At 69.8% G+C, this 56,231-nt stretch carries 51 protein-coding genes (1 of these 51 running past the window's edge); 21 read left to right on the forward strand and 30 right to left on the reverse strand.

Annotated features, from left to right (window positions below; translation table 11 throughout):
- Positions 1-59: 59 nt before the first annotated feature.
- From Q0Q47_RS19310 to Q0Q47_RS19320, 3 genes are all read right to left on the reverse strand, one after another.
- On the reverse strand, positions 60-2,111 hold the full coding sequence (locus tag Q0Q47_RS19310; protein ID WP_293863368.1) for a methyl-accepting chemotaxis protein: 2,052 nt from the start codon (positions 2,109-2,111) through the stop codon (positions 60-62).
- A 701-nt stretch (positions 2,112-2,812) separates the two neighbouring features.
- Positions 2,813-4,390: an ABC transporter substrate-binding protein gene (locus Q0Q47_RS19315; RefSeq protein WP_293863370.1), complete on the reverse strand. Its 1,578-nt coding sequence runs from the start codon at positions 4,388-4,390 to the stop codon at positions 2,813-2,815.
- Between the two features lie 588 nt (positions 4,391-4,978).
- A complete protein-coding gene (locus tag Q0Q47_RS19320) occupies positions 4,979-6,046 on the reverse strand; it encodes a low temperature requirement protein A (protein ID WP_293863372.1) in 1,068 nt (355 codons plus the stop codon).
- Positions 6,047-6,199: 153 nt separating this feature from the next.
- Here Q0Q47_RS19320 and Q0Q47_RS19325 point away from each other — a divergent pair, with 153 nt between their 5' ends.
- Positions 6,200-7,003, forward strand: a complete 804-nt coding sequence (locus tag Q0Q47_RS19325; protein WP_293863374.1) for a hypothetical protein — start codon at positions 6,200-6,202, stop codon at positions 7,001-7,003.
- A 120-nt stretch (positions 7,004-7,123) separates the two neighbouring features.
- Here the strand turns inward: Q0Q47_RS19325 and recQ are convergent, their stop codons facing one another.
- The 6 genes from recQ to Q0Q47_RS19355 form a co-directional block, all read right to left on the reverse strand.
- Positions 7,124-8,980 (reverse strand): DNA helicase RecQ, encoded by a 1,857-nt coding sequence (recQ, locus tag Q0Q47_RS19330; RefSeq protein ID WP_293863376.1) that lies wholly within the window; start codon positions 8,978-8,980, stop codon positions 7,124-7,126.
- Positions 8,977-9,918 carry a nitronate monooxygenase family protein gene (locus Q0Q47_RS19335; protein ID WP_293863378.1) on the reverse strand — a complete coding sequence of 314 codons (942 nt, stop codon included), beginning with the start codon at positions 9,916-9,918 and terminating at the stop codon, positions 8,977-8,979. The genes recQ and Q0Q47_RS19335 overlap by 4 nt, the downstream gene beginning before the upstream one ends.
- A gap of 341 nt (positions 9,919-10,259) precedes the next feature.
- Positions 10,260-11,513, reverse strand: coding sequence for an RNA polymerase sigma factor (locus Q0Q47_RS19340; protein ID WP_293863380.1), 1,254 nt, complete (start codon positions 11,511-11,513; stop codon positions 10,260-10,262).
- Positions 11,510-11,881, reverse strand: a complete 372-nt coding sequence (locus Q0Q47_RS19345) for a YciI family protein (protein WP_293863382.1) — start codon at positions 11,879-11,881, stop codon at positions 11,510-11,512. The genes Q0Q47_RS19340 and Q0Q47_RS19345 overlap by 4 nt, the downstream gene beginning before the upstream one ends.
- 291 nt (positions 11,882-12,172) lie before the next feature.
- Positions 12,173-13,063: a chlorophyll synthase ChlG gene (chlG, locus tag Q0Q47_RS19350; protein ID WP_293863384.1), complete on the reverse strand. Its 891-nt coding sequence runs from the start codon at positions 13,061-13,063 to the stop codon at positions 12,173-12,175.
- 92 nt (positions 13,064-13,155) lie between these two features.
- Positions 13,156-13,485, reverse strand: coding sequence for a four-helix bundle copper-binding protein (locus Q0Q47_RS19355; protein WP_293863386.1), 330 nt, complete (start codon positions 13,483-13,485; stop codon positions 13,156-13,158).
- Positions 13,486-13,685: 200 nt separating this feature from the next.
- On the opposite strand from Q0Q47_RS19355, the gene Q0Q47_RS19360 reads away from it, so the two are divergent.
- Together Q0Q47_RS19360 and Q0Q47_RS19365 are read left to right on the forward strand one after the other, a co-directional pair.
- Positions 13,686-13,811: a hypothetical protein gene (locus Q0Q47_RS19360; RefSeq protein WP_293863388.1), complete on the forward strand. Its 126-nt coding sequence runs from the start codon at positions 13,686-13,688 to the stop codon at positions 13,809-13,811.
- Positions 13,812-13,927: 116 nt separating this feature from the next.
- Entirely contained in the window at positions 13,928-15,226 is a 1,299-nt protein-coding gene (locus Q0Q47_RS19365) for an Hsp70 family protein (protein ID WP_293863390.1), read from the forward strand.
- A gap of 172 nt (positions 15,227-15,398) precedes the next feature.
- Here Q0Q47_RS19365 and Q0Q47_RS19370 read toward each other — a convergent pair whose 3' ends face one another.
- From Q0Q47_RS19370 to Q0Q47_RS19405, 8 genes are all read right to left on the reverse strand, one after another.
- A complete protein-coding gene (locus tag Q0Q47_RS19370; RefSeq protein ID WP_293863392.1) occupies positions 15,399-15,893 on the reverse strand; it encodes a GNAT family N-acetyltransferase in 495 nt (164 codons plus the stop codon).
- 18 nt (positions 15,894-15,911) lie between these two features.
- Entirely contained in the window at positions 15,912-16,223 is a 312-nt protein-coding gene (locus Q0Q47_RS19375) for a DUF1778 domain-containing protein (RefSeq protein ID WP_293863394.1), read from the reverse strand.
- Positions 16,224-16,474: 251 nt separating this feature from the next.
- Positions 16,475-17,383, reverse strand: coding sequence for an NAD(P)-dependent oxidoreductase (locus Q0Q47_RS19380; RefSeq protein WP_293863396.1), 909 nt, complete (start codon positions 17,381-17,383; stop codon positions 16,475-16,477).
- Positions 17,380-17,910 (reverse strand): dTDP-4-dehydrorhamnose 3,5-epimerase family protein, encoded by a 531-nt coding sequence (locus Q0Q47_RS19385; RefSeq protein ID WP_293863398.1) that lies wholly within the window; start codon positions 17,908-17,910, stop codon positions 17,380-17,382. The genes Q0Q47_RS19380 and Q0Q47_RS19385 overlap by 4 nt, the downstream gene beginning before the upstream one ends.
- Positions 17,907-18,974, reverse strand: a complete 1,068-nt coding sequence (rfbG, locus tag Q0Q47_RS19390) for a CDP-glucose 4,6-dehydratase (protein ID WP_293863400.1) — start codon at positions 18,972-18,974, stop codon at positions 17,907-17,909. Before rfbG ends, Q0Q47_RS19385 begins: the two co-directional genes overlap by 4 nt.
- Positions 18,971-21,289 (reverse strand): tetratricopeptide repeat protein, encoded by a 2,319-nt coding sequence (locus Q0Q47_RS19395; protein WP_293863402.1) that lies wholly within the window; start codon positions 21,287-21,289, stop codon positions 18,971-18,973. The genes rfbG and Q0Q47_RS19395 overlap by 4 nt, the downstream gene beginning before the upstream one ends.
- A gap of 169 nt (positions 21,290-21,458) precedes the next feature.
- Positions 21,459-22,901, reverse strand: a complete 1,443-nt coding sequence (locus Q0Q47_RS19400) for an NAD-dependent succinate-semialdehyde dehydrogenase (protein WP_293863404.1) — start codon at positions 22,899-22,901, stop codon at positions 21,459-21,461.
- 120 nt (positions 22,902-23,021) lie between these two features.
- The gene (locus Q0Q47_RS19405; protein WP_293863406.1) at positions 23,022-23,615 is read right to left on the reverse strand and encodes a hypothetical protein; all 594 of its coding nucleotides are present in this window, start codon (positions 23,613-23,615) and stop codon (positions 23,022-23,024) included.
- A gap of 19 nt (positions 23,616-23,634) precedes the next feature.
- On the opposite strand from Q0Q47_RS19405, the gene cysE reads away from it, so the two are divergent.
- Entirely contained in the window at positions 23,635-24,492 is an 858-nt protein-coding gene (gene cysE, locus Q0Q47_RS19410; RefSeq protein ID WP_293863507.1) for a serine O-acetyltransferase, read from the forward strand.
- A gap of 76 nt (positions 24,493-24,568) precedes the next feature.
- Here the strand turns inward: cysE and Q0Q47_RS19415 are convergent, their stop codons facing one another.
- The 9 genes from Q0Q47_RS19415 to Q0Q47_RS19455 all read right to left on the reverse strand — a co-directional run bounded on the left by Q0Q47_RS19415 (position 24,569) and on the right by Q0Q47_RS19455 (position 33,949).
- Positions 24,569-25,852 carry a VOC family protein gene (locus Q0Q47_RS19415; RefSeq protein WP_293863408.1) on the reverse strand — a complete coding sequence of 428 codons (1,284 nt, stop codon included), beginning with the start codon at positions 25,850-25,852 and terminating at the stop codon, positions 24,569-24,571.
- On the reverse strand, positions 25,852-26,400 hold the full coding sequence (locus Q0Q47_RS19420) for an OsmC family protein (RefSeq protein ID WP_293863409.1): 549 nt from the start codon (positions 26,398-26,400) through the stop codon (positions 25,852-25,854). The genes Q0Q47_RS19415 and Q0Q47_RS19420 overlap by 1 nt, the downstream gene beginning before the upstream one ends.
- A gap of 27 nt (positions 26,401-26,427) precedes the next feature.
- Positions 26,428-27,030, reverse strand: coding sequence for an alkylhydroperoxidase domain protein (locus tag Q0Q47_RS19425; protein ID WP_293863410.1), 603 nt, complete (start codon positions 27,028-27,030; stop codon positions 26,428-26,430).
- Positions 27,027-27,680: a CMD domain protein gene (locus Q0Q47_RS19430; RefSeq protein WP_293863412.1), complete on the reverse strand. Its 654-nt coding sequence runs from the start codon at positions 27,678-27,680 to the stop codon at positions 27,027-27,029. The genes Q0Q47_RS19425 and Q0Q47_RS19430 overlap by 4 nt, the downstream gene beginning before the upstream one ends.
- A gap of 25 nt (positions 27,681-27,705) precedes the next feature.
- On the reverse strand, positions 27,706-28,746 hold the full coding sequence (locus tag Q0Q47_RS19435; RefSeq protein ID WP_293863414.1) for a putative FMN-dependent luciferase-like monooxygenase: 1,041 nt from the start codon (positions 28,744-28,746) through the stop codon (positions 27,706-27,708).
- A gap of 25 nt (positions 28,747-28,771) precedes the next feature.
- Positions 28,772-30,412: an ABC transporter ATP-binding protein gene (locus Q0Q47_RS19440; protein ID WP_293863416.1), complete on the reverse strand. Its 1,641-nt coding sequence runs from the start codon at positions 30,410-30,412 to the stop codon at positions 28,772-28,774.
- Positions 30,409-31,287, reverse strand: coding sequence for an ABC transporter permease (locus Q0Q47_RS19445; RefSeq protein ID WP_293863418.1), 879 nt, complete (start codon positions 31,285-31,287; stop codon positions 30,409-30,411). The genes Q0Q47_RS19440 and Q0Q47_RS19445 overlap by 4 nt, the downstream gene beginning before the upstream one ends.
- Positions 31,284-32,231: an ABC transporter permease gene (locus Q0Q47_RS19450; RefSeq protein WP_293863420.1), complete on the reverse strand. Its 948-nt coding sequence runs from the start codon at positions 32,229-32,231 to the stop codon at positions 31,284-31,286. The genes Q0Q47_RS19445 and Q0Q47_RS19450 overlap by 4 nt, the downstream gene beginning before the upstream one ends.
- A 68-nt stretch (positions 32,232-32,299) precedes the next feature.
- Positions 32,300-33,949: a TIGR04028 family ABC transporter substrate-binding protein gene (locus Q0Q47_RS19455; RefSeq protein WP_293863422.1), complete on the reverse strand. Its 1,650-nt coding sequence runs from the start codon at positions 33,947-33,949 to the stop codon at positions 32,300-32,302.
- Between the two features lie 322 nt (positions 33,950-34,271).
- Here Q0Q47_RS19455 and Q0Q47_RS19460 point away from each other — a divergent pair, with 322 nt between their 5' ends.
- The 10 genes from Q0Q47_RS19460 (at position 34,272) to Q0Q47_RS19505 (ending at position 43,284) form a co-directional block, all read left to right on the forward strand.
- Positions 34,272-34,613, forward strand: a complete 342-nt coding sequence (locus Q0Q47_RS19460) for a helix-turn-helix transcriptional regulator (protein ID WP_293863424.1) — start codon at positions 34,272-34,274, stop codon at positions 34,611-34,613.
- On the forward strand, positions 34,610-35,497 hold the full coding sequence (locus tag Q0Q47_RS19465) for an SRPBCC family protein (protein WP_293863425.1): 888 nt from the start codon (positions 34,610-34,612) through the stop codon (positions 35,495-35,497). Before Q0Q47_RS19460 ends, Q0Q47_RS19465 begins: the two co-directional genes overlap by 4 nt.
- 407 nt (positions 35,498-35,904) lie before the next feature.
- Positions 35,905-36,912, forward strand: coding sequence for an ABC transporter substrate-binding protein (locus tag Q0Q47_RS19470; protein ID WP_293863427.1), 1,008 nt, complete (start codon positions 35,905-35,907; stop codon positions 36,910-36,912).
- A 3-nt stretch (positions 36,913-36,915) separates the two neighbouring features.
- Positions 36,916-37,767 (forward strand): ABC transporter ATP-binding protein, encoded by an 852-nt coding sequence (locus tag Q0Q47_RS19475; RefSeq protein ID WP_293863429.1) that lies wholly within the window; start codon positions 36,916-36,918, stop codon positions 37,765-37,767.
- Positions 37,764-38,597, forward strand: a complete 834-nt coding sequence (locus tag Q0Q47_RS19480; protein ID WP_293863431.1) for an ABC transporter permease — start codon at positions 37,764-37,766, stop codon at positions 38,595-38,597. The genes Q0Q47_RS19475 and Q0Q47_RS19480 overlap by 4 nt, the downstream gene beginning before the upstream one ends.
- 37 nt (positions 38,598-38,634) lie before the next feature.
- A complete protein-coding gene (locus Q0Q47_RS19485; protein ID WP_293863433.1) occupies positions 38,635-39,987 on the forward strand; it encodes an FAD-dependent oxidoreductase in 1,353 nt (450 codons plus the stop codon).
- Entirely contained in the window at positions 39,984-41,150 is a 1,167-nt protein-coding gene (locus Q0Q47_RS19490; protein WP_293863435.1) for a CaiB/BaiF CoA-transferase family protein, read from the forward strand. The genes Q0Q47_RS19485 and Q0Q47_RS19490 overlap by 4 nt, the downstream gene beginning before the upstream one ends.
- A complete protein-coding gene (locus Q0Q47_RS19495; RefSeq protein ID WP_293863437.1) occupies positions 41,150-41,926 on the forward strand; it encodes an enoyl-CoA hydratase-related protein in 777 nt (258 codons plus the stop codon). The genes Q0Q47_RS19490 and Q0Q47_RS19495 overlap by 1 nt, the downstream gene beginning before the upstream one ends.
- Positions 41,927-42,032: 106 nt before the next feature.
- The gene (gene fdxA / locus Q0Q47_RS19500) at positions 42,033-42,371 is read left to right on the forward strand and encodes a ferredoxin (protein ID WP_293863439.1); all 339 of its coding nucleotides are present in this window, start codon (positions 42,033-42,035) and stop codon (positions 42,369-42,371) included.
- 4 nt (positions 42,372-42,375) lie between these two features.
- On the forward strand, positions 42,376-43,284 hold the full coding sequence (locus Q0Q47_RS19505; protein ID WP_293863441.1) for a LysR family transcriptional regulator: 909 nt from the start codon (positions 42,376-42,378) through the stop codon (positions 43,282-43,284).
- 192 nt (positions 43,285-43,476) lie between these two features.
- On the opposite strand, the gene Q0Q47_RS19510 is transcribed toward Q0Q47_RS19505, so the two are convergent.
- A complete protein-coding gene (locus Q0Q47_RS19510) occupies positions 43,477-44,955 on the reverse strand; it encodes a YdiU family protein (protein WP_293863443.1) in 1,479 nt (492 codons plus the stop codon).
- Between the two features lie 161 nt (positions 44,956-45,116).
- Here Q0Q47_RS19510 and Q0Q47_RS19515 point away from each other — a divergent pair, with 161 nt between their 5' ends.
- Both Q0Q47_RS19515 and Q0Q47_RS19520 read left to right on the forward strand, forming a co-directional pair.
- A complete protein-coding gene (locus tag Q0Q47_RS19515) occupies positions 45,117-46,175 on the forward strand; it encodes an Atu2307/SP_0267 family LLM class monooxygenase (protein ID WP_293863445.1) in 1,059 nt (352 codons plus the stop codon).
- Complete coding sequence (locus Q0Q47_RS19520; RefSeq protein ID WP_293863447.1) at positions 46,172-46,669, forward strand: YaiI/YqxD family protein; 498 nt, start codon at positions 46,172-46,174, stop codon at positions 46,667-46,669. The genes Q0Q47_RS19515 and Q0Q47_RS19520 overlap by 4 nt, the downstream gene beginning before the upstream one ends.
- On the opposite strand, the gene Q0Q47_RS19525 is transcribed toward Q0Q47_RS19520, so the two are convergent.
- Positions 46,644-46,826: a hypothetical protein gene (locus Q0Q47_RS19525; protein ID WP_293863449.1), complete on the reverse strand. Its 183-nt coding sequence runs from the start codon at positions 46,824-46,826 to the stop codon at positions 46,644-46,646. The genes Q0Q47_RS19520 and Q0Q47_RS19525 overlap by 26 nt on opposite strands.
- An 81-nt stretch (positions 46,827-46,907) precedes the next feature.
- Between Q0Q47_RS19525 and Q0Q47_RS19530 the strand changes: the two genes are divergently transcribed.
- A complete protein-coding gene (locus Q0Q47_RS19530) occupies positions 46,908-47,903 on the forward strand; it encodes a WYL domain-containing protein (RefSeq protein WP_293863451.1) in 996 nt (331 codons plus the stop codon).
- Between the two features lie 223 nt (positions 47,904-48,126).
- Here the strand turns inward: Q0Q47_RS19530 and Q0Q47_RS19535 are convergent, their stop codons facing one another.
- On the reverse strand, positions 48,127-51,582 hold the full coding sequence (locus tag Q0Q47_RS19535) for an AAA family ATPase (RefSeq protein ID WP_293863453.1): 3,456 nt from the start codon (positions 51,580-51,582) through the stop codon (positions 48,127-48,129).
- Positions 51,579-52,856 (reverse strand): DNA repair exonuclease, encoded by a 1,278-nt coding sequence (locus Q0Q47_RS19540; protein WP_293863455.1) that lies wholly within the window; start codon positions 52,854-52,856, stop codon positions 51,579-51,581. Before Q0Q47_RS19540 ends, Q0Q47_RS19535 begins: the two co-directional genes overlap by 4 nt.
- 180 nt (positions 52,857-53,036) lie before the next feature.
- On the opposite strand from Q0Q47_RS19540, the gene Q0Q47_RS19545 reads away from it, so the two are divergent.
- The 4 genes from Q0Q47_RS19545 to Q0Q47_RS19560 all read left to right on the forward strand — a co-directional run.
- Positions 53,037-53,696, forward strand: coding sequence for a glutathione S-transferase family protein (locus tag Q0Q47_RS19545; RefSeq protein WP_293863457.1), 660 nt, complete (start codon positions 53,037-53,039; stop codon positions 53,694-53,696).
- A 337-nt stretch (positions 53,697-54,033) separates the two neighbouring features.
- Positions 54,034-54,840 carry a transglutaminase family protein gene (locus Q0Q47_RS19550; protein ID WP_293863459.1) on the forward strand — a complete coding sequence of 269 codons (807 nt, stop codon included), beginning with the start codon at positions 54,034-54,036 and terminating at the stop codon, positions 54,838-54,840.
- Between the two features lie 128 nt (positions 54,841-54,968).
- Positions 54,969-55,334: a hypothetical protein gene (locus tag Q0Q47_RS19555; protein ID WP_293863461.1), complete on the forward strand. Its 366-nt coding sequence runs from the start codon at positions 54,969-54,971 to the stop codon at positions 55,332-55,334.
- A gap of 49 nt (positions 55,335-55,383) precedes the next feature.
- Positions 55,384-56,231 carry the 5' portion of a putative zinc-binding peptidase gene (locus Q0Q47_RS19560; RefSeq protein ID WP_293863463.1) on the forward strand. It continues 247 nt past the right edge of the window, so only the first 848 of its 1,095 coding nucleotides appear in the window; the start codon lies at positions 55,384-55,386; its stop codon lies beyond the right edge, outside the window.

The raw sequence follows: 56,231 nt of genomic DNA on the forward strand, positions 1-56,231 counted from the left end.
GGGATTGCCTCTTGTCTCGTGGGCTCGGAGATGTGTATAAGAGACAGGCCTGGGGAGGCTCAGAACTCGTCCCACTGGGCTGCGGCACCGCCACCGGCGGCAACCTTGCGGGCCGGCGCCTTCACGGGCCGCTCGGGCCGGGCCGCGGCGCGCGGGGCCTTCGGGGCCGCGAAGGCCGCTGCCGCCTGCTCGCGCAGGCGATGCGGCACGGTGGGAGCCGCGGCGTGCCCGCCCCGCACCCGGAACTGCGCCACGAGCTCGTTGAGGCGGCCGATCTGGTCGGTCAGCGAGTTGGCGGAGGCCGCGCTTTCCTCGGCGAGCGCCGCGTTCTGCTGGGTCATCTCGTCCATGTGGGCGACGGCCTGGCTCATCTCGTCGATGCCGTTGGCCTGCTCGCCGGAGGCGGCCGAGATCTCCGTGACGGTCGCCGTGACGCGCTGCGAGGAGTCGACGATCTTGCCCAGCGCATCGCCGGCGGAGCGGACGAGTTCCACGCCCTGGCCCACCTCGGTCACCGAGGCGTTGATGAGCCCGGTGATCTCCTTGGCGGCCTCGCTGGAGCGCTGCGCCAGCGTGCGCACCTCGGAGGCGACCACGGCGAAGCCCTTGCCGGCGTCGCCGGCGCGGGCCGCCTCGACCGCGGCGTTGAGGGCCAGCAGGTTCGTCTGGAAGGCGATCTCGTCGATCACGCCCGTGATGTCGGAGATCTTCTGGCTCGCCGTCTCGATGCGGGCCATGGCCTCGACGGCGCGGCTGACGATCGAGCCGCCGTCACGGGCGACGCCCATGGCCTGCTCGGCGAGGTCCACCGCCTGGCGCGAGGAATGGGCCGACGCCTTCACCGACGCCGCCAGCTGCTCGGTGGTCGCGGCGGTCTCCTCCAGCGAGGAGGCCTGCTGTTCCGTGCGGCTCGACAGGTCGTTGGCGCCGGTGGTGATCTCCTGCGCGGCGGCGTTCACGTCGCGCGCCGTCGCCTGGATCGTCGTGACCGTCTCGGCGAGGCGGCTCACGGTGTCGTTGAGCGCTCCGGTGAGCTCGCCGAAGCGGCCCTGGTGCGACGCCGTGATCTGGCTCGTCAGGTCGCCCGCCGCGAGCTTGTTGGCGAGCTGCAGGATGTCCGACGTGGCCCCATCGACCATGGCGTTGATGTTGTTGATGCCCTCCAGCAGCGGCCGGATCTCCTGGTCCGCGTCGGACACGGCGACGCGGGCCGAGTAGTCCCCGCGGCTCGCGGCGGCGACGACCGTGCCGACCTTGTCGACCACGGCCTGCATGGCCTCCCGGCGGCTGCGCTCCTGCAGGGCGGCCGCCTGGGTGCGATGCTCCTCCGCCAGTTCGGCCTGGCGGCGCAGCTCCTCGAGCGACTTGGCCATCAGGCCGATCTCGTCGTCGCGCTTCTGGAAGGGAACCTTGGCGGCGAGGTTGCCCCGCGTGATGTCGCCCATCGTCTCGGCGAGCGCGGCTGCCGGCGTCGCGATGCTGCGCGCCAGCGCCAGGCCGCTCACCACCGCCGCCGCGATGGCGCCGGCGATGCCGAGAATGGTGGCGATCGTCGAGCTCGTGATGGCGCTGGCCTGCGCCTCGCTGCGGGCGCCGAGCAAGGAGCGCTCGGTGTCCTCGATCTCCTTCAGCTTGGCGCGGAAGGCGTCGAAGCGGCTCTTGCCCGCGCCGGAGCTCTCGAGCTTCTGGCCCTGCTCCCGCGTGGCCGGCACGGCGGTGAGCGCGATCGCCTTGTCGGCGTGCTCGACCTTCCACCCCATGGCGATCCGTTCGAGATCGCCGAGGCGCGTCTGCTGCGCGGCGTTGTCGGAGGTGAGCTCGCGCGCCCGCTTGAGCGCCTCCTGGAACTTCAAGGCACCGCTCTTGTACGGCTCAAGGAACTTCTCCTGCCCGTCGATCAGATAGCCCCGCAGGCCCGTCTCCTGGTCGACCATGCCCGCCAGCATGCCGGCGGTGGTGTCCAGCACCCTGTAGGTGTGCTCGGTCCACTGGCTGGTCTGCTGCACCACGGCCAGCCGCGTGTAGCTGTACACGCCGGCGCCGGCGGCAATCAGGATCACCAGGCCGAACGCGGCAATCAATTTCTGCAAAACGTTCAAACGATCGAGCATCGGGAAAAGCCTCTCTCCACCATGAGTCCGTAGGACTGCTTAGACGAAGGTTGCAAAAAATCCGTTACACAGCCGAGGGCTGTATATTGGCGCTTGAAATAACATTTGTCATTTCCGAGATTGGCGTATGCGCAACGACCGTACTTCGGATTCAATGCCGCGGGGTCTGCGAGACGAATGATTGATCAGTTGCCGCTCTTGCCGGTACTCGTCGCTCTCTTCTCTTCCCTGCGACGTTCATGAGCGAGTGATTGGGGCGACTAGTCGTGGAATCATTTCAGCGGGATTGTATAGAGCGTGCTGAAGCTGTGCGAGGAACTCGTGGTGGTCAGCTGGGGCAGGCGATCACGCTGACACCATGGCCCTCGCGCCCGATCGCACCGCCCGACGGGCCACTCACCCGTCGCACAGCTTGCGCGACCCACTTGACGGCGAAGACATAGACGAGGGCGAACAGCCGTTCGAAGCCGGTGACGAGGGCCCAAGACCCCTGGTGCGCCTCACGGCAACGGTGGTCGCCATGGTCTCCCGGTGTGTGCCGGCGTGAGCTTACAGGCGCAGGGTTGGCGGGGAAGGGGAACGGGGCGCGACTGTCACGCGCGCCGGAAACCGTCCAATTTGGCGATGCGGGAGCCGGGCGACGGCATGACGCAGGTTCGGCCCCACGACACTAAAGGATCGCGGAGCCGAACCTGCACTGATCATTTCAGCTTGGCATCGTTGATGTAGATGCGCTCGTCGCGGCGAGGCGACCATGCGATGCGGTTGCTGACGCCGTAGAAGTCAGGCTGGAAGTACATCAGCAGCCACGGCCCCTTGTCATAGAAGACCTTGAGCATGCGGTTGATCGTCTTGCGCTGCTCCTCGACCGGCTTCTTGGTCGCGAAGTCGGCCCAGCCGTCGAAGAATTCCGGGTCGTCCCAGTTGGTGTAGTTCGTGCCGGCGTTCGGCGTCGACAGGTCGGCCATGTCGTAGAGGGCGTTCCAGGTCCCGCCGCCGCTGCCGAGGAAGAACAGCGGTCCGGCTTCCTTCTTGCGGGTCAGCGGGACATAGACCGACGCCCACTCCATCAGGTCCACCTTGGTCTTCACGCCCACGTCCGTGAGATACTGGCCGACGGCCAGGGCCACGTTCGCGTCGTTCAGGTAACGGCCGCGCGGCGCCTGCATGGTGATCTCGAACCGGACGCCGTTCTTGCGGGGGTAGCCCGCTTCGTCGAGCAGCTTCTCGGCCATCTTCGGATCGTAGGGATAGGGCTGCAGGTCGGGATTGTCGTTCGGCGCATTGACGAGGCCGGTCGCACGCTTGCAGGGCGTGTTGAGCAGCTGCTCGCAGATGGCGGGAACGTCGACGGCATACTGCAGGGCACGCCGGACCTTCGGATCCCGGATTTCCTTGCCGCCGGGAACGTTGGCGAACACGTCCTTCTGATTGAAGCCGATATACATGCGGCGCGTGCCGCTGACGGCCGCGACCTTCGCCTTGGCGCTCTTGTTGACCGTGGGGATCTGGTCGGGGGCGACGTTGGTGATGATGTCGACATTGCCGGCCAGGAGCTCGGCCGTACGGGTCGTCGCCTCCGGAATGACGCGCCAGATCACCTTGTCGAAGTTGACCGGGTGGAGCTTGAAGTTCGGGTTCTTCTCCAGGACGATCCGGTCGGACTTCACCCATTCGACGAACTTGTACGGGCCCGAGCCGATCGGCTTCTGCGCGGCCTGTTCCTTGGTCATCTTCGAGTAGGAGTCCTTGCACATCAGCAGGACTTCCGAGATCATTCCGAAGGCGATGGGGTTGTACTTGTCGATGATGATTTCGGCGGTCAACTCGTCGACGACGCGGGCGTCCTTGTAGCCCAGGGATTCGAACACGAAACCCGGCGTGCTCCCCGTGAACTTGAGGTCCGGGTCCTTGGCGCGCTTGAAGGTGTAGACCACGTCCTCGGCGGTCAGCGGTTCGCCGTCGTGGCAGGTCAGTCCAGGATGCAGCTTGAACGTCAGCGTCTTGCCGTCCGCCGATTCCGAATAGGACTGCGCGAAGTAGGGCTCGATCTTTCCCGAGTCCGAGATCTGCAGCAGCGAACCCCAGATGTGCTGGGCGATATTGGCCGTGTCGCGCGACGTGATGTCGTCAGGATCGAGCGTGCTCGCATCCGTGCCGCCGGCCAACACCAGCGTGTCGGGCCCAGGCACCTGCGCTAGCGCCACCGCCGGGATTGCGGCGAGCCCTGCCGCGGTCAGCAGCAGAATGCCTCGCTTCAAGCCACTCAAGACCATCATGGAACGTCTCCGTCCAGCCGGGGGGTCAGGATACGCGGAGCGACCGGCACCCCCTTCGTTCCGGTTCTCCAGGCAGCGCTCCGACAAGGGGCAAACACCGGCATGACGCCGTTTCCCTCTTGTCGCTGTTCGTGTCGGGCATTTCCCATGCGCACGGCTGGTTGGCCCCTTGCCGCGCCGATTGATGAAGAAGGCGATACGGTATCACCGTCGCACCGATCTTTCTCCGGTCCGGTGATGTGCAACGAGCATGCCACGCGCCATGGCAGGCGAGCTGGCACAGGCTGCTGGACACGCCCGGCACGTGCCCGAGCGCGTCGAGGTCCATCGGTCGCAGCCGGGCCTAGCGCACCGCTGCGAAAAGGCGGCAGGTGCGCGGCTCCGGCGACAGGTTGGGATGGATCGCGAAGCGCCGCAGCGTGCCCTCCTCCTGCATCCCGGCGGCCAGCATGACGGCGGCCGATGCTGCGTTCGCGGTGTGACGCTAGGCGGCTCCGTGACCGTGGTCGTGGCGACGCGAGCGCCGCTCCCACACCGCGACGAGAATGAGGGCCGCGTTGGCGAGCCCCAGCACCATCAGGTGATCTGTCAGGAAGGCGAGCGGCCAGAGCACCGAAAAGAGCGCAGGCCGACGACGTGCGACAGCGGGAAGCGGCCGAAGGCGATGCGCTTCAGGAGCCCGTTGCCGAGCACGTAGGCCGCCGCCCCGCCGATGAGCACGGCGGCGGCGGGCGCCTGGACCCGTTGGTCGGGGTGGGCGATGGTCAGATCGTTGCCCACGGCGGCCACGATGATGCCGCCCACGAGCAGGGCGTGCAGGTAGTGGTAGAGGGACCCGATCCGCCCCGGATCGGCCGCGGACTCGATGGCGTGGCTGACGCGCGCGCTCCCCGTGTCGAAATAGACCCACCACAGCGTGATGCTGCCGACGAAGGCGACCGTGAAGGCAATGAACTCCGGCACGTGCCCGAGGCCGTCTGCGGCCAGCGGCGCGCCGGTCATCATGATGGCTTCGCCCAGCGCGACGATGACGACGAGCTGGCAGCGCTCGGCGAGATGCCCGCCGTCGATCGTCCAGTCCGACGTCCTCGACCGGCCAAGCCCCGGCAGCCAGAAGCCGAAGGCCGGCGCCCCCTGCTCGCAGGCGATGGCGAGGATCCACAGCACGAGCCGCAGCGGGCCGACCGCGAAGGCCCCGGCAATCCAGAGGACCGCGGCGATGCCGCTCCAGCCCAGGATCCGCCGGTAGTTATCGCGTAGCGGATCGTCGGGCTGCATGAGCCAGACCGCGACCGCCGCCCGCGACACCTGCATGCCCGCATAGGCGACAGCGAAGACGAGCCCCTGATCCGCGAAGGCCTTGGGCAACGCGACCGCCATGACCAGCGCCGCCAACATGGTCACCGCCAGTGTCAGCCGCACCTTCGGATTGTCCGGGTTGAACCAGTTCGTGAACCAGCACGTGTACTGCCAGCCCAGCCACACCGCGAGCCACAGCACCAGCGACTGCAGCGCCCCCTCCGGCGTCAGCGAGGCCAGCAGCGTGTGCGACACCTGCGTAATGGCGAAGACATAGACGAGATCGAACAGCAGTTCGAAGCTGGTGACAGGGGCCCGAGACCCCTTGGTGCGCCGCGCGGCTAAGGTGGTCGCCATGCTCTCCCCGATGTGTGCCGGCGTGAGCTTACAGGAGTGGGAGTGGCGGGGAAGAGGGGGAGTGGCAGGGCACTAGTGCGGTGGTGCTGCGCATAGTCTCGCGCCGGCAGTGAACTAGTGGAGGATTTTCACGCGCCAACAAGGGAGCTTACAATGTCCGCCTTGCGCCGGAAGCGGAAGTTCGACCGGCGCCCCAGTGAACTGCAACTCTGCTTGTATCAGCTATCCATCTTGCGCATCTTGAATGTTACTCCCGCCTTTAAACGTTGGAAGCTGAAGATGGAACCCGACGGTCGAAAATTAGGAGATAGGCTTCCTTTCGGGGCGGCGATCGCTGCTGACGTTCTCTCAGCACTACCCTACGCTGTACCAGGGGGTGCAAGCCTAGCTAAGATAGTAGATAATTATGTTGAACGGCGTCGGAGAGAAGCCGCTCAGTTACTTATTGAAGAATTGTCTAGCGGTCAGCGCACCGGAATTCAGTTCGATGAACACGATGTAGATCCCCTTATAGAGATTATTTTATGCTTCAGCAAAGCAGTCGACGACGGCTGCGCATGGGACAATCTACGACTAATTGCGAAGGTGATATTAGGGCTCAAGCGCAACAGAGCACTCGATGGCGACAATTTTCGTAGGTGGGCTAGAGTACTTGAATCTTTGTCACGCGACGAGATTATCGCGCTCGGCACAGCATATCGACTCTCGGACTCGCTTCCTGTAAATACAGACGAGGACAAAAAGGCTGAATACGTGGATTTATTTTGGAAGTCATTTGTCTCCAGCCTAAATGAAGGCGGGTATGATGGCGACCAAGTTGCGCCTCTTTGCGCATCTCTCAGTAGAGCAGGAATTTTAATCCCAGTCAGTGCTTGGGGAGCGCTGATTTATAAGCCTTCGCCTTGGTTATTTGAAATAGGCGAATTGGCCCTTTCCGACCCGAAACACCGTGAGTAGATTCCCGAATTTTTTGCTTAATATGATATTATTCAGAAGCTTATTCGAATAACGCGATCCTGACCACGGCTTCTAATGTCCGCTTTGGGCCAAAAGCAGCCCTTCTGTTCCCGCCCGCGCCTATCCCCCCACCCCCCGATAAATCACCTCCAGCATCGCATCCCCATACCGTCGCAGCTTCGCCTCGCCCACCCCGGGCACGCGCCCCAGCGTGTCGAGGTCCATTGGCCGCAGTCGGGCCATCTCGCGCAGGGTCGTGTCGTGGAACACGACGTAGGGCGGCACGCCCTGCTCGCGGGCGAGCTTGAGGCGCTCGGCGCGCAGCGCCTCGAAGAGGGCCTGCTCGTCGGCCGAGAGATCGGCGACGGGGGCCGATGAGCCGCCCCTGCCCCGGCCTTCGGTGGCCTTGAACACGCGGTCGCGGCGGAAGCGGATGGGGTGGTCGCCCTTCAGCACCGCGCGGGCTTCCTCGGTGGCGACGAGGGCGCCGTGTTCGTCGTGGTCGACGCGGACGATGCCGGCGGCGACGAGCTGGCGGATGGCGGATTGCCAGACGCGGGGCTCGATGTCCTTGCCGACGCCGAAGGTGGGCAGGCGGTCGTGGCCGGCGCGGGTGACCTTCTCGGTCGTCTCGCCGCGCAGCACGTCGATGACGTGGCCGGCGCCGTAGCGCTGGCCGGTGCGCACCATGGCGGAGAGGATCTTCTGGGCGGCGACGGTGCCGTCCCAGGTGTCGACCGGGGCCTCGCAGGTGTCGCAGTTGCCGCACTGGCCGGGGTGGCGCTCGCCGAAATAGGCGAGCAGGGCCTGGCGGCGGCAGCCGGCCGTCTCGCACACGCCGAGCAGGGCGCCGAGCTTGGCGCGCTCGATGCGCTTGACGTCGTCGGGGGCCTCGCGCTCGTCGATCATGCGGCCGCGCAGCGCCATGTCGGAGAGGCCGTAGGCCATCCAGGCCTCGGAGGGCAGGCCGTCGCGCCCGGCCCGGCCCGTCTCCTGGTAGTAGGCCTCGACGCTGGAGGGCAGATCGAGATGGGCGACGAAGCGCACGTCCGGCTTGTCGATCCCCATGCCGAAGGCGATCGTCGCCACCAGCACCAGCCCCTCCTCCTTCAGGAAGGCGTCCTGGTTGGCATCGCGCACCGCGCGGTCGAGGCCGGCATGGTAGGGCAGCGCGCGGATGCCGTTGTCCTCGAGGAAGGTCGCGGTCTCCTCCACCTTGCGGCGGCTCAGGCAATAGACGATGCCGCTGGAGCCCTGGTGGCGGCGCAGGAAGGCCAGCAGCTGGCGGCGCGGATTGTCCTTCTGGACGATGGCGTAGCGGATGTTCGGCCGGTCGGCGCTGGTGGTGTAGACCGCCGCGTCCTCCATCTCCAGGCGAACCAGGAGGTCGGCGCGGGTCTGCAGGTCGGCCGTGGCGGTGAGCGCGATGCGCGGCACGCCGGGGAAGCGCTCGCGCAGCACCGACAGCGCCATGTATTCGGGGCGGAAGTCGTGGCCCCACTGGCTCACGCAATGCGCCTCGTCGATGGCGAAGAGCGCGATCTTCACCTGGGAGAGCAGGTCGAGGAAGCCCTCCGAGAGCAGGCGCTCGGGCGTGACGTAGAGGAGGTCGAGCAGGCCTTCGCGCAGGTCGAGGCGCACGCGGAAGGCCTCGTCGCCCGAGAGCGTCGAGTTGAGCGCGGTAGCGCGCACGCCGGCCTGGCGCAGCGCCTCCACCTGGTCGCGCATGAGCGCGATGAGCGGCGAGACGACGATGGCCGTGCCGGGGCGGCACAGCGCCGGCACCTGGTAGCAGATCGACTTGCCGGCGCCGGTCGGAAACAGCACCACCGCGTCGCCGCCGGCGACCACGTGGCGCACCACCTCCTCCTGCTTGCCGCGGAAGGCGCGGTGGCCGAAGACGGAGGCGAGCACCTCCAGCGGGTCGCGCGGACCCGACAGCAGTTCCGCGTCCCGCTCCCGGATGGCGGCGCTCACCGGGCGATCCCGGCCACGGCGGCGTCGTATTCTTCCTTCAGCCGCTCGCAGAGCTCGGCCGTGGAGGGAATGTCCTCGATGCTGCCGACGCCGTGGCCCGCCGACCACACGGTCTTCCAGGCCTTGGCCTCGTTGTTGAGGTCCATCTTGCCGTGGCCGACGAGGTTGTCCGGGTCGAGGCCCGCGGCCACGATCGAGGGGCGCAGGAAGTTGGCGTTCACGCCGCTGATGGCGGGCGTGTAGAGGATGTCGGAGGCGTGCGCGCCGACGATCATCTCCTTGTAGCCCTGCGGCGCCATGCTCTCGCGCGTGGCGATGAAGCGCGTGCCGAGATAGGCGAGATCGGCGCCGATGGCGCGCGCCGCCGCGATGTGGCCGCCGGTGGAGATGGCGCCGGAGAGCACGATGGTGCCGCCAAACACGCGGCGGATCTCCGGCACGATGGCGAAGGGCGACAGCGTGCCGCCGTGCCCGCCGGCGCCGGCCGCCACCGCGATGATGCCGTCGGCCCCCGCGGCCGCCGCCTTCTGCGCGTGGCGCACGCTGATCACGTCGTGGAACACGAGCCCGCCATAGGAGTGCACCGCGTCGACCACCTCCTGCACCGCGCCGAGCGAGGTGATGACGAGCGGCACCTGCTTGTCGACGGTCGCCTTCAGGTCCTCCTGCAGGCGGACATTGCTCTTGTGGGCGATGAGGTTGATGCCGAAGGGCGCCGGCAGGTGCCCGCCCGCGTCGGAGGGCACCGCGAGCCGCTCCTCGATCTCGGCAAGCCAGTCGCGGTAGCCCTGGTTGGAGCGCTGGTTCAGCGAGGGAAAGGTGCCGACGATCCCCGCCCGGCAGGTCTCGACCACGAGGTCCGGCCCCGACACCAGGAACATGGGCGCGGCGATGGCGGGCAGGGACAGGCGGCCCTTGAAGGCAGCGGGAAGGGTCACGGCGCGACTCCGGATTCGGCTCTGCCGGACGGTATCGTTCTGGGACGATGGATGAAAGGGCGGGTTCGCCCGGGTGGGGGTGCAACACACGCCCGGCGGCTCGCGAAGTCCGCAGCATCGATCGCTGTCCAGCCCTGCTCCATCTCTCCGCGTCATGGCCGGGCTCCGGCCCGGCCATCCACGACTTTGCGGGGGAAGAGCGCCCTGCCCCAGCACGAAGTCGTGGGTCCCCGGGCCAAGCCCGGGGATGACGCCGAGAGGTGGAGAGAGGGAGAGAGAGAGTGAGAAAGAGAGTGCGAGTGAGTGAGAAGGAAGGCTGGAGGCTGAGCTGGACAGGTCCCCTACCCCCTCACCGCACTCTCCTCCTGCAGCCGGTCCAGGTGCATGCGGATGTGGGCGGCCTCGGCCGGGGTGTTGGCGAGCGCGATGGCGCGGTCGAAGGCTTCGCGGGCTTCGCCGTGGCGCTCGAGTTGCAGCAGCAGGGCGCCGCGCAGGCCGTGGAAGGAGAAGTAGCCGGCGAGCGGTCTTGCCAGCGGCTCCACCAGCTCCAGCGCGGCCGCCGCGCCCCGTGTCTTCGACACGGCGACGGCGCGATTCAGGGTCACCACGGGCGAGGGCTGGAGGCGTTCGAGGGTGGCGTAGAGGAGGTCGATCTGGGCCCAGTCGGTGTCGGCGGGGGTGGCGGCGCCGGAGTGCAGCGCGGCGATGGCGGCCTGGACCTGGTAGGCGCCGGGCGCGGCGTGGCGCATGGCCTTTTCGAGGAGCGCGGTGCCCTCGGCGATGAGGCGGCGGTTCCAGCGGCCGCGGTCCTGCTGGTCGAGGAGCACGGCGGTGCCGTCGGGGGCGAAGCGGGCCGGGGCGCGGGCGTGCTGCAGCAGCATGAGGGCGAGCAGGCCCATGATCTCGGGCTCGGCCGGAAAGAGGCGCAGCAGCAGGCGGCCGAGGCGGATCGCCTCCTCGCACAGCGCGAAGCGGTCGCCATCGGTTGCGCCGGCCGAATAGCCCTCGTTGAAGACGAGGTAGAGCATGGCCGCGACCGTGCCGAGGCGCTCGGCGCGCTCCACGGGACCGGGCGCCTCGAAGGGCACCGTGTCGGCGGCGATGCGCGCCTTGGCGCGGGTGATGCGCTGCTCCATCGCCGCCTCGCCGACGAGGAAGGCGCGGGCGATCTGGCGCACGCTCAAGCCGGAGACGATGCGCAGCGCCAGCGCGATCTGCTGGGTGGCCGGCAGGCCCGGGTGGCAGCAGATGAAAAGCAGGCGCAGCACGTCGTCGCGGTAGTGCGAGCCGTCGAGGCGGTCGGCCATGGAGGCCTCGGCGTCGTCGAGATCGGAGAGCACCTCCTCCGACGGCAGCTCGGTGGTGCGGATGCGCTTGCGCACCGCGTCGACGCCGGCGTTGCGGCCGACGAAAACGAGCCAGGCGGCGGGATCGCGCGGCGGGCCGTTGACCGGCCAGGTCTTCAGCGCGCGCAGGCAGGCTTCCTGGAAGGCCTCCTCGGCCGTGTCGAGGTCGCGGAAGTAGCGCAGCAGCGCGCCGACCGCCTGCGGGCGGGCGGAGGTGAGCGCGGCCTCGATCCAGGCGAGCTCGCTCATGCCTTCAGCGCTCCCGGGAAGAAGAGCGAGAGCGGCCGCAGCTCGTAGGAGCCGCCCGGGTTCACCTTGCCGAGCTCCTTGGCGAAATCGAGCGCGTGGTCGAGGTTCTCGACGTCGACCACGTAGAAGCCGAGCAGCTGCTCCTTGGTTTCGGCGAAGGGCCCGTCGAGCACCAGCGGCGGCTCGCGGTCCTTGCGCAGCGTGGTCGCGGCCGTGGTGGGCAGGAGGCGCGCCACGGGGCCGAGCCGGCCATCGCGGGCGAAGCGCTCCTGCACGGCGTGGAGCTTCTCCATCACCGCGTCCTCGTGCTCCTTCGACCAGCAGCCGACGACGTCTTCCTGGTGGTAGCAGAGGATCGCATACAGCATGGGGAGGCTCCGGGGCTCGGGCAAAGGACGGCCCATGCTGCCCCGATCCGACAGCGGAGTGGTGGAATTTTTTCTCGGGGGCCGCGGAGGTCGAGGTGGGGGCACGGGCCCTGCCCCGCCGCCCCCTGCTCTCCGGTTCACGCCACTCCCTCAGCCGTCCTGGCCGGGCCTGGCCCGGCCATCCACGACTTGGCCGGGGAAGGACGCGCCTTCCCCAGCGAAGTCGTGGGTGCCCGGGCCAAGCCCGGGCATGACGCGGAGAGATCGAGGCTTCTGGCGCGAAGACCCTGGCTACCCCAGCGTCCGCACGGCGAAGGCGCTGACCATCATGCCCGAGACGAACAGCGGCACGCCGAAGCCGCTGTACCAGAGCGCCCGCTCGACCGGGGCGGCGATGAAGCGGCGCATCATGACGAGCTGGGCGACCAGGAGCACGGCGATGGCGAGGGCGTGCCAGGGGCGGCCTTCGCCGAGCAGGATGGCGATCACCACCACCTGCGGGGCGGCCATGACGGCGCTGGCGACGACGGCGGCGCGGTCGGGGCCGAGGCTCACGGGAAGCGAGCGGATGCCCATGGCGCTGTCGCCCTTGATGGCCTTGAAGTCGTTCAGCGTCATGATGCCGTGGGCGCCCACGCTGTAGAGGAGCGCCAGCGCGAGCGGCAGCGGGCCGGGCAGCGCGCCGCCCAGCATGACCGCGGCGCCGGTGATCCAGGCGAGGCCCTCGTAGGAGAGGCCGCAGGCGGCGCAGCCCAGCCAGCCGTTCTGCTTGAGGCGCAGCGGCGGGGCGCTGTAGGCCCAGGCGAGCGCGAGGCCGAGCGCGGCGGCGCCCAGCACCCAGCGGCCGAGCGAGGCGGCGACGAGCAGCGACAGCACGGTCCAGGCGATGGCGATGTACAGGCCCCAGCGTCCGGGAATCCGGCCCGAGGGGATCGGGCGGTTCGGCTCGTTGATGGCGTCGACCTCGCGGTCGTACCAGTCGTTGACGGCCTGGCTGGTGGCGCAGACGAGCGGGCCGGCGAGCACGATGCCCACCAGCGCCGTGCCCCATCTGTCTGCGATCGGCACGCCCGAGGAGATGACCCCGCACAGGAACGCCCACATGGGCGGAAACCAGGTGATCGGCTTCAGCAGCTCCAGGACGGCGGACGGCTGCAGCGCTTGGGTCGTCGTCGTTTGCATGGGCCTGCCCGGGCAGGCGCGGCGGGCCATCCGCCGCGCTCCGGCTGGACACTACCACCCGGATGGACAGTCGCCAATGTCAGGCGAACCTGTCAGTTCATGCGATCGCAGGCCTCTGCGCAGGCCCGGCAGGCGGCCACGCAGTCGTCCATGTCGCCCACCCGCTCGCACTCGGCGGCGCAGGCGCGGCAGATCTCGGCGCATTCCCGGCAGATGTGCTTGCCGTGCTCGGTACGGCCCAGCATGAGGTGGGCGGCGCTGCGGCACACCTCCGAGCAGCTCACCATGAGCCGCAGGTGAGCGGGTTCGGCGTGCTTGCCGCCCATCTCCAGGCAGTGGCCCATGGCCATGCCGAAGCAGGTTCGATAGCAGTCGAGGCAGGAGCGGATGCAGGCTTCGACGGTGGGGTTGAGCTGGTGCATGCTGACCTCCGCAAGGGTGTCGTCGGATGCGACAGAACGGCGGCGGCGGGCGAGCGTTCCGGCGGCTGAGCCTTCGCCGGGCGGCTGGATCTTGCAGAATTGCAAATTACAGATCGCATCCGCGGTCTGGCATTGGCCGCGATGCATAACTACCTAGGGGTCACCGGGCCGATTGGTCCGGGCTGAAGGAGCATTCCCCGATGACCAAGGAAGACTGTGCAACCCTGCGCCGTGAGCGCCTGCAGGAGCGTGGAGCCGTTGTGGCCATTGCCGCGCTGCTGTCTGCCAACGTGGCGATTGCGCTCGCCTCGCTGATCCATCTTTGATCCCGACCACCAGCGGCGCGTGCGAGCGCGCCGCCTGACGCGAAAAGACAGCGGCGCGCTTGTGCGCGCCGCACGCTGCGTATAGAAGCCCGCGCTCCCCTCCCCGGAGCGCGACCATGCGGCGCAACGCCCCCTCCATCGGCATCGACTTCGGCACGAGCAACACGGTCGTCGCCGTCGCGGAGCCCGGCGAAGCCGCCCGCGTCCTGCGCTTCACGCACGGGGCGGACGAGCTCACCACCTACATCTCGGCGCTCTGCTACTGGCAGGAAGGCGTGCGCGGCGTGAACACCATCCGCCACGACGGCGGGCCGTGGGCGGTCGATGCCTTCCTCACCGGCACGTCGGGCCTGCGCTTCATCCAGTCGTTCAAGAGCTTCGCCGCCAGCTCCGCGTTCCGCGACACGCGGATCTTCGGCACCAAGATGACCTTCGAGGACCTGCTGGCGGCCTTCCTCGCCACCGTGCGCAAGCACTTCGACGTTGATCCGGCTTCGGGTCGCCTCATCATGGGCCGCCCGGTGCGCTTTGCCGGCGGCAACCCCGATCCCGCGCTGGCCATGGCCCGCTACGGCGCCGCCCTGGAGCGGCTCGGCGTGCAGCAGGCCGACTATGTCTACGAGCCCGTGGGCGCGGCGTTCTTCTACGCCCGCGCCCTCGAGAAGGACGCGACGGTGCTGGTGGCCGACTTCGGCGGCGGCACCAGCGACTTCTCGGTGCTGCGCTTCGAGCACGGCGCGAAAGGCCGCACCGCGCGCCCGCTCGGGCACGCCGGCATCGGCATCGCCGGCGACACCTTCGACTACCGCTTCCTCGACCACGTGGTCTCGCCCGTGCTCGGCAAGCACTCGCACTATTCGAGCTTCGGCAAGGTGCTGCCGATCCCGGCGCATTTCTTCGCCAACTTCGCGCGCTGGAACCATCTCTCGATGATGAAGGCCAACGGTGACCTGAAGGAGCTGCGTGACCTCCTGCGCTTCTCGGACCGCCGCGAGGCGCTGGAGAAGTTCATCGAGATCGTCGAGTACGACCTCGGCTTCGCCCTTTACCGCGCCGTATCCGACGCCAAGCGCGCCCTCTCGGCGCAGGCCGAGACCACCTTCGCCTTCAAGGAGGGCGGCGTGGACATCTCGGCCAGGGTCACGAGGGCCGAGTTCGAGAGCTGGATCGCCGACGACATCCGGCGCATCGCCGAGACGGTGGACCAGGCGCTGGCCACCGCGCGCACCGACGCCAAGGCCATCGACAAGGTCTTCCTCACCGGCGGCACCTCCTTCATCCCCGCCATCCGCAAGCTCTTCGCCGACCGCTTCGGCGAGGACCGCCTGGTCTCCGGCGACCAGTTCGAGTCGATCGCCGCGGGCCTCGCCCTCATCGGCGGCGAAGCGGACCTCGCGCCGTGGCGGGCGGAGTAGCGAGCGAGGGTTTTTTCCAGCGAGGCGCCACCTCTCCGCCGTCCTGGCCGGGCTCGGCCCGGCCATCCACGACTTTGCTGGGGCCACCGCGAATTCGTGGGTGCCCGGGCCAAGCCCGGGCATGACGCGCTGAGGGATTGAGGCGATCTGGACAGAGGTCCCTGGAGCCCCCTCAAACGATCCGTTTCAGATCCTTCAGCAGCAGGTACAGGCTCAGCGGACGGCTTGGCCAGGGGGCGAAGCCGTAGGCCTTGTAGAAGCGGACGGCGTCGTCGTCCTTGGCGTGGACGACGACGGCGCGGATGCCGGCGATGTCGGCGGCGTTCGACGTGCGCTGCAGCGCGTTCTTGAGGAGCCCCGCGCCGAGCCCGCGGCCCTGCCAGTCCCGGGCGACCGCGAGGCGCGCGAGGACCATCACCGGAACGGGGTGGCGGGCGAGCCCCTTGGCCAGACGGTCGGGCGCATCCTCGTGGAGGACCGATCCGACGACGAGGCTGAAGTAGCCGACCACCGTGGTCCCGTCCGCCAGCGCCACATAGGTCTGGGCCGCACCCATCGCCTGGTTGGCCTGGGCATGGCGAGCGAGGTACGCGTCGAGGGCCGGGTTGCCGCAGGTGAACGCGGCGGTGTCGTGCCGGGCCGACAGCTTCTCGATCGAGAGGGTCATGACGGGCTCGAGCCGCCGTCAGCGCTTGCGGGCCACCGCCTTCGGCCTGCGACCGTCCTCGAACACCGATCGCGTGGTCATCAGCCGCTCCAGCTTCGGCGCAAGGGCCTTCGGCTCGGCATCCAGCGCCTGGACGAAAGCCTCCCAGTCCTGCGTGTCGAGCCGCACCGTCGTCTGCGCCGCCAGCACCTGCTCGGCCCGCTCCAAAGCGCTCTCCAGCACGAACTCGCTGACGGTCTTGTGGCGCAGGGCTGCGGCCTCGCGCAGGGCGAGCTTGGCGGTGGGCGAGATCCGGAGGTCGACTTTTTCCGATCGGGCGGGCTTGGACATCGGGGTTCTCTCCGTCACCCCGATCAGATCGGAAATGTCATGACAATGTCAAGACACGCTTGGCGCGCGTTGATGGCCGGCGAGGCCCAGCGATGACTGCTTCAGGTTGAGCGCGGCATGATCCTGCGTCCTTCGACACGCCGCCTGCGGCGGCTGCTCAGGATGAGGGGAATTGTTGTTTTTGAAGCACTTACAAAGGTCCTCATCCTGAGCAGGCCGCGCAGCGGCCTTGTCGAAGGACGCAGGATCGCTCAGCCGGCCTCGGGCGGCTGGTGCCAGAGCCGCGCCAGCCAGTCGTAGCGCGCGGCGGAGGGGACGAACCCCACCTCGTCGCGCAGGCGCGACACGTCGGCGACCATGCGCGGCGCCTCCCCTGCCGGGTCGGGCCGCGCGCCCAGGCGCAGCAGCTCGGGACGTCCGGCGAGGGCGGCGATGGCGCGGGCGAGGTCGGCGATGGCGATGCCGTCGCCGCTGGCGACGTTCACGGGGCCGGACACGCCGGAGAGGCACAGGGCCGCGAGCGCGCGGCCGGCCTCGACGGTGCAGAGGAAGTCGCGCACCGGGCGGCCGGAGGCGAGTTCCGCAGGGCGGCCGTCGCGCAGCGCGGCGAAGAGGGAGGCGACGAGCCGGCGGGGGGTCTCGCCGGGGCCGAAGAGGTGGAACAGACGGCCCCAGGCCACCGCCATGCCGGTCTCGCGGCCGAGGCCTTCCAGCACCTTGCGGGTGGCGTCCTTGGCGACGCCGTAGAAGTGGGTGGGCGCCACCGGGTCGGTCTCGGCGCGCAGGTCCGGCCCGCCATCCGTCCAGTCGTATTCGACGCAGGTGCCGACGCCGACGAAGCGGCCGCAACCGGCCTCCCCGGCGGCGCGCGCGAGGGCGAGCGTCGCCGCCACCCAGTCGGCATTGGCGGGCGAGGACCAGAAGGCGCCGTGCTCGACGAACCAAGCGCCGTGCAGCACGTGTGTCGGGCGCACCGCCGTGACGAGCACCTTCGTCGCCGCGCCGTCGAGCAGGTCGGCCTCGTGCCAGGTGACGCCCGCGGCGCCGGTGCCGGCGCGGCGCGCCACCGCGTGGACCTCGACGTCCGCCCCGGCGAGCGCCGGCAAGGCGTGGCGCGTGACGAAGCCGGTGGCGCCGGTGACGAGGACGCGCGCGGTCACGGCCGCCAGTCCGCCCAGGCCTCGTCCTTGGCGGCGATCACCGCCGGACGCGCGGGCCAGTGGATGGCGAAGGCCGGATCGTTCCAGCGCGCGCCCCGGGCCGCGCCCGCCACGAAGGGCACGTCCATGGCGTAGAGCACCTCCGTGTCGGGGGCAAGCGTCAGGAGCCCGTGGGCGAAGCCCGGCGGGATGAGGAAGGCGTCACCGTTGTCCTCGTCGAGCTGCAGGCCGTGCCAGCGGCCCTGCGTCGGCGAGCCGGGGCGCAGGTCGATGGCGACGTCGAAGACCGCGCCGCGGGTGACGCGCACGAGCTTCGTCTCGCCGTGCGGGTCGGCCTGCCAGTGCATGCCGCGCAGCGTGTGCAGCGCGGTGGAGAAGGAGACGCTGGTCTGAACCGGGACGAAGGGGCGGCCCGCCTTTGCGAAGTCGTCGCCGCACCAGGTGCGCGCGAAGAAACCGCGCTCGTCGACGAAGCGCTCCTGGCGCACGACGAAGAGGCCCGCGAAAGGGGTCGGTTCGAGGATCATGCCAGCACCTCCGCCACCTGGGCGCGGGCGAGCGCGGCGACGTCGGCGCCGGTTGCCCAGGCGTCGTACCAGCCGGCCGTGGCGGCGAGGCCCGTGCGACCGCCGAGGCGGGGCGACCAGCCGAGCGCCTGGCGTGCGAGCGTGCTGTCGAGGGCCAGGCGCGGCGCCTCGGCCATCACCGGGCCCTCGGCCGCGTTCCAGCGCACCGGCCGGCCTCGGGCCGCGCCGTAGGCCGCCAGCAGGTCGCGCACCGCGAGCTCGGGCTCGATCGGCCCGAAGTTCACGGCCCGCGGCGCGTCGGTCTTCGCCGCGAGATCCTCGGCGAGCAGCAGGTAGCCGGCCAGCACGTCGAGCACGTGCTGGAAAGGCCGCGCCGCATCGGGACGGCGCACCACCAGCGCCTCGCCGGCAGCCTCGGCGCGGACGAGGTCGGGGATGAGCCGGGCGGGACCGAAATCGCCGCCACCGATGACGTTGCCGGCGCGCCCCGTGCCCACCGGCGGCAGCTCACGGCCGAAGGAGGCCGCCCAGGACCCGACCGCGATCTCGCAGGCCGCCTTGGAGGCGCTGTAGGGGTCGTGCCCGCCCAGCGGATCGCTCTCGCGGAAGGGCCGGCCGGTGCCGTCGTTGCGGTAGACCTTGTCGCTCGTCACCACCACCGCGGCCTCGCAGCCTGTGAGCCCGCGCAGCGGCTCCAGCACGTTGATGGTGCCCTGCACGTTGGTGGCGAAGGTGCCCGCCGGATCGGCATAGGAGGCGCCGACCAGGGCCTGGGCGGCGAGGTGCAGGACGATGCCGGGCCGGGCTGCACGGACCGCCTCGGCCGTGGCTCGCGCGTCGCGGATGTCGATGCGGCTGTCGGAGGCCAGCAGCGGCGCCACGGCGAGACGGACGAAGGCGCCGTCGCCGGGTGCGGGATCCAGCGCCAGCCCGTGCACGGCCGCGCCGAGGCGATCCAGCATCACGGCCAGCCACGCCCCCTTGAAGCCGGTGTGGCCGGTGAGGAGGACGCGTCGCCCGCGCCAGAAACCGGGGTCCGGGTGTCGGCCGGTGGCTGGGCTCATGGCTGCTCGTCCATCCATTGCAGCAGCGTGTCCTGGAAGTCGGACACGAAGAGTTCGGGGTTGCCGAGCGGGTGGGCGCGCAGCCGCTCGCGCATGCCGCGCCGCAGCTCCGTGCGCCACTCCGTGCGCCCGGCGATCTCGGCGGCCTTGGCGGCGTAGCTCGCCTTGTCGAAGGTGCAGAGCTCGCCCAGGCCCGCATTGCTGAGGTTCGAATAGGAGAGCCGCTCGTAGAACGCCTCGCCCACCAGCGTGATGGCCGGCACGCCCATCCACAGCGTCTCGCAGGTGGTGGTGCCGCCCGTCTGCGGGAAGGTGTCGAGCGCCACGTCAATCTCGTTGTAGTAGGGCATGTGGGCGCCGCGCACGGGCACGTAGGCGATGCGGTCGCGCGCCACGCCGAGGCTCTCGAAGCGGTCCTCCATGTTCTTGCGGAAGGAGGGCACGGCGCCCTCCGGCCGCACGAACAGGAAGCGCGATCCGGGCACCGCCTTCAGCGCCTCGGCCCACAGCGTCACCACGTCGATCGAATACTTGTACGGGTTGTTCATGGTGCCGAAGGTGACGCGCCCGGTGCGCTCCTGCGGCGTCACCGGGTCGATCGCCGGCAGCGTGCTGAAGGTCGGCTGGTCGAGCGCCACCCAGGTGCGCGGCATGAGGAACGGCTTCTCGAGGAGAAGCGCCGGGTCCTCGGGGTTGATGAAGGGATCGACCAGGATGCGGTCGATCGCGGCGAGCCCGGCCGAGTGGGGATAGCCGAGCCAGCTCGCCTGGCGGGGCGCGGGTTTCCACGCCATCACGTCGAGCTTGTTCATGTCGGTCGAGCCGCCGAGTTCGAACAGGATGTCGAGGTCGTCGTCGGCGATGAGCTGCGCGGCGGCGCGGTCGCCGATGAGCGGCTTCAGCCGGAAGCCGTCCAGGGCGGCGGCGATGCGCTCCTGGATCACGTCGGTCGGCTTCGTCGACCACGAGTAGCCATAGAACTCGAACCGCGACCGGTCGTAGCGCGTCAGGAGGTCGATGGCGAAATAGGCGACCGGGTGGTCGCGCAGGTCCGACGACATGAAGCCGACACGCACCTTGGCGCGGCGCGTGCGCACGGCGGGGCGCTTGATCGGCGTCTTGTCGGCGATGGCCTCGATGCGCCTGCCCCAGGTGCGGTGATGCTTCACGAGGCTGCGGCGCTGCTCCGGCGTGCGCACCTGCGGCATCATGTGGTGAAGGCCGGCGATCTCGCCGGTCGAGGCCCAGTAGTGGCTGAGCTCGTCGAAGTCGCCGAGTTCGGCGGCGCGGTCGTAGTCGGCCGAGCGGATCAGGATGCTGCGCAACGCCTTGGCATCGGGCTTGAAGTTGCCGCCGAGCGGCAGGCGGCGCAGCGCCAGCTCGTAGCCGGCGGCGATGTTCTGCGGCTCGCGGGGGCCGCGGGTGCGGTCGAGGCTGTCGGCGAACTCGGCGAGCACGCGTGGGTTCTGCGGCTCGAGCTGCAGGGCCGCGGCGAAGGCCTGGTTGGCGCGCTCCCGGTCGACGGGCGCCAGCGTGCGGGCGAGCTGCAGGTGCATCCACACCTGCTTGGGGTCCTGCGCGATGAGCTTGTGCAGCAGCGCCTCGGCGTCGTCGCGCCGGGACATGCGCCGCAGCAGGATGACCTGCGTCTCCATGATCTCGGCCACGGGGCCGCATACCGCCGCACCCTTCTCGAGGGTGGCCATGGCGTCGTCGCTGCGGCCCCACTCGTCGAAGCTCGCCGCGAGCTCGCGGTAGACCGAAGTCTGGTTCGGGTTGAGCTTCAGCGCGGTCTCGAAGCGCGGGATCGCCTTGTCGAACTCGCCGGACAGCCGGTAGGCGGTGCCGAGCAGGCGATGGTACTCGGCCGACTTCGGCTCCTGGCGCACCACCTTGGCGAAGCATTCGACGGCCTTTCGGCCCTCGCGCAACTGGATGTAGATATTGCCCCGGTTGACCACCGGCGAGAGGTTCTTGGGTTCCAGCTTCTCGGCGACGGCCAGGGCTGCGAGGGCATCGTCGAAGCGGCCGAGGCTCTTGAGCAGGACGCCGTGGAGGTTGGCCAGCGCGAAATCCTTGGGTCGCTGCTCGCGTGCGGTGCGCACCACCGCTTCGCCCTCCGACACCCGGCCCTGCTGGTAGAGGAGAACGCCGAGATCGTAGTGGATCATCCGCGGCACGGCCTCGCCGGTCCGCCTGTGCTCGATCAGCGCCTGCGCGGTCAGCTCCGAGGCGCGCTTGAGATCGCCCTTGCGCTTGGCCTCCGCGGCTGCGTTCAGCAGCGCCTGGACCCCAGTTCCGTTCTGTTCCGTCACGCGTCTCGTCCGTCCTCGCCAGGACGGCACGCTAGCGCGAAATCGTCGGAAAAGGGTTGACGGATTGAGAGTGGTGGTGGCGAGGCTGCACCACCACTCCAGAGCGCAGGACTCTCTCCGCGGTCATGGCCGGGCCAGGCCCGGGCAGGACGCGGAGAGGCGGCCGGGATCAAAGCCCTATGCAGCCGTACTTGATGTTCAGGTAGTCATCGAGCCCGTACTTGGAGCCCTCGCGGCCCATGCCGGATTCCTTGACGCCGCCGAAGGGGGCGACCTCGGTGGTGATGAGGCCGGCGTTGATGCCGACCTGGCCGTATTGCAGGCCCTCCATCACGCGGAAGGCGCGGCCGAGGTCGCGGGTGAAGGCGTAGGCCGCCAGCCCGAACTCGGTGTCGTTGGCCATGGCGATGGCCTGTTCCTCGGTGTCGAAGCGGAACAGCGGGGCGAGCGGGCCGAAGGTCTCCTCGCGGGCCACCGCCATCTCGCTCGTCACGCCGGAAACGATGGTCGGCTCGAAGAAGGAGCGGCCGAGAGGATGGCGCTTGCCGCCGGCCACCACCTTGGCGCCCTTGGCGAGCGCGTCGGCGATGTGCTCCTCGACCTTCTTCACGGCGTTCTCGTCGATCAGCGGGCCCTGCACGGTGCCGGCCTCCAGGCCGTTGCCGACCTTGAGCCCACGCACCGCGGCGGCGAACTTCTCGGCGAAGGCGTCGTAGATGCCGGCCTGAACCAGGAAGCGGTTGGCGCAGACGCAGGTCTGGCCGGAGTTGCGGTACTTGGACTGCATCGCGCCCTCGACCGCGGCGTCGAGATCGGCGTCGTCGAAGACGATGAAGGGCGCGTTGCCGCCCAGTTCCATCGAGCAGCGCTTCATGGTGCCGGCGGCCTGGGCCATCAGCATCTTGCCGACCTCGGTGGAGCCGGTGAACGTGATCTTCTTCACGGTCGGGTTGGCGGTGAGCTCGCCGCCGATGGCGGAGGCCGACCCGGTGAGGATGTTGATGACGCCCGGCGGGATTCCGGCTTCCTCGGCGAGGAGGCCCCAGGCGATCGCCGAATAGGGCGTCTGCGTGGCGGGCTTCGTCACCACGGTGCAGCCGGCCGCGAGCGCGGCGCCGAGTTTGCGCGACAGCATCGAGGACGGGAAGTTCCACGGCGTGATCGCCGCGATGACGCCGACCGGCTCCTTGGTGACGATGATGCGCCGGCCCGGCCACGGCGAGGGGATCGTGTCGCCGTAGACGCGGCGGGCTTCCTCGGCGAACCACTGGACGTAGGCGGCCGAGATGCCGACCTCGCCGCGCGCCTCGGCCAACGGCTTGCCCTGCTCGCTGGTGAGGAGGATCGCGAGCTCCTCCTTGTTCTTCTCGATGGCAGCGGCGAGCTTGCGCAGCTTCTCGGCGCGCTCGGCGGCGGTGGTGCGGCTCCAGCCCTCGAAGGCCTTCTGCGCGGCCGCGATGGCGCGGCGCGTCTCGGCGGCGCCGGACTTCGGCACGGATCCGATGACCTCGCCGGTGGCCGGGTTCGTCACGTCGATCGTGCCGCCGTCGTCGGCCCCGACCCACTCGCCCCCGATCAGGTTCGCGTCGCGCTGGAACGCAAGCTTCGCCATTGGTCGCTCTCCTCACCTTGATGCCGGCCGGCTCTGGCCCTTCCGGCTTCGCTTAGCGCCGATGGCGCCGGGCGTCCACCGGTGGCGCGGCGATGGCGAACTGGAGGCGATGCCGAGCGATCAGATCTGGGGCGACGCGTAGTGGACGAACAGCATGGGGTGGAAGGCCTCCAGAACGTCTTCCTCACCGTCGTCATCCCGGGGGGATCCGGTGTCGACCCCCGCCGCAGGCTCGTCCGTGGTCGGCATGCCCCGATTTCCGATGAAGGCCAGGAGGTCCCTGATCATGGCGACCCAACCCAAGGTGATCGCACCCCTCTCCGCCGGTTTGTGTTGAAAACTGACAGTCGACATCACGCTCCTCCGACATCCGGTGGCCCATCCGAGGGTCCGCGTCGAGACTGACATTCTGACCACCAGCGTCAACCGGAATGATTTTTTCCAATCTTTCATGGGAATGCAGACTTTCTTCTTCATTTTGCCTGCGCAAAAGACCGTTATTCTCTGCGCGATCCAGTGGTTCCGACGCCCACCGCACACGGTCGACGCAGGGCGGTGAAAATTCTTCTCGCCGCGACCGGGCGAGAGGCTCGTTCTCCAGGCGGCCGAAAAATAAAAAGACCAGTCCCGTTTCCGATCGAAGGCCGGCCGGCCACACTTCGCGTTGTCGAAACAGGGCTGCCCAAGCGCAGCCAGAACAAGGATCACGCGCATGTCGACTCCGGCCCCGCGCATGTCTCTGGTCAGGAAAGGCGGTGACGACGTGCAACGACCCATCGTTCGGGAAGACACCGTGTGGAGCGTGCTGCGCACCGAAGCCGGCAGCGTCCTGGCGCGGGAGCCCGCCCTGGCCACGTTGATGCTGACGGCGGTCCTCGGGCGCGAGGACTTCGAGAGCGCCACGGCCTTCCGGGTGGCATCGCGTATCGCGGGCCGGGACCTGCGCGAGCCGGTCCTGGCCGACGCGTTCATGGGCGCGCTGGCCGCCGATCCCGGGATCGGCGCGGCGATGCGGGCGGACATCCTGGCGGTCATCGAGCGTGACCCCGCCGCCGACCGCCTCATCGAGCCCTTCCTCTACTTCAAGGGGTTCCACGCCATCCAGGCCCACCGCTTCGCCCACTGGTTCTGGACGCAGGGGCGGACCGACCTGGCGCTCTACGCGCAAAGCCAGTCCTCGCGCATGTTCCAGACCGACATCCACCCGGCCGCCCGCATTGGGCGCGGCATCTTCCTGGACCACGCCACCGGCCTCGTCGTGGGCGCCACCAGCGTCATCGAGGACGACGTCTCCATCCTGCAGAACGTGACGCTGGGCGGAACCGGCAAGGACACCGGCGACCGGCATCCGAAGATCCGCCGTGGAGTCCTGATCGGGGCCGGCGCGAAGATCCTCGGCAACATCGAGGTCGGAGCCGGCTCGCTCGTGGCCGCCGGCTCGGTCGTCCTGCGCGAGGTGCCCCCCGACACGACGGTGGCCGGCGTCCCGGCAAAACCGGTCGGCCCGGCCGGCACGTCCGGCGAACCCTCGCGGGACATGAACCAGATCCTGAGCGACTTCGCCTACGGCGCGTTCGACTACGTCATCTAGACGGCAAGGCTCAGAACGCCCTGTGGGGCCCGGCGGCCTCCACCGCCGGGCCTCTTCGCGTTCGGTGGGACTGACGTCAGTCCTGAACCCAGGGAAGGCCGTGGAAGCGCCAGCCGTTGCGCCGCCCGCGGCGCCCCTCGCCGTCCAGATCGCCTTCGAAGCCTTCCAGGACGTTGGCAACGTCGGTGAAGCCCGCCTTCAGGGCCGCCTCCGCGGCGCTCTGGGAGCGCTTGCCGCTGCGACACAGGAACAGGAGCTTCGCCCCGGGCGAGACGGCCGCCGCGAGATCGGCCGTGAACGCCTCGTTGCGCACGAGCGTGCGGCCGGTGGCCCATGGCACGCTGATGCTGCCCGGCACGCGCCCGACGAAGGTGAGTTCCTCCGGTGAGCGCACGTCCACGAGAACCGCCTGCCCCCGCGCCAGGAGCGACCATGCCGCCGGCGGATCCAGTTCCCCGACCGTCGGCGATTCACGCGCGGGCAGGCCGAGCCAGGCACCCGGGGCGCCGACGAGTTCCAGCAGGGTGCCGCCCGTGTCCACGGGCTGCAGCACCAGCCGGTCGCCGGCCACGAGGATGTGGGGGATTCCCGCCGCGGCGAGGCGTGCCGCCGCCGCCGGCACGGAGGCGACCCGGACCGTGAGGCCCACGAAGCCGGCCGTCGGCGCCACGCCGGGAAACTCCGCTCCGAAGGCCTCCGGCGTGAGGACCTCGATCGCTTCCGATCCGACCCGCACCGTGAGCCCGCGCGCGTCATGGGTCACCGCGCCGGCCCCGAAGACCCGCGCATGGGCCTCGCCAGCCGCCTGCGGGTCGGGATCGACCAGAATGACCCGCTCCACGCCCTGGGCGCCGTTGGCGTGGTCGAGCCAGCCCTCGCGCCACACCAGGTCCCGCGTCAGGTGCTGGCAGGCGAAGAGGCGCAGTCCCGCGGGGCCGAGATCGGGCAGCGATACGTTGATGAAGCGAGCCTCGCGAGCGCCCTGCGGCGTGTCGACCGCACGGGCGAGGTCGCGCGGTTCGGGCACGTCGAAGCCCCGCTCAACGAGTTCGCGATGCACGGCGTGACTGTCCAGCGGGCGCAGGGCCACGGCCACCGGGCCCTCCTCGCGCGCGCCGAATGGCGACTGATCGTCGCCCGGCGGGAGCTGAATCAGCTCGATGTATGTTCCCGACCGGAACGGCGTCGTGTGGTTGGCACTGCCTCGACCCGTGTGGAAGCCGCGCGGCGTGAGGGCGAAGCCAAGGGCGCGAAACAGCGCTTCCGATCGGTCGAGGTCGCGGACGCGCAGGACGACGTGGTCCAGGCCGGACACGGAGACGGGCGGCCGGTCGACCGCGCGTGCGATGGCCGCCGACATCACGCGGCCTCCGCGGCGGCGTCGGACGTGCTCAGTCGGACCTCGGACTGGATCGACTGCGGGTGCTTCAGCAGGTTCAGGATCGGGCACACGCGTTCCACGGCCTCGTGCAATCCGGCGATGTCCTGGGCCGAGGCCGTCGACACGATGTTGATCGTGTAGCGGATGTTCTGCGGCGAGACCGGCACGTGCTCGAAGCCCGCCTTCCCGGCACGCGGATCGATCTCGGCGGTCACGTCGACCGTGAGGGACTCGAGCGGCACGCCGCGGTCCGCGGCCTGGATGAGAGTGATGTGGGTCACGCAGCTGCCGAGCACGCCCAGTTGCAGCTCCGGGCTCGACGGGCCGAGATCGTATCCCGCGAACTCCGGCCCGCTGTCACTGATGACCTGGAAGTCGCGGATGCGGATCCGGCGGACGCCACTGCGGCCTTCCGCCGTGACCGACGCGCCGAAGGGACGCGGCGCGGCGTCCGGTGCCGCGGCGCGCGCCTTGATCGCCTCGAAGGCCAGCCGCTTCTGGGCGAGATACTCGTTGAGGGTGGTCATGGGTTCATCCCCGATTGAGCGGGCGGATCAGGCCGCGGCGGTGGGCTCGCCGATGCTCAGCATCAGGCGATTGGCCCAGTTGAAGAAGGCGGCGGACTGGATCACGTCCAGGATCGCCAGGTCGTCGAGACCGGCGCCGCGCAGCTTCAGGACGTGCTCCTCGCCAAACCGGATCGGCGTGGCGGTGAGCGCGACCGACGCCTCGACGATGGCGTTCCAGCGTTCGCCGAGGTCGGTGTCCACGCCCTCGTCGAGCAGCCGCTCGACGTCTTCGCCCCGCTTGGAATAGGTCGTGGCGAAGCGGGCGTGCACGGAGGCGCAGAAGATGCAGCCGTTGAAGCGGGAGGTCGCAGCGGCCGCCAGCTCCCGCTCGGCGCGCGGCAGTCCCGCGTCCGTGTTGTAGAAGATGTCCTTGTCGGTGAGGGTCCGCGACCGGAGGATGGCGGGGTCCCGGGCGAGCAGCCGGAAATAGGGAGACTTGGCGCGCGCCGTATCGACGAGGCCCTCCTTCTGGACCGCGGTGAGCTCGTCCTCGGCCGGCGGCTCGAGCCAGGGGATCCAGCCGAGCTGGGCCTGCGTGAAGGCGACCGGCGGCGTGCTGTCGGGATAGGCGATCGCGGTGGCGGTCACGGGCGGGGCTCCTGCGCGGCGGGGTGGGCGTTCAGCACGGTGAGGCCGGCCACGACGCGGATCTGAAAGGTGAGGAAGGCGACGATCTGGGAGAGCGTCACCACGGCATCCGTGGTCCAGCCTGCGTCGAGCAGGCTCTGAAGCGCCGACGGGCTGGCTTCGCGCGGTCGAAACACCAGGAGGTGGGCGTGCTCCAGGGCCGCAGCGAGCTTGGGACCGAGCGCGGTCCTGCCGGTCTCGTCGACGGCGTAGACGAGGCCGGCCGTGTCCTCGGCCGAAAGCGGTCCCGCGGGATAACGGCCGAAGGGGCCCTCTGCCCTCGCGCTGCCGATCTCCCGGCGGATCGCGAGCGACAGGGCCGGATCCAGCGCGGCCAGTCTTTCATGGGCGTGGCGCGCCAGCGGCCCCTGGCCGTGCAGGCCGGTCACGAAGGCGGCGACGGCCGACCGTTCCTGCTGCGTCACGGCTCCCCCTGCGGAGGCCCCGAACAAGGCCTCCTCGCTTTCCTGAGTGTGGAAGCGTGCCACCGGGCGGCGGGACCGAAGCTGCTCGAGGGCCGATCCCGGGGCGATGCCGGCAAGCGTGTCGACGAGATCGGTGCGGGCTCCCGGTGGTGCCGGGATCGGGCGAGAGGCGGGTGCGGCTGACATGGGGACGTCCTCGTGTGGATGGCGTTCAGCGAAGGCCCACGACCTTGCGGTCCTGGCGGGCGGCGGAGGGGCGGGTCCAACCGAGCGCGGGGGCGACCTCGTTCGCCGTGAGCTCGATGGACCTCAGGATCAGGGGGTGCGGTGGATCGACGGAGTGCACCTGGAAGACGAGGTCGGTGACGCGCTCCAGCGTCTTGTCCGCCTGAAGGGAGGCGATCACGTCGGCGGGCGTGCCCACGTGGACGTCGAGCGTGGCGATCAGGTCCTCGATCCTGTCGCCGCGCAGGCGATGCCCGGTGCGGGCGAACGTCTTCGCCACGCGGTTGAGCCCGATTTCGGCGAGACGCAGGGCTTCCTTGCGATCATCCGCGACGAACAGGCTGCGGGAGCCGAGGATGCGAGGCTCGCGCCCGGGCGGGAGGGCTTCCAGGTAAGCATCGACGATCGGATCCTGGATCTCGGCCAACGTGGCCAGGGGCGCTTCCGCCGTTCGAGGCTGCGTGCGCGAGAGCATCAGTCCGTCACCGGCCTCGCCGGCCCGGGCGCCCCCCTGGACGGAGAAGGTCGCCTGCCAGATGCGATCCACCAGCGGCTGGCCCGCCGGATAGAGCCGGTTCTCGTCATGGCCGAGCGTGTCGCCGCGCAGCGCCGCCACGAGGGTGGCGAGCCGTTCCTCGTAGACCTCGCGCCGCACCGCCGAGGTGGTGCCGAAGGCCTCGAAGGTCGCCGGCGTCGACCCCGATCCCACGCCCAGTTCCAGGCGGCCGCCGGAGAGCAGGTCGGTCACGACTGCGTCTTCCGCCACGCGGATGGCGTTCTCCAGCGGCAACGTGACCACGCCCGGGCCGAGCCGGATGCTCGACGTGCGCGCCGCTACATAGGCGAGAAACGGGAAGGGAGACGGCAACCCTCCCTCGTTCTCGTGGAAATGATGCTGCGCGACCCAGGCGCTCTCGAAGCCGTGGCGTTCGGCGTGGACGATCTGTTCCGCGGCGAGCCGGTAGCGTTCGCCGGCCGAGGCCTGGTCGAGGAGGCGGGTGAAGAAGCCGAGGCGTTTGCGGGTCATGGGCTTGTTTCCTTGGCGGGTGCCGTCATTCGGCGGCTTGCAGGCGACGCCCGGGGACCGCGTCGATGAGGTCGCGGGTGTAGGCGGTCAGGGGGTGCAGGAAGACGTCCTGGACCGGGCCGCTCTCCACGATGCGGCCCTGCTGCAGGACGCTCACCGTGTCGGCGATCTGCCGGACGACGGCGAGGTCGTGGGACACGAAGAGGTAGGTCAGGCCACGTTCGCGTTGCAGTTCGTCGAGCAGGGCGAGGATCTGGGCCTGGACCGTCACGTCCAGGGCCGAGACCGCTTCGTCGAGCACGAGGATCGCCGGATCCAGCACGAGGGCGCGGGCGATCGCCACGCGCTGGCGCTGGCCGCCGGACAGCGCCGCGGGCGGCCTGCCGAAGGTCGCGCCCGGCAGACCGACACGCTCGAGCAGCGTCTCGGCCCTGCGTCGTCGGTCGGCCGCCGGCACGGGTGCGAAGTTGAGGAGAGGTTCCTCGACGATGGCGCGGATCGACTGGCGCGGATCGAGGGAGGCGAAGGGGTTCTGGTAGACCAGCTGGATGGTGCGCCGCCATTGCCGCAGCGCCTCGCCCCGCAGCGACGCGACGTCCGCGCCGGCCACCTGCACACGCCCGGACGTGGGGGACTGGAAGCCGACCACGGTGCGGCTCGCCGTGGTCTTGCCCGACCCGGACTCGCCCACGAGCGCGTGGGTCGTGCCCGCTGCGACCGAGAAGCCGATGCGGTCGAGCGCCCGGAAGGTGCCGCGGCGATCCCCCGTCACGGAGAAGTCGACGGTGAGATCCTCCACCACGATCGCAGGCTCGCCGGGCGTCGAGGCCGGGCGAGGCCGGCGCTGCGCGGCGCGCGCCAGGGAGGGCGCGTCGGCCAGGAGTTGGCGCGTGTAGGGCTGGGTGGGACGGGCGAGCACGTCGCGCGCGGCCCCCTGTTCCTGGATGCGGCCGTGCTGGAGAACCACCACCCGATCGGCCCTGTCGGCGGCGATGCCGAGGTCGTGGGTCACCAGCAGCACCGCCGTGCCGGTCTCGGCGCGCAGGTCGTCGATCAGGTCGAGGATGCGACGCTGCACGGTCACGTCGAGCGCGCTCGTGGGTTCGTCCGCGATGATCAGGTCCGGCTTCAACGCCACCGCGATCGCAATCAGGACGCGCTGGCGCATGCCGCCGGAGAGTTCGTGCGGGTACTGCCGGGCGCGGAGTTCCGGATCCGAGAGACCGACCCGCGTGAGCAGTTCGAGCACCCGGCGGTCGATCTCGGCACGGTCGCGATAGCCGTGGATGCGGAAGATCTCACCGACCTGCGCCCCGATGGTGCGCACGGGGTTGAGGGAGTTCCCCGGATCCTGTGGCACCAGGCTGATCCGCGCCCCCCGCAGGCCATCGAGGCGGTCCTGTGACCAGTCCGAGATCGGCGTCCCGTTGAGGCGAACCGTGCCGCTGTCGATGCGTCCGTTCTCGGGCAGGAGCCCGATGACCGACTGGCCGATGGTGGTCTTGCCGGACCCGGACTCCCCGACGAGGGCGACCACCTCTCCCGCACGGATGTCGAGGCTGACACCGTGCACGACGCGCGTGCGGCCGGCGGCGGTCGCGTAGGAGACGACGAGATCCTCGATCGACAGCAGCGGCGGGGGAGAGACGTCCACAGGCGCGCTCATGCCGACCTCCCGCGAAGCGACAGGCTGATGCGGTTGGCCGAGAGGACGGCGGCGACGACGAACAATCCTGGAAAGGTGGTGAGCCACCATGCGGTCGAGATGTAGTTGCGCCCCTCGGCGATCAGCAGGCCCCATTCGGGGGTGGGCGGCGGTGCACCGTAGCCCAGGAAGCCCAGGGTGGAGATCTGAAGGATCGCGCTGCCGAACTGGAGGGCGGCCAGCGCCAGGACCGCGTTGAGCGAGTTGGGCAGGACGTGGCGCCACAGGACCGCGAAGAAACGGCCCCCGCTGCCGAAGGCGGCCTCGACATAGTCGGACCGCCGAACGCGCACCACCTCCGCGCGGGCAAGCCTCGCGAAGCTGGCCACCGAGGCGACGCCGACGGCGATGGCGGCGTTCACCGTTCCGAAGCCGAGCAGGATGATGATGCTGAGCGACAGCAGCAGGGCCGGCACGGCCAGCAGGACGTCGACGAGCCGCATGACGGCGTCGTCGATGCGCCGGCCGGACGAGCCCGCGACCACCCCGAGCAGCGTGCCGACGACGAGGCCGACGGCCACTGCCACCACGGCGCCCGACAGCGTGTTCACCGCTCCGTAGACGATCCGCGCGAAGAGGTCGCGGCCGAGTTCGTCTGTACCGAGCCAGTGCACGAGCGAGGGCGCCTGCCGCCGTTCGAGCGGACTGCCATCGACGGGGTCGTGGCCCGTGAAAAGCCAGGGCACGACGGCGAAGGCGGCGACGATGCCGATGACGCCCCAGGAGATCCACAGTCCGGGATGAAACGACCGGCGCAGGCGCGACGTCGACGTCCGCAGGTCCAGGCGGTGCGGCGTGGCAGGCGCGGCCTGCTGCTCGAAGGGCACGTCGGTCATGTGGTGGCTCCAACGGTCTTGCGCAGGCGGGGGTCGATCAGCGGATAGAGGAGGTCGACCGCCAGGTTGATGAGGACGAAGCCGGCGGCGGAGATGACCACCACCGCCTGCAGGACGGCGGCGTCCTGGTTGTTGACGGCCTGCTCCGTCATCCGGCCGATGCCGTTGAGGCCGAACACGGTCTCGGTCACGACGGCGCCCGCGAGCAGCTCGCCGAACAGGACGCCGGCGAGCGTGAGGGTCGGCCCCAGCGCGTTGCGCAGCACGTGCCGGAACAGCACCCAGCGGGACGAGGCGCCCTTGGCCCGGGCGACGGTGACGAAGGGCTGCGTGCGGACCTCGTCGATGGCCCGGATCAGCACCTGTGCGAGGGGCGCGGAGATCGGCACCGCCAGCGTGAGGACCGGGAGGACGAGGCCCTCCCACTCGCCCGCTCCGATCACCGGGATCAGCTTCAGGCGGAAGGAGAAGATCTGGATCAGCACGATCCCCAGCCAGAACACCGGAACGGAGACGAACAGCGGCGGCAGGCCGCGCAGGAGGGAGCGGAGCCAGCGCAAGCCCGTGAGGCTGGACACGACCGCAATGGTGCCGGCCAGCAGGGTCGCGACGGCGAAGCCCAGCGCGGTCAGCCAGGCGGTGGCCGGCAAGTTGGCCAGGATCGCCTCGGTCACCGGCACGCCGCGCTGGATCGAGTAGCCGAAATGGCCCTGCAGGAAACCGGCGAGCGTGTGGACATACTGCAGGAGAACGGGCTCGTCGGCGCCGTAGGCGAGCCGGATCTCGGCGATCTGCTGGGGCGACAGGCCCAGGTCGCCACCTTCGAACTTGATCAGGATCGCATCGCCGGGCAGCAGTTGCAGCAGGACGAACGAGGCGGTGAAGGCCGCCCACAGGACGAGCAGGGCCTGGCCGAGCCGGCCGACGAGATAGCGCGACGACATTGGAGGGGTGTCCCGTGCTGGGCCGTTGGGGAGACCCGCCCGCGGCCGCGCCGCGGGCGGGCCCTGGCTCACTTCTTGTCGAGCCAGGTGTTGTAGAAGCTCGGCCGCCCGACCGCCTCGAAGGCGAGGCCCTTGACGTAGGGCGCGGCGGCGAAGGCCTGCGGCTCCTCGAAGATCGGGATGGCGTAGGCCTGATCGACGACGTAGCGCTGGATGTCGCCGGCCACGGCGAGGCGCTTCTGGTCGTCAACCTCGGACGCCACGGCCTCCAGCAGCCCGTTCAGCCTGGCGTCGACGAAGCCCTGCACCTTGGAGCTCTGGCCGCCCTTCTGCCGCAGGACGTCACGATTTGCGGGGTGGTACTGGCTCTTGATGACGTCGGGATCGGCGCGGCCGACCATGGCCGGAGAGACGGGCGTCTTCAGTGGATCGAGGTCGTCCGCGACGCGGCTTCCGGCATCGCCGGCGAGCACGTTCAGCTTCACGCCCACCTTGGCCCATTGCTGCGCCACGAGCTGCAGGGTGGCCTTGTTCTGGGGCTGCGGCAGGGACTCGTAGGCGGTCAGCACCAGCTCCTTCCCGTCCTTCTGGCGCAGGCCGTTGCCGGTGCGGGTCCATCCCGCTTCGTCGAGCAGTGCGTTGGCCCTGGCCAGATCGAAGCCGAGCTTGTCCGCGATGTTGACGTAGCCCGCCGCGGTGGAGGCGATGATGGAGGTGGCCTGCGGATAGTTGGGCGAGAACAGCGTCTGCACGATTTCCTTCGCGTTGGTTGCGTGCAGCAGCGCCTTGCGGACGCGCAGGTCGGCGACGAGCGGGTTGTCCGGACGGAAGACGACACTGTTGTTCACGCCCCGGGTGGATGGCGCGTAGATGACGTATTTCGCCGCCTCGACCTGCTTCTCGTCGTAGGCCTGGATCTGGCGGATCACGTCGGCCTGTCCGGCCAGCAGCGCCCCGATGCGCACGCTGTCCTCGGCCGTGATGAGGTACCGGATCTGATCCAGGTAGGGGCGGCCCTGGTTGGCGGAGGACTTCGGCGCCCAGGCGTAGTCCTTGCGCGCGGTGAGAAGCAGTTCCTTGCCGAGCACCTGCTTCGAGACGACGAAGGGGCCCGAGCCGACGATCTTCGTGGCGTCGCCCAGGTCCTCGAACTTGCGGTCGAGCGTGGCGGGCGACACGAGGCCGGAGCCGATCACCGACGTGCCCTGCAGGAAGCCCGGCGACGGCTTCGAAAAGACGAACTTCACCGTGTAGGGGTCGAGGACTTCGCTGCGCTCGTAGTTGTTGATCACCTCCGAGACCGGCAGCTTGAGCTCCTTGTTGCCCCGGCCGAACGCGTCGTAGTTCTTCGCCACCGCGGCGGCGTCGAGCGGCGTTCCGTCCGAGAACGTGACGCCCTTGCGGATCTTGAAGACGTACTCGGTCTTGTCCTCGTTGACGGCCCAGGCCTCGGCGATCCAGGGCTCGATCGCGAGCGTCTGCGGGTTCTGGTAGGTCAGCTTGTCGGTGATCTGGTTCAGGATCCCGCCGTTCGGATAGAACCCGCCCGCGGGCGGGTACAGGTTCGTATGGGCCTGCTGCTCGAGATAGACGAGCGTGCCCCCGGCCTTCGGCGTCGGGGACTGCGCCCAGCCGGGCGCGCTGGCGAGGCCGATGCCGACGACGAGACCGGCGAGGACGATGCGGCGCGAGACACTGAGCGAAGACGTCACGGTCATTCCCCGGAGTTGATGCGGCGCGCGCCGGATGGCGGGCCGCGCTGTCTGTTTCGGACCCATCCGCGGCCGCTCGCCGCGCCGGTCCAATGAGGGAAATCGTGCTCTGGAATCGTTCGTTTCGTCAAACGAAATGTTCTTCTAAAAGAACTCTCGAGATGCGATGGTTTTTCTCCGCGGGGGCGCGCTTCAGGAAGACCATTCTTTGCTTGCGCCCCCCCTCACGACCGCGATCCGACGCCGCTGAACGTCGGGCCCGGCTGACGCTTAGCGCCTTGGCTAAGTTTTTCTTGCAGCCCCTCGCGCTTCGCTTATACTTAGCCACATGGCTAAGCATGATCCCGACCTCTCCGTGCTCTTCCACGCACTCGCCGACCCGACGCGCCGGGCGATCCTGAGCCGGCTGGCCGAGGCGCCGGCGGGCGTCACGGACCTCGCCGGACCGACGGGCCTGCGCCTGCCGACCGTGATGCGGCACCTCTCGGTGCTGGAGGAGGCGGGGCTCATCAGGACGTCCAAGGACGGCCGGGTACGCACCTGCGCCATGGTGCCGGAGGCACTGGAGCCGGCGCGGAGCTGGCTCGACGAACAGCGGGCTCTCTGGGAATCCCGGCTCGACCGGCTGGAGGCCTTCGTGATGACCGTGATGAAGGAGAAGACGCCATGACGCACGACACCGGGAGCCGTTTTTCGACGCTCACCTTCGGCCGCGACGTCGCCGCGCCCCCCGCCGTGCTGTGGCAGGCCTGGACGGCCCCCGCGGCGCGGGCGGTGTGGGCGTCGCCCTCGCCTGCCGTCACCGTCGCGTTCGTCGAGGCCGACACGCGGGTCGGCGGACGCGAGGTGTCGCTGTGCAAGGTCGAAGGCCAGCCGGACATCCACTGCGCGTGCGGCTGGCTGGTGCTCGACCCCGGTCGGCGCAGCGTCAACTCAGAGGTCGTGTCGGTCGCGGGGGTGCCGCAGTCGGCCGCCCTCGTCACGGCCGACCTCACCGGGACTGACGGCGGGAGCCGCCTCGCCGTCACCGTGCAGCTCGCCTCGCTGGCGGCGGACATGGAGGCCGGCTACCGCGAGGGCTTCGGCGCCGGGCTCGACAACCTCGCCGGCGTCGCCGAACGCACCATGATCCTCGAGCGCGTCATCGCCGCGCCGCGCGCTCTCGTGTGGGGCGCGTGGATGAATGCCGAGACGCTGCCGCGCTGGTGGGGACCGGAGGGGTTCTCGTGCCGGACGAAGCGGATCGACCTGCGCACGGACGGCGAGTGGGTGTTCGACATGATCGGGCCCGACGGGACCGTGTTCCCCAACCACCACCTCTACCACGAGGTCCGGCCGGACGAGCGGATCCGCTACTCCCTGCTGTGGGGCGAGAACGGCCCGAAGCACGCCGATGCCTGGGCCTCGTTCGAGGAGCACGAGGGCAAGACCCGGGTGATCCTGGGCATGGTGTTCAGCACGGCGGCGGAGTTCCAGACCGCCAAGGGCTTCGGCGCGATCGAGCTCGGCCAGCAGACGCTGGGCAAGCTGGAGACGATGGTGCTGGGGCGGTAGAGGCCCTCGCTGTCCTGCACTTCCACCTGCCTCCCATGCCCCTCATCCTGAGCCGGCCCGAAGGGCCGAGTCGAAGGACGCACACGTGGGCCGCTGTAACATGCTGCGTCCTTCGACTCGGCCGCTCCGCGGCCGGCTCAGGATGAGGGGATTGGGTGACTTTCGAAGCCAACTCGTCGCCCGATTTGGTGCCCAATCCGCTCCTCTTCCCAACACCTCACTCCCAATCTGCCCCTGCAACGGGCATTCCCGCCTCGTTTTGCCCCTCCCCTGAGCGTGTGCGCTTTTTTCGTACGCATCTGCCGAAAACAAACGCTTTTCGAGACAGGGCAGCGGTGGTTCACTCCGACTCCGGCAGCCCGCGGACGGCCGTTCCGGCGGGCAGAACAACGCAGGAGGGGTGCGTCATGGACCGTCGGAATTTCCTGAAGACCACAGCTGGGGTCGCCGCGACGGCACCCTTCGTCAGCGTGTCCGCCTTCGGGCAGGGCAAGCCCACCGTCAATCTCCAGCTCGGCTGGCTGCTCTCGGGCAACCAGATCGGCGAGGTCTGCGCCAAGCAGATGGGCTACTACGACGCCGAGGGCATCGACCTGAAGTTCCAGGCGGGCGGCCCCAGCATCGACGGCGTCGCCGTGGTGGCGGCCGGCCGGTTCGAGGTGGGCCAGGTCTCGTCGAGCCCCTCGCTCATGCTCGCCGCCTCGCAGGACATCCCGGTCGTGTGCTTCGCCACCGGCGCGCAGGTGCACCCCTACACCTTCTTCTCGCTGAAGAAGAACCCGGTGCGCGAAGCCAAGGACATGGTGGGCAAGAAGGTCGGCATCCAGGCCACGGGCGTCATCCTGCTGCGCGCCCTGCTCGCCAAGAACAACATCCCCGAGAGCGCCGTCACGATCGTGACGATCGGCGCCGACATGGCCCCGCTCATGACCGGCCAGGTCGACGTCGTCACCGGCTGGCTCACCAACACCACCGCGCTCGGCGTGCTGGGTCCCGATCGGGTGGACCTGCGGCTCTGGGACACCGGCGTGAAGCTCTACGCCCTGCCCTATTACGCCACCGCCGAGACCATCAAGACCAAGAAGGACGTGCTGGCCAAGTTCGTGAAGGCCACCGGCAAGGGCTGGGCCTTCGCCCACGCCAACCGCGACAAGGCGGTCGAGATGCTGGTGAAGGAGTTCCCCAACCTCGTCGCCAAGGACGAGCGCGAGGCCCTCGACGTCATGCTCCAGTACGCCTTCTCGCCCAAGACCGCGGCCGAGGGCTGGGGCACGATGGACCCGGCCGTGTGGCAGGACCAGATCGACCTCTACGCCAAGCTCGGCCAGTTCTCGAAGCGCACGCCGAAGCTCGAGGAGGTCATGACCATGGACATCCTCAAGATGACGGCCGACGGCCGCCCGAAGATCGGCTGAGCCATGGCGCTCGCAACGGGCCACGCCGCTGCGGCGGCCACCGGAGCAGGGAGGGCGGTCGCGGGGGCAGTGGCTCCGGCCGCCGGTCCCGCAGCGGTCGATTGCCGCAACGTCACGGTCCGTTTCGTCACGGACCGGCGCACCGTCACGGCGCTGGAAAACGTCTCGTTCGCGGTGGGTCAGGGAGGCTTCCTCAGCCTCCTCGGCCCATCGGGATGCGGCAAGTCCACGCTGCTGCGCGTCGTCGCCGACCTCATCGCGCCGACCGGCGGATCGATGTCCGTCTTCGGCATGACGCCGGAGCAGGCCCGCGCCAAGCGCTCGCTGGGCTTCGTCTTCCAGGACGCGGCGCTGCTGCCCTGGCGCACGGCCCTGCAGAACGTCGAACTTCCCCTCGAAGTCGGCGGCACCAAGGGCCTGCCCAAGGGCGCGCCGACCCCGAAGGAACTGCTCGCCCTCGTCGGCCTCGCCGGCTGGGAGAACAGCTTCCCGCATGAACTGTCCGGCGGCATGCGCCAGCGCGTGTCGATCGCCCGGGCGCTGCTCGGCGGGCCGCGGCTGCTGCTGATGGACGAGCCCTTCGGCGCGCTCGACGAGATCACGCGCGACCGGCTCAACGAGGAGCTGCGACGCATCTGGGCCGAGACGGGGACCACCATTCTCTTCGTCACCCACTCGGTCTACGAGGCCATGTTCCTGGGCGAGCAGGTGCTGGTGCTCGCCGCCAATCCGGGGCGCGTCGCCGACCTCGTGGACATCGACCTGCCGAAGGACCGCGACCTCAAGATCCGCGAGACCGAGGCCTTCGTGCGCATCGCCTCGCGGCTGCGCGACTCGCTGGGGAGGGGATCATGACCGCGACGACCGACGTCACGCTCCTGCCCGACGCCGCCACGGCGGAAGCCGAGTACCGGCTGCGCAAGCGCCGCGAGATGTGGCGCCGCCGGCTCCTGCCGGTCGCCGGCATCGGCTCGGCGCTGCTCTTGTGGGCCGCGCTCGTCTACCTGCTCAAGGTGCCGCCCTTCATCGCGCCCTCGCCGGTGCTCGTCATCACGACGCTCTACAACAAGTTCGGTCTGCTCATGACCAACCTGTTGCCGACGATGATCGAGGCGGTCTCGGGCTTCCTGCTGGGCAACGTCGCGGCGATCGTCATCGCCACCGTCTTCGTCCACAAGAAGACGATGGAAGAGGCGTTCTTCCCGCTGGTCGTGATCATCAACACGATCCCGGTCGTGGCAAAGGCGCCGATCCTCGTGCTGCTGCTCGGCAACGGCATGGAGCCGAAGATCGCCATCGCGGCGCTGATCTGCTTCTTCCCCACGCTGGTGAACATGGTGCGGGGCCTGGAGTCGGTGAACCCGCAGGCCATGGAGCTGATGCGGGTACTCTCGGCCTCCAAGTCCGAGGTGTTCTTCAAGCTGCGGCTCTACAACTCCCTGCCGTACCTGTTCTCGGCGCTGAAGATCTCGGCCTCGACGTCCGTCATCGGCGCCATCGTCGGCGAATGGATCGGCACCACGTCCGGCATCGGCGCTCTGATCATCCAGGCGACCTACGCCTTCGATTCCGCCCTGCTCTACGCCACCGTCATCGTCGGCTCATGCTTCTCGATGGTCTTCTTCCTGACCATCACGCTCGCCGAACGCCTCGTGGTGCGCTGGCAGGCCCCCGTGGGGCACTGAGCGCCCGCATCAATCCGTTCCCCGCAAGGAGACGTCCATGACCGCCATCGACCGGATCGAGGAGAGCGAAGGCACCGCCCGCATCGTCGCGCGCAGCGACGTGGTGGTGGTGGGCGGCGGGCCCGCCGGCTTCGCCGCCGCCATGGCTGCCCGCCGCGAGGGCGCCAGCGTCACCCTCGTCGAGCGCTATCCCTATCTCGGCGGCCTCGCGTCCGGCGGCATGGTGCTGGTGCTCGACGACATGCACAACGGCGACGAGGTGACCGTCACCGGCGTGTGCATGGAGATGATCGAGCGCATGGCCAAGGTCGGCGCGGCGGTGTTCCCGCCGCCCGAGGACCGCCGCCAGGGCTGGGACGTCTACAAGAAATGGGCCCGCTGGGGCGCCTTCGACTTCCGCGCGCAGACCAAGCCGCAGCCGATCGTGATGGCCGCGGCCTTCGATCCCGATGGCTGGAAGCGCGTGTCGAACGAGATGGTGGCCGAGGCCGGCGTCGACGTGCGCCTGCACTCCTGGTTCTCGAAGGCCATCGTGCGCGACGGCCGGATCCGCGGCGTCATCTGCGAGACCAAGGCGGGCCGCGAGGCGATCATGGGCGAGGTCGTCATCGACACGACCGGCGACCTCGACGTCGCGGCGGCGGCCGGCGCGAAGTTCAACGAGGGCAAGTATATCGTCACCACCGTCTTCAGGCTCGGCGGCGTCGATACCGAGGCGGCCGAGCGCTTCCGCGAGGAGGACCCGGAGACCTACGCCAAGGTCGACCGCCAGGCGAAGCGCGTGATGGGCGGCTCCTGGGACTTCTGGTGGCTGAAGACGCCCCTGCCCGGGATCGTCTGGTGCAACTGCCCGCACATGACCGGCTTCGACGCGCTGAAGGTCGAGGACCTGACGCGCGCCGACTTCGAGGGTCGCAAGCGCCTCTACGCGCTGCTCGACTTCGTGCGCGCCAACATGCCGGGATTCGAAAAGGCCTTCGTCGTCGACGTGGCGCCGCAGCTCGGCGTGCGCACGACGCGGCTGCTCGAGGGCGAGTACGTGGTGACCAAGGACGACGTGAACGACCGCGTGTGGTTCCACGACACGGTGGCGCGCGGGCGCGACTACTACACGCCCTACCGCTCCATGCTGCCCAAGGAGGTCGACCGGCTCATCGTCGCCGGCCGCCACTACTCGGCGACGGAGAGCGCGCAGAAGATGTCGCGAGAGATCCCGCCCTGCATGTCCATGGGCCAGTCGGCCGGCGTCGCCGCCGCGCTGGCGGCCTCGGGCGGCATCTCGCCGCGCCGTGTCGACGTGTCCGCCATCCGCGCCAAGGTCAGGGCGCAGGGCGGCGATCCGGGCGATCGCCCGTCCGCCAATGCCAAGCTCACGGAGAATGCCGCGTGACCGCCGCCACGGAGCTCCCGCTTGCCGGGATCAAGATCGTCGACTTCACCCAGGTGATGATGGGCCCCGTCGCCACGCAGATGCTGGCCGACTTCGGCGCCGACGTGATCAAGGTCGAGCGCCCGCCGACGGGTGACTTGTCGCGCACCTCCTTCCCCAACGACCCGGCCGGGCTCACCGGCCCGGTGTTCTGCTCGCTCAACCGCAATAAGCGTTCCATCGTGCTCGACCTGCGCAAGCAGGAGGCCAAGGACGCGGTGCTGCGGCTCATCGAGAGCGCCGACGTGGTGGTGAACAACTTCCGCGCCGGGGTGATGGAGCGCATGGGCTTCGGCTGGGAGGACCTGCGCAAGGTGAATCCGCGCCTCATCTACGCGGTGGGCACCGGCTACGGCCTCGTCGGCCCCTATGCCCACAAGGGCGGGCAGGACGTGCTGGCGCAGGCCATGTCCGGCGTGATGGCGAGGAAGTCCAACGAGGACGATCCGCTGTCGATCTACTCGACGACCTTCGCCGACTATTCGGCCGGCATGCACCTCGTCCAGGGCGTGCTGCTGGCCCTGCTGCAGCGGCACAAGACCGGGCGTGGGCAGCGCATCAGCGTGTCGCTGCTCGACTCGATGCTGGCGGCCCAGACCCAGGAAGCGGCCGCGGCGATGATGCGCGGCAAGGAAGTGAACTGGGGCGCCATGCCGCTCACCGGCGTGTTCCGCACCACGGACGGCGCACTCGTGATGGTCGGCGCCTTCAAGGCCCACCCGCTGAAGGACATCGGCACGGCGCTGGGCCTGCCCACCGTGCACGAGGACCCGCGCTTCCAGGGCCATGCCCTGCAGGTGGAGAACAAGCGGGCGCTGCAGGCGATCTTCCGCGAGCGCTTCGCCACCAACACCACGGCCCACTGGCTGGCGAAGCTCGAGGAGCAGGACCTGCTCTGCGCGCCCGTGCGCACGCTCACCGAGGCGCTCGCCGACGAGCAGACGCGCATCAACGGCATGATCCTGGAGACGCGCAACAGCATCGAAACGGTGCGCGTGGTGGGCTCGCCCGTGCACATGGACGACGCCCCCGTCACCATCCGCATCCCGCCGGCCGAACTCGGCGCGCATACGGACGCCGTGCTGGCCGAGATCGGGCTGGCGCCGGCCGAGAAGGTCGCCTGATGCCGATCCATTTCACCGTCGCCGACCACGTCGCGCGGGTCACGATCGACCGGCCCGAGGTGCTCAACGCCATCGACGCGGCGAGCGAGAAGGAGCTCCAGGACATCTGGGCCCGGATCGAGGCCGACCGCTCGGTGCGCGCCGTGGTGCTCACGGGAACTGGCGACCGGGCCTTCTGCGCCGGCGCCGACATGAAGGGCGGCAGCGGTGCGTCGGGCCTGCAGTACTGGGCCATGCCGCGGCCCGGCGGCTTCGGCGGCATCGCGCTGCGCGAGACGCTGGACGTCCCCGTCATCGCCCGGGTCAACGGCCACGCCATGGGCGGCGGCTTCGAGATGGTGCTGGGTTGCGACATCGTGGTCGCGGCCGAGGAGGCGGGGTTCGCCCTCCCGGAGGCGCGGGTGGGCCGCATGCCGCTCGACGGCGGCATGGTGCTGCTGCAGCGGCAGATCCCGTTCCGGCAGGCCATGGGCGTGATGCTGACCGGGCGCCGCATCCCGGCGGCCGAAGGCTACCGGATGGGCTTCGTCAACGAGGTCGTGCCGCGGGCCGATCTCGACGCCGCGGTCGAGCGCTGGCTTGCGGACATTCTCGCCTGCGCGCCGCTCTCAATCCGGGCCATCAAGCAGGTCGTTCGTCGGACCGCCCAGTTGTCGGCCGCCGAGGCCCAGGCGCAGAAGCTTCCGGCGCTCGTCGAGGCTTTGAATTCCGAGGACTCGCAGGAGGGCGTCAAGGCGTTCGTCGAGAAGCGCAAGCCGGTCTGGCGAGGGCGCTAGCGCATGCTGCGAAAAAGTGGGAACCGGTTTTTCGAACCAAGTATGCGCACACGAAAGAACTCAGCCTGCGCTGAGCTTCGCCAGACGCACAGGGCAGGCTGAACCCATGCCGTTCGTCATCACGGATGCCTGCATCGACGTGAAGGACAAGGCCTGCGTGGCCGCCTGCCCGGTCGACTGCATCTACGAGGGCGGGCGCACGCTCTACATCCAGCCGGAGGAGTGCATCGACTGCGGGCTGTGCGAGACCGTCTGCCCGGTCGATGCCATCCGGGCCGACGACGAGCTGCCCCCTGAGCTGTCTCAGTGGCTGGCCGTGAACGTCGAGTTCTTCGGGCCGGAGGTCACCGGCTGGGGCCGGCCCGGCGGGGCCGACAAGCGCTACACGACCGACAAGGACCATCCGGTCGTCGCGGCCTGGCCGGCCCGCGATCCCGCAGCCTGACCCCGTGCACGCGGCCGCCCTGTCCTACTTCCGCGAGGTCGCGCGATCCGGCTCGATCCGTCGCGCCTCCGGCGTGCTGAATGTCGCGGCGAGCGCGCTCAACCGGCAGATCCTGAAGCTCGAGGACGAGCTCGGCACGCCGCTCTTCGACCGGCTGCCCGGCGGCATGCGCCTGACGGTGGCGGGCGAAATGCTGCTCGCCCACGTCAACGACACCCTGCACGAGTTCGACCGCATCCGCGCGGCCATCGACGACCTGAAGGAGGCGCGCTCCGGACATGTGGGGATCGCCGCGCTCGACTCGCTGCTGGTCGACTTCCTGCCCCGCGCGCTGGACCGCTTCCGGGTCGATTTCCCGGCGGTGAACTACACCGTCACCGCCCACCAGCCGGCCGACATCCCGCGCATGGTGAGCGACGGAGACGCCGACTTCGCCTTCACCTTCGTGCCCCCGCAGCCGGCGGCGGGCGTGCGCTTCCTCGCCGAGGTCAGCGCTCCGATCGGCGTCATCATGCGCGCCGACCATCCGCTGGCCTCCCGCCTCGCGCTCTCCTTCGAGGACGTCGCGCGCTTCCCCATCTTCACCCAGCCGGGTCCCCTGCCCCGCGCCGCCGATGCCGACCCCGAGTTCGCCGCCTTCCGCGCCTCGATCCGGCCGCGGCTGGAGTCCAACTCCATCCAGATGCTGAAGCTCTGCGTCATGCTCAACATGGGCATCGCCTTCTTCACGCGGCTCGGCTTCCTGCACGACATCGAGACCGGCGAACTCGCCTGGCGCCCCTTCGTGTCGCCCGGCATCAACAAGCTGCGCATCGGCCTGCTGGTGCCCGCGACCCGGGCGCTCAGCCCGCCGGCCCAGCAGCTGGCGCGGCGGTTGGCCGACGACCTGAACCGGTTCGCGGCGACGGTGTGAGCACCCAAGTCTTGGGGAGGACCAGCACACATCTCTCTGCCGTCCTGGCCGGGCTCGGCCCGGCCATCCACGACTTTGGAGCGGTTGAGAGCTCTAGTCGTGGGTGCCCGGGCCAAGCCCGGGCATGACGCGCGGAGGGATTGCCACCTTGAGAACGGTGGCAATCCTGCGTGCATCGACCGCTGGAACCGCTCAAGTCCCGCAGAACGTGCGGTAGACGCGCTGGTCGGCCGGGGGCGGTTCCTCGTATTGGGCAAAGGCAGGGCGGTCGTCGTAGGGGCGCGTCACGGCCTCCAGCATCTCCTCGAAGGGGGCGTAGTCCTGGCGCTCCACGGCGGCCTCGATCATGGCCTCGACCCGGTGGTTGCGAGGAATGATCGCCGGGCTCGCCGCGCGCATCGCCTCGCGGCGGGCGGAGGCATCGCCGCCCTCGGCGGCGAGCCGGGCGCGCCAGGTCGTGGCCCATGCATCGAAGGCGGTGGGGTCGATAAAGAGACCGCGCACCGGGCCGTCGTGCTCCGGCCCCAGCGCCGCATCGCAGAGCTTGCGGAAGACCAGCGTCAGGTCGGCGGTGTTGGCCGTCATGCGGTCGAGCAGGTCCTGGGCCAGCGCCAGGTCATCCTCGCGCGCCTCCACCAAGCCGAGCTTTCGGCGCAGGACGGCGACATAGGCGTCGTTGAACTGGCCGGCGAAGCCCGCCAGCACGGCCTTGGCGATCTCGACCGCCTCGTCCTCGTTGTCGGAGAACAGCGGCAGCAGGCACTCGGCGAGGCGGGCGAGGTTCCACTGCGCGATCGCCGGCTGGTTGGCGTAGGCGTAGCGGCCGAACTGGTCGATGGAGCTGAACACGGTCTTGGGGTCGTACGCGTCCATGAAGGCGCAGGGGCCGTAGTCGATGGTCTCGCCGGCGACCGACATGTTGTCGGTGTTCATGACTCCGTGGATGAAGCCGATGCCGAGCCACTGCGCCACGAGCGCCGCCTGGCGGGCGATGACGCCCTCCAGGAGAGCGATGGCGGGGTTGGCGGCGCCCCGCAGGGCGGGGTAGTGGCGCTCCAGCACGTGGTCGACGAGCAGGCGGGTGCTGTCGGTGTCCCCGCGCGCGGCAAAGAACTGGAACGTGCCGACGCGGATGTGGCTCGAGGCCACGCGTGTCAATACGGCGCCCGGCAGCGCCGTCTCACGATAGACCGGCTCGCCGGTCGAGACCGCCGCGAGCGCCCGCGTGGTGGGGACGCCCAGTGCCGCCATGGCCTCGCTGACGAGGTACTCGCGCAGCACCGGGCCCATCGCGGCGCGCCCGTCGCCGCGGCGGGAGAACGGGGTGGGGCCGCTGCCCTTGAGCTGGATGTCGCGCCGGTTGCCGTCCCTGTCGACGACCTCGCCCAGCAGGATCGCCCGGCCGTCGCCGAGCTGCGGCACGAACTGGCCGAACTGGTGGCCCGCATAGGCCATGGCCAGCGGCTCGGCGCCCTGCGCGATGCGCAGGCCCGCCAGCACCTCGACGCCCTCCGGCGTCGCCAGGGCGGAAGGATCGATGCCCAGCGTGCGGGCGAGCCCCTCGTTCACCTTGATGAGCTGGGGCATGGCCACGGGCGTGGGCAGGACGCGCCGGTAGAACGCTTCCGGCAACCGGGCATAGCTGTTGTCGAAGGGCACGTGCACGGTCATCGGGGGCTCCAGTCCGCGCGGGGGCAGACCCCGCATCTGGCGGTTCGAACGGCCCGCGTCAAGCGCGGGCGTGCCGTCCTGCAAGGACGGGCATGCAGCCGTGAGGAGGACGAAACGGCCGTTTGCTGCTATTCGCCTTGGCCAGCTTCGGAGTCACCGCGATGGAATTCGGCATCTACACCTTCGGCGAGACGACGGTCGATCCGCTGACCGGCGTGCGCGTCACACCCGGCCAGCGCCTGCGCGAGCTCATCGACGAGATCGCCTTCGCCGACGACCTCGGGCTCGACGTCTTCGGCGTCGGCGAGCACCACCGGCCGGACTACGCCGTCTCCGCGCCGCCCGTCGTGCTGGCCGCCGCCGCCGAACGGACGAAACGCATCAGGCTCACCAGCGCGGTGACGGTGCTGAGCTCCGAGGACCCGGTCCGCACCTTCCAGCAGTTCGCCACGCTGGACCTGCTGTCTGGTGGGCGCGCCGAGATCATGGCCGGCCGCGGATCCTTCATCGAATCCTTCCCGCTGTTCGGGCAGCGCCTCGACGACTACGACACGCTGTTCACGGAGAACCTCGAGCTGCTGCTGCGGCTTCGCCAGAGCGAGCGGGTGACGTGGGAGGGCGGGCACCGCGCCGCCATCGACGACCGCGGCGTCTATCCGAGACCCGAGCGGGAGATCCCGCTGTGGATCGCGGTCGGCGGCACGCCGCAGTCGGTCGTGCGGGCCGGCGTGCTCGGCCTGCCGCTGGCGCTCGCCATCATCGGCGGCGAACCGGCGCGCTACGCGCCGCTGATCGATCTCTACCGCGAGGCCGGCCAGCGGGGCGGGCAGCCGGCGGAGGTGCTGAAGGTGGGCATCAACGCGCACGGCTTCATCGCCGACACCTCGCAGGAGGCCGCCGACATCTTCTGGCCGCCCTACCAGGACACGATGAGCCGCATCGGGCGCGAACGCGGCTGGCCGCCGCTGACGCGGGGCCAGTACGAGGCCGGCATGTCGCCGCGCGGCCATCTGCTGGTCGGCAGCCCGCAGCAGGTGATCGACAAGATCCTGGCCCACCACGAGCATTTCCGGCACGACCGGTTCCTGATGCAGATGAGCCTGGGGCCGCTGCCCCGCAAGGCGCACCTGCGCTCGATGGAGTTGCTCGCGACCGTGGTCGCTCCGGCGGTGAACAAGGCGCTGGGCGCGTCGGCCGCCGTGCAGGCTCCGGCCGCGTGAGCGCCGGGTTCCCCGAGATCGTCGTTGCCGAAGGCATCGTCGTCTTCGTCGATGCCGATGCCTGTCCGGTGAAGAACGAGGTCTACAAGGTCGCGGCCCGCTACGGGCTCGTGACCTATGTGGTCGCCAATGCCTGGATGCAGTTGCCGCAGGATCCCGCCATCGTGCGGGTCATGGTGCCGGCGGGACCCGACGTGGCGGATGATTGGATCGCCGCCAACGCCCGGCCGGGCACGGTCGTCGTCACCGCGGACGTGCCGCTGGCCGACCGTTGCGTGAAGGCCGGGGCGAGCGTGCTGGCGCCCAACGGCCGCGCTTTCACGGAAGATGCCATCGGCATGGCGCTCGCGACGCGCAACCTGATGACGGACCTCCGGTCGGCGGGAGCCCAGACCTCCGGCCCCCCACCCTTCTCGCCCCGCGACCGCTCGGCTTTCCTGTCGGCGCTCGACGTGGCGGTCCAGCGCATCAGGCGGGCTTCGCCGCCGCGATGACCGCCACGGGCGGCGGCGGCGCGAGCTCGTCGTCGGCGCGGGCTGCGGCGACGCAGAAGACGAAGCCCAGCAGCAGCATGGCGCCGATCAAGGCGTCGCCGATGAAGCGGTCCAGGCGCTCGAGGCCATTGGCGGCGTGGGTGCGGTTCTGTCTCATCGGTCCCTCCACAAGCGGTGTGAGGATGGTCTAAGGTTGCGGGGTGTCAGATCCTGTCATGCCCGTACCGATACAGCCCGCATGTCCTTCGCCAAGGCCGACCAGCTCCTCGAACTCGCCACCATGATCCGGGCCCGTCGGGCCGGCATCACGCTGGCCGACTGCGAGGAGCGCTTCGGCTGCTCGCGTCGAACTGCACAACGCATGATGCGCAACGTCGAGCTCCGGTTCCCGGACATCGACACTTTTTTTGACGAAGAGGGCTGTAAACGCTGGACAATGCGCAGCGGACCTCTTCGTGAGCTGCTGTCGCTGGCCGCCGACGAACTCGCGGCCCTCGATCTCGCCGTGGCCCAACTCGACCGCGACGGTCAGTTGCGGGAGGCCCGGCTGCTGGGGCGCCTGCGGGAGAAGATGCTGGCCCTCGTGCCGTCGGCGAAAGCGAGCCGGCTCGAAACGGACCATGACGCGCTGCTCGAGGCCCAGGGCTTCGCCGCTCGCCCCGGCCCCCGCCCGCGCGTCGACGAGGCCGTCGCCCAGGCCGTCGCGGAGGCCATCAAGGCCTGCCTCGTCGTCGAGATCGACTACCAGTCGCGCAGCGACGCAAAGCCCCGGCGGCGCGCGGTCATGCCGCTCGGACTGCTGACGGGAGCGCGCCGGTACCTCGTGGCGCGGCCGGAGGACACGCCCGAGGGGACCGTGCGGACCTACAGGCTCGATGCCGTGTCGAACGCGATCCTCACCGAACGGCCCTTCGCCCGGCCCGAGGACTTCGATCTCCAGGCCTTCGCCAACCGCGCCTTCGGCCTTTACCAGAGCGAAACCGAGTACGGCGAAGTCGTCTGGCGCTTCGCGCCTCGCGCCGCGGCCCAGGCGCGCGGCTATCTGTTCCACCCCGACCAGACGACGCAGGACGAGCCCGACGGCTCCCTCACGGTGCGCTTCTTCGCCTCCGGCCACCTGGAGATGGCCTGGCACCTCTATGCCTGGGGGGACGCGGTGGAGGTGGTGAAGCCCAAGGCCTTGCGGAAACTGGTCGAGGGGTATCGCCGCAGCGACTTCGGGGTGCTGCCTTGAGGCCATTCGCGATCGCGTGTCGCATGCGACCAACTCTCAACCGTCCTGCCCGGGCTTGGCCCGGGCATCCACGACTTTGCCGGGGCCGTCCTGAAGTCGTGGATGGCCGGGCCAAGCCCGGCCAGGACGCGGAGAGCGAGGAGCAAGCTGGACCAGCAATTCGTATCACCCGAGCTGAACCGGACGCGACCCGGTCTTTCGAAACGGCGCGTCACCGTGCCGCTCAAAGCTCGTGCACCCGCACGTCCGGGCATACCGCCCTGGCGATGTCCACCAGATGCCTGTGGTGGGTGAAGTAGATCACCTGGCCCTTTTCGGCCATGCCGGCGAACAGGCGGAAGGTTTCCTCGGCGCGGAAGTCGTCGAAGGTCTCCATGATGTCGTCGGCGATGAAGGGCACGGGCGTGCGAGCCCGGGCGAACTCGTGGTAGCCGGCCACGCGCAGCGCGAGGTAGAGCTGGAAGCGGGTTCCCTTGGAGAGCGCGGGCGCCTGCTTCGATCGACCCTCCGCATCCACGGCGATGAGCACCTCCTCGCTGCCGTCGGGTTGCGTGGTCAGGCCGCGATAGGCGTTGCGGCTGATCATGGCGAAGGCCTCGGAGGCCTTGTCGAGCATCGAGCCGCGGTGGCGCTCGCGGTAGATGGCGAGGGCACGCCGCGCCGCGGCGGTCCCGAGGCTCAGGCGCAGCCAGCGCTCGGCGCCGTCGCGGATGGCCGCCAGCACGGACTGGCGGGCCTCCTCGAGCCGCGCGGCGCTCTCGTCGGCACCGACCTCCTTCACGGCGGCCTCCGCCGAGCGGTAGCGAACGGCCAGATCCTCGCAGGTCCCGTTGCGCACCGCGAGGTCGGCGGACCTGGTCGAGACGGCGAGCTCAAGCGCGGTGGGGTCGAGCCCGCCGAGCAGCAGGTCGGCCTCCTCCATGGTCATCGCGCCCAACCCGGCGAGCAGGCTGCCCTGCCGCGTGGCGAGGTCGCGCGCCTCGCGGGCCACCGACTGGGCTTCGCCGATCGCGGCCGCGGCGGCGGCGAGCGTCTCGACGCCGAAATGCTCCAGCACGGGCCCCACGGCCTCGGCATGGCGGCGCAGGCGCAGTTCGAGCGCCTCGCGCTTCTGCCGGAGGCGGTCGAACTCCTCCTGCTTCGCCTTGCGCCGGCTCGCCCCCTCGACGGCGACACCGATGCGCTGGTCGAGCGCGTCAAAGGCTGCGACGGGATCCTGCGGCTCCCCGGCGTCTCCAGCGTCGGCCAAGAGCGCCGCCACCTGGGCGCGGAAGATGCGCTGGTCTTCTTCCATCGCCGCGATGCGATGGGCGAGGCCATCGCGGTCGCGCACCGCCTCGTCGAGCTTCGCCAGGGCGGTGAGAAGGTCACCCGTGGCCGACGGCTCCACGGCCCTGCCGGCCACACCGAACCAGCACGTCGCGCACACCTGCGCCCAGCCGCCGCGCCAGTCCGTCTCGGCCTTGGTCGCCTGCTCGAGCGCCTTTGCGCGCCGCTCCACCTGCGCGGCCTGGGCGTCGTAACGCCCCTGCGCGTCGAGCGCCTGCGATCGCGCCTCAAGCCTGGCCTTGGCCATGCGCTGCAGGGTCGCGAGCGACAGGTCGCCGTCGATCCGGATGCCGCACAGGGAAAGCGCCTGGGCGAGGTCCGTCCGCAGAGCCGCGGCCTCGGCCGCGGCGCGCGCCGCCTCTGCCTCGTGACGGCGCATCGTGTCCCAGGCTTCCAAGCCACGCCGACGCGCGTCGGCAAAACCGGCCAGTGCGTCCACCCCGAGATCGTCCGGCAGGCCGAGCCCCGCCAGGCAGGCCGCGAGCGCGCCCCGGCTCTTGCGAGCTTCGTCTTCGGCGCGGGCGAGTGCGGCCTCGGCTGCCCTGAGGTCCGCGGCCTTCTGCGCCTCGTCGGCCACCAGCTGGCGCAAACCGCCGATGCGGTCGGCATGGGCGACGCGGTTGTCGCGCGCCAGGTCGTCACGGCGCAGCAGGTCTTCGAAGACCGCCGCGGTGGTCCCGTCGAGCGCCGCGCGATGGGCGGCCCAGGCGCGTTCGCGCTCCGTCCGCAGGGCCCCGATCTCCGCATCGGTCAGGAGACCGTCGGCGCGCCCGGTCGCCTCGATACGCGCGATCAGGGCGTCCCGCTCGGCCGTGAGCCGCCGAACGGTCTTGCGCGCATCCAGCACGCCCCGCTCCGCCTCGCCGGCCTCCCGGCGCAGCGCGTCGATCCGGGACGCGTCGGGCATCGCCAGGGCGGCCAGGGCCGGCCAGTCCCCGCGCCAGGGCGCGGTGGCGGCGAGCAGGGTGGGCAGGCGCTGTGCCGCCTCGTCGCGGGCGCCCGCGGCCAGCCGGAGGCGCGTCTCGTGATCGCTGGCCTCGACGCTCTCGAGGCTGGCCTCCAGGACCGTCCAGGCCTCCGGGGGCGCGGTGGGCTCGTCCTGCGCGGCCGTCTTGCCGGCGGCGAGTGCGGCGAGGCGGTCCCGCTCCTCGGCGTGCTCACGCTCGGCTTCCTCGCGGCGCGCCAGGATGCCGGAATGGCTTTCCACCAGCCGTCGCAGGGTCCCGACGGTGACGCCGTCGAGCCGCAGTTCGGCGGGATCGCGACCCTGGCAACCCAGGCTCGCCAGCAGATCGGTCACCGTGGCCGAGGCGCCCTGCAGGGCCTGCCGGCGGCCCGGCAGGTCGTCCACCGCCGTCACGAAGCGCCCGCGCCAGATCTTGGCGTCCGCGACCCGTGAGGAAAGCGCGATGAGCCCGACGTCTTCGTCGAGGCGGTCCAGGTCTTCGGCCAGCCCGGCGATGGCGGTGTCGAGCGCCGCCTTCTCCGCGGCGAGCGCGGGCTCGTCCTTCTGCAAGCCCGGCAACAGGGCGGTCCAGGCCTCCGGGAAGGCCATGGCCCGGGGGCGGGCATCGAGTTCGGCCTGCTTGCGGCGGCAGGCGAGCCACTGCGGCAGCGCCGCGAGCAGCTTCTGGTCCTTGAGCAGTTCGCCCTGCACGGCGTCGCGCAGGCGCTGCGCCTCCTCGTAGGCCTCGCGCGCCTTGTCACGCTCCTTCACCAACCCGGCATAGCGGGCCGCCGCCATGTCGATGGCGTCCCGTTCCTGGCGCAGGCGCTGCAGCTCGGCCTTGAGCTGCGCGAGTTCGGTGTTGCGGCCGTTCGCCCGGTAGAACAGCTCGGCCCTCTCGCCGACGGCCTCGAGCTGGGCGCTCATGTCGGCCAGGCCGGCGCTCGCCGAAAACAGCAGCTGCCCGAGTTCGCCCTTGCTGGCGAGAATGGCGTTGCCGCCCTTCTCCAGCGTGTCGTCGTCGAGCGAGAACATGGTGCAGTAGGCGGTCCGGTCGATGCCGCCCAGGGGCCCGAGCACGGCGGCCTCCGGCAGCGGCGCGTCGTGCTCGTCGCGCAGGCTGCCGCTGTTCTTCTTCACGCGGCGCAGTTCGCGCACGCCGCCATCCATCTCCACCGCCGCGCCGACCAGCATCGTCGGATAGTCGTGGAGGAAGTTGAACGCGCTGCGCGTCTCGATGCCGTAGAGCAGGTCGAGCCAGGCCGAGATGGTCGTCGACTTGCCGGCCTCGTTGGGGCCGTAGACGAGATGGAGGTCCGGACCCCTCTCCGGCCTGCGGCCGAAGTCGAGGCTGCGGTCGGTAAACTTGCCGTAGCGGACGAGGTCGAGCCGACGCAGCCTCATGGCGTCGCCTCCGGCGCGGGATGGCCCTGGAGGGCGGCGACGACGTCCTCCACGCCCTCGGCCGCGAGCCTCGCCACGACCTTCGCCTGCTCCTCGGCGGTATCGCCGAAGGCGGAGCGGCACTCGGGCGGGAGCTGCGCCATCAGCTGGGCCATCGTGACCCGCGCCTCCTCGGCGAAGCCCTCGGACGGCAGGATCCGGTCGTTCAGGAGCGCATGCAGCTCCCCGACGGGCGTGCCCTCGCCGGCGACCGCCTGCGGCGGGGTGCACAGAAGATCGAGGCTCTCGATCCAGAGCCGGCCAAGCTGGGCGCCCTGGCGCTGCATCTCGGTCTTGAGAAGGTCGGCGTCCCGCCGGATCCGCCAGGCGAGCGGCGTCGCCCCGTTCAGCGTGACGCGCACGACGGCATGGTCGGCGCGCACGCGCCCCCGCAGCGCGGCGAGCGCCTCCTGGGCGGCCCGAACCACGTCCTGCCAGTCCGACGCCCCGCCGGCATCGACGGTCAGGCGCTCGAACTGCGCCACCGCCGTGCCCCTCTCCTCGATCGCGATCGTGCCGTCCTCGCCGATCTCGACGAGCGAGACCGTCTTGGGGCCGGCCTCGTTGATGTCACGCCCCTGGGGCATGCCCGGCATCACGATGGCGGCGGCGCCCCTGTGCTCGGCGCGCCGGTGGATGTGGCCGAGCGCCCAGTAGGCGTAGCCATGGGCGTCCAGATCGGCGACCGCACAGGGGGCGTAGGGGTCGTGCCCCGGGGCGCCGCCGAGGCTGGTGTGCATCAGCCCGATGTTGATGGCCCCCGGCACGGGTGCCTTGTAGCGCGGCAGCAGGCTCTCGGGAGCCTGCGCGTCGGTGAAGCTGAGCCCGTGGACGGCGACGGGCACGTCGCCCTCGCCACGGGCCAACGTGACCGTCCGCGGGCGTCCGTCGAAGACCGTCACGCTCTCGGGCAGCACCAGCTCGCGCGTGATCCGGGACAGGTTGTCGTGGTTGCCGCGGATCACGAAGGTCCGGATCCCGGCCGCGTCGAGCCTGGCGATCTGCTCGGCCAGGAACAGCGCGGTCTTCATGGACGTCTGGTCGCCGTCGTAGAGATCGCCGGCGACGAGCAGGGCATCGACGTGCTCGGCCAGGCACAGGTCCACGATGCGCACCAGGGCCTGGCGGGTCGCGGTGCCGACGACCGCCGCGAGGTCGGGGTCGCGCAAGGCGAGCGACTTCAGGGGCGAGTCGAGATGGAGGTCGGCCGTGTGGACGAAGCGGAAGGATGCCATGGACGCTGAATCACTCTCTGCGGCGCAGGGGTCAACAGGGCGCCCCGCACGGCCCATGGCACACTGCCCCGGGCGGGCGTCAAAATCTGACACGGGTGGGACGAGGATCCGTGAGAGACCGCGACGGCCGCCTTCGCTTGCGCCATGATCCCCCGTCACGACTCAACGACCTGGTGGACAATGGCTCTCAAGATCTACGGCGTCCTACGCTCCCGCGCGACCCGCAACGTCTGGCTCGCGAAGGAACTCGGCATCGACTTCACGGTGGTTCCGGTCATCCAGGGCTACCGCCTTCCCGACGCGAAGGCGGCCGGCGCTCCGCTGAACACGGAATCGCCGGCGTTCCGTGCCATCAACCCGAACGGCCAGGTGCCCTGCATCGAGGACGACGGCTTCGTGCTCTGCGAATCCCTGGCCATCAACCTGTACCTCGCCAAGAAGCATGGCGGCCCGCTGGCGCCCAAGGACGCCCGCGAGGAAGCGCTCATGATGCAGTGGGCCCTGTGGGCGGCGACCGATTGCGAGCCCCGGACGCTCGCCATCCAGTACGCGCGCGGGGGCAAGCCCGAGCAGCGCGACGAAGCGGCCGTGAAAACGGCGATCGACGGCCTGGCGCGCCCGGCCGCCGGCCTGGACAGCGCCCTGCAGAAGGGTGGCGGTTGGCTGGTGGGCAACCGCTTCACGGTCGCCGACATCAACGCCGCCGAGGTCTGGCGCTACGCACAGGCCGCTCCGGAACTCATCGACGCCCACCCGCCCATCAAGGCGTGGCTCGCCGCCTGCCAGGGCAGGCCCGCCTTCAAGCAGATGATGGAAGAGCGCGCTGCCGAGCCGATGTGAGGCTTCTTCTTGCGGAAATGGGGCCCCGTTCGTTTTGACGGGGCCCCGCCGAGATCGCCAATAGCCGCTTCCTTTACCATCCGGCGCGGTGTCTTTCTCCGCGCGTTTGTCGAACGTCTCTCATTTGACGTCGGCCGACGTGGTCAGGATGCAGCCCCGGCGCGGCTTCGACCAACGGGAAACCCTTCAAGAATTCTTGATTCCTCGCTTTTTCAGGCGGTTCAGTGGAACTGCCACGCTTCGAGTCACATTCCTTCATTCGATTGCCTGATCTCGCGTCGAACGCTGACGAGACCGTCCGGTTATCGAATTTCGGATCTCAGGAGGGTCGCAGCGGATGAAGATCAGGGTTGGCTACAGGATCGACTACGAGTGCACGCAGCGCACGCCTATGTTGCTGATGCTGCGGGTCCACCCGTCGCGGGAGAACGACCTGCATGGGCCGGACGACATCCGGTCCACCCCGGCCCTGCCGGTGCAGACCTACATCGACGGGTTCGGCAACCTGTGCAGCCGGCTGGTGTCGCCGGCCGGCCTCCTCAGTCTGACGACCGATGCGATCATCGAGAGCTCCCCCGTGCAGGATCTCACGATGCCCGACGCCCAGCAGATCGATGCGGGGCTCCTGCCGTCCGAGAACCTGGTGTTCCTGCTGGGCAGCCGCTACTGCGAAACCGACAAGCTGTCGGACATCGCGTGGTCACTCTTCGGCAAGACGCCCCTGGGCTGGCAGCGGGTCCAGGCCATCTGCGACTTCGTCCATGCCCACATCCGCTTCGACTACATGGCGGCACGCGCCACCAAGTCCGCCTTCGACGTCTTCCACGAGCGTGAGGGCGTCTGCCGCGACTTCGCTCACCTCGCCGTCGCCCTGTGCCGCTGCATGAACATCCCCGCGCGCTATTGCACGGGCTATCTCGGCGACATCGGCGTCCCCAAGGACGACTCGCCAATGGACTTCAGTGCCTGGTTCGAAGCCTATCTGGACCATCGCTGGTACACGTTCGACGCCCGGCACAATCGCCCCCGCATCGGCCGCGTGCTGATGGCGCGTGGACGGGATGCTGCGGACGTCCCGCTGTCGAACAGCTTCGGCGTCGTCACGCTGCGCCGCTTCGAGGTGTGGTCCGACGAAGTGGCCTGACACCGCTTCGGCCGTCTCCGGGAACCGCTCCGCCAAAGGCCCGGCGGTCGCGCCCAACTCAAGCTTCCGGCAACCTTTCGCAGCACGCTGCGTTGGTGCGGCATGATCCTCATCAAGGAGAACGGACCATGCCAGCCAACGGCACGATGAAGGTCGCCTCGGCGGCCGTAATTCTCGCCGGCGCGCTCGTCACCGCGCCCGCTCCCGTCTACGCCAAGCCCGGCTACTATTCGGGCCGGCACTACGCGGCGGGGCCGCGCTACCGGCACCGGGGCAACCGCGGTGCCGCCGCGGCGGCGGGCATCATCGGCGGACTGGCGCTCGGCGCCCTGGCCGCCGGTGCGGCGCGCAGCGAGCCCCGCTACTACGAGACCTATCCGGCCTATGGCGGCTACGGCGCCTACGGTGGATACGGCGGCTGCTACGTGACCAGGCAGCGCGTGTATGACGGGTGGGGTTACCCGCGCTGGCGTCGCGTGCAGGTTTGTAACTGATCGACACAGGCCGGCGGGCTTCGGCCCGCCGGTCCCGGGGGCGCACGGCATGAAGCTTTTCAAGTGTCAGAGTTGTGGCCAGGTCCTCTATTTCGAGAACCGGGCCTGTGGGCGTTGCGGCCACCGTCTCGGCTATCTCTGGGACAGCGAGACGCTCTCCGCGCTCGAACCGTCCGAACCCGCGCCCGAAGGCGCGCCCTCGACCGGTGAGACCTGGTCGGCTCTGGCGGCTCCGGATCGCAGGTTCCGCTTCTGCGCCAACGCGGGTTACGACACCTGCAACTGGCTGGTCGACGACGGTTCGCCCGACGCGTTCTGCCGGGCCTGCGTCCACAACTCCGTCATCCCCGACACGAGCCTTCCCCAGCACCTGGAGGCGTGGCGGATCATCGAAATCGCCAAGCACCGGCTCGTCTACACGCTGCTGCAGTTGCGACTTCCCCTGCAGACGCGACGGGAGGACCCCGAGCACGGGCTCACCTTCGAATTTCTCGCCGACCCGCCGGATGCTCCCGGACCGACGGTGATGACCGGGCACGACAACGGGCTGATCACCATCGCGCTCGCGGAGGCCGACGACGCCGAACGTGAACGCCGGCGGACGCAGATGGGCGAACCCTACCGGACGCTGCTCGGCCACTTCCGGCACGAGGTGGGCCATCACTACTGGGATCTGCTGGTGCGCGACGGCGGTCGCCTCGACGAGTTCCGCGCCCTGTTCGGCGACGAGCGCGAGGACTACGGCCAGGCCCTGCAACGCCACTATGCCCAGGGAGCCCCGCCCGACTGGGGCTCGCGCTACATCTCCGCTTACGCCAGCAGCCATCCCTGGGAAGACTTCGCGGAGACCTTCGCGAACTACCTGCACATCGTGGACACGCTGGAGATGGCACGGGC

This window comes from uncultured Alsobacter sp. (assembly GCF_945952055.1).
Classification (GTDB): domain Bacteria; phylum Pseudomonadota; class Alphaproteobacteria; order Rhizobiales; family Beijerinckiaceae; genus Alsobacter.

Bases quoted from the DNA above. Each gene is read 5' to 3' on its own strand.
- Q0Q47_RS19310 (WP_293863368.1), bottom strand. From the start codon at position 2,111: ATGCTCGATCGTTTGAACGTTTTGCAGAAATTGATTGCCGCGTTCGGC.
- Q0Q47_RS19315 (WP_293863370.1), bottom strand. From the start codon at position 4,390: ATGATGGTCTTGAGTGGCTTGAAGCGAGGCATTCTGCTGCTGACCGCG.
- Q0Q47_RS19320 (WP_293863372.1), bottom strand. From the start codon at position 6,046: ATGGCGACCACCTTAGCCGCGCGGCGCACCAAGGGGTCTCGGGCCCCT.
- Q0Q47_RS19325 (WP_293863374.1), top strand. From the start codon at position 6,200: ATGTCCGCCTTGCGCCGGAAGCGGAAGTTCGACCGGCGCCCCAGTGAA.
- Q0Q47_RS19340 (WP_293863380.1), bottom strand. From the start codon at position 11,513: ATGAGCGAGCTCGCCTGGATCGAGGCCGCGCTCACCTCCGCCCGCCCG.
- Q0Q47_RS19345 (WP_293863382.1), bottom strand. From the start codon at position 11,881: ATGCTGTATGCGATCCTCTGCTACCACCAGGAAGACGTCGTCGGCTGC.
- chlG (WP_293863384.1), bottom strand. From the start codon at position 13,063: ATGCAAACGACGACGACCCAAGCGCTGCAGCCGTCCGCCGTCCTGGAG.
- Q0Q47_RS19355 (WP_293863386.1), bottom strand. From the start codon at position 13,485: ATGCACCAGCTCAACCCCACCGTCGAAGCCTGCATCCGCTCCTGCCTC.
- Q0Q47_RS19360 (WP_293863388.1), top strand. From the start codon at position 13,686: ATGACCAAGGAAGACTGTGCAACCCTGCGCCGTGAGCGCCTGCAGGAG.
- Q0Q47_RS19365 (WP_293863390.1), top strand. From the start codon at position 13,928: ATGCGGCGCAACGCCCCCTCCATCGGCATCGACTTCGGCACGAGCAAC.
- Q0Q47_RS19370 (WP_293863392.1), bottom strand. From the start codon at position 15,893: ATGACCCTCTCGATCGAGAAGCTGTCGGCCCGGCACGACACCGCCGCG.
- Q0Q47_RS19375 (WP_293863394.1), bottom strand. From the start codon at position 16,223: ATGTCCAAGCCCGCCCGATCGGAAAAAGTCGACCTCCGGATCTCGCCC.
- Q0Q47_RS19385 (WP_293863398.1), bottom strand. From the start codon at position 17,910: ATGATCCTCGAACCGACCCCTTTCGCGGGCCTCTTCGTCGTGCGCCAG.
- rfbG (WP_293863400.1), bottom strand. From the start codon at position 18,974: ATGAGCCCAGCCACCGGCCGACACCCGGACCCCGGTTTCTGGCGCGGG.
- Q0Q47_RS19400 (WP_293863404.1), bottom strand. From the start codon at position 22,901: ATGGCGAAGCTTGCGTTCCAGCGCGACGCGAACCTGATCGGGGGCGAG.
- Q0Q47_RS19405 (WP_293863406.1), bottom strand. From the start codon at position 23,615: ATGCGCGTGATCCTTGTTCTGGCTGCGCTTGGGCAGCCCTGTTTCGAC.
- cysE (WP_293863507.1), top strand. From the start codon at position 23,635: ATGTCTCTGGTCAGGAAAGGCGGTGACGACGTGCAACGACCCATCGTT.
- Q0Q47_RS19415 (WP_293863408.1), bottom strand. From the start codon at position 25,852: ATGTCGGCGGCCATCGCACGCGCGGTCGACCGGCCGCCCGTCTCCGTG.
- Q0Q47_RS19420 (WP_293863409.1), bottom strand. From the start codon at position 26,400: ATGACCACCCTCAACGAGTATCTCGCCCAGAAGCGGCTGGCCTTCGAG.
- Q0Q47_RS19430 (WP_293863412.1), bottom strand. From the start codon at position 27,680: ATGTCAGCCGCACCCGCCTCTCGCCCGATCCCGGCACCACCGGGAGCC.
- Q0Q47_RS19435 (WP_293863414.1), bottom strand. From the start codon at position 28,746: ATGACCCGCAAACGCCTCGGCTTCTTCACCCGCCTCCTCGACCAGGCC.
- Q0Q47_RS19440 (WP_293863416.1), bottom strand. From the start codon at position 30,412: ATGAGCGCGCCTGTGGACGTCTCTCCCCCGCCGCTGCTGTCGATCGAG.
- Q0Q47_RS19445 (WP_293863418.1), bottom strand. From the start codon at position 31,287: ATGACCGACGTGCCCTTCGAGCAGCAGGCCGCGCCTGCCACGCCGCAC.
- Q0Q47_RS19450 (WP_293863420.1), bottom strand. From the start codon at position 32,231: ATGTCGTCGCGCTATCTCGTCGGCCGGCTCGGCCAGGCCCTGCTCGTC.
- Q0Q47_RS19455 (WP_293863422.1), bottom strand. From the start codon at position 33,949: ATGACCGTGACGTCTTCGCTCAGTGTCTCGCGCCGCATCGTCCTCGCC.
- Q0Q47_RS19460 (WP_293863424.1), top strand. From the start codon at position 34,272: ATGGCTAAGCATGATCCCGACCTCTCCGTGCTCTTCCACGCACTCGCC.
- Q0Q47_RS19465 (WP_293863425.1), top strand. From the start codon at position 34,610: ATGACGCACGACACCGGGAGCCGTTTTTCGACGCTCACCTTCGGCCGC.
- Q0Q47_RS19470 (WP_293863427.1), top strand. From the start codon at position 35,905: ATGGACCGTCGGAATTTCCTGAAGACCACAGCTGGGGTCGCCGCGACG.
- Q0Q47_RS19475 (WP_293863429.1), top strand. From the start codon at position 36,916: ATGGCGCTCGCAACGGGCCACGCCGCTGCGGCGGCCACCGGAGCAGGG.
- Q0Q47_RS19480 (WP_293863431.1), top strand. From the start codon at position 37,764: ATGACCGCGACGACCGACGTCACGCTCCTGCCCGACGCCGCCACGGCG.
- Q0Q47_RS19485 (WP_293863433.1), top strand. From the start codon at position 38,635: ATGACCGCCATCGACCGGATCGAGGAGAGCGAAGGCACCGCCCGCATC.
- Q0Q47_RS19495 (WP_293863437.1), top strand. From the start codon at position 41,150: ATGCCGATCCATTTCACCGTCGCCGACCACGTCGCGCGGGTCACGATC.
- fdxA (WP_293863439.1), top strand. From the start codon at position 42,033: ATGCCGTTCGTCATCACGGATGCCTGCATCGACGTGAAGGACAAGGCC.
- Q0Q47_RS19510 (WP_293863443.1), bottom strand. From the start codon at position 44,955: ATGACCGTGCACGTGCCCTTCGACAACAGCTATGCCCGGTTGCCGGAA.
- Q0Q47_RS19515 (WP_293863445.1), top strand. From the start codon at position 45,117: ATGGAATTCGGCATCTACACCTTCGGCGAGACGACGGTCGATCCGCTG.
- Q0Q47_RS19525 (WP_293863449.1), bottom strand. From the start codon at position 46,826: ATGAGACAGAACCGCACCCACGCCGCCAATGGCCTCGAGCGCCTGGAC.
- Q0Q47_RS19530 (WP_293863451.1), top strand. From the start codon at position 46,908: ATGTCCTTCGCCAAGGCCGACCAGCTCCTCGAACTCGCCACCATGATC.
- Q0Q47_RS19535 (WP_293863453.1), bottom strand. From the start codon at position 51,582: ATGAGGCTGCGTCGGCTCGACCTCGTCCGCTACGGCAAGTTTACCGAC.
- Q0Q47_RS19540 (WP_293863455.1), bottom strand. From the start codon at position 52,856: ATGGCATCCTTCCGCTTCGTCCACACGGCCGACCTCCATCTCGACTCG.
- Q0Q47_RS19545 (WP_293863457.1), top strand. From the start codon at position 53,037: ATGGCTCTCAAGATCTACGGCGTCCTACGCTCCCGCGCGACCCGCAAC.
- Q0Q47_RS19550 (WP_293863459.1), top strand. From the start codon at position 54,034: ATGAAGATCAGGGTTGGCTACAGGATCGACTACGAGTGCACGCAGCGC.
- Q0Q47_RS19555 (WP_293863461.1), top strand. From the start codon at position 54,969: ATGCCAGCCAACGGCACGATGAAGGTCGCCTCGGCGGCCGTAATTCTC.